The sequence below is a fragment of the Sphingobium sp. B11D3A genome (assembly GCF_025961695.1).
Taxonomy (GTDB): Bacteria; Pseudomonadota; Alphaproteobacteria; order Sphingomonadales; family Sphingomonadaceae; genus Sphingobium.
Window position 1 is genome coordinate 57672 of record NZ_JAOQOE010000002.1, and the last position, 57194, is coordinate 114865.

44 protein-coding genes and 1 riboswitch (1 of these 45 only partly in view) are annotated in these 57194 nt (G+C 60.2%); of the genes, 17 read left to right on the forward strand and 27 right to left on the reverse strand.

The features are described from left to right. Both M2332_RS16395 and M2332_RS16400 read left to right on the forward strand, forming a co-directional pair. On the forward strand, nt 1–4164 hold the end of the coding sequence (locus M2332_RS16395; protein WP_264575067.1) for a YDG domain-containing protein. Its footprint begins 9696 nt before the window's first position; the window shows 4164 of its 13860 coding nt (coding positions 9697–13860); the start codon falls outside the window, past its left edge; its stop codon occupies nt 4162–4164. Next, nucleotides 4161–5132: a helix-turn-helix domain-containing protein gene (locus tag M2332_RS16400; protein WP_264575023.1), complete on the forward strand. Its 972-nt coding sequence runs from the start codon at nt 4161–4163 to the stop codon at nt 5130–5132. Before M2332_RS16395 ends, M2332_RS16400 begins: the two co-directional genes overlap by 4 nt. Nucleotides 5133–5529: 397 nt before the next feature. Here M2332_RS16400 and M2332_RS16405 read toward each other — a convergent pair whose 3' ends face one another. Continuing rightward, on the reverse strand, nt 5530–5760 hold the full coding sequence (locus tag M2332_RS16405; RefSeq protein WP_264575024.1) for a hypothetical protein: 231 nt from the start codon (nt 5758–5760) through the stop codon (nt 5530–5532). On the opposite strand from M2332_RS16405, the gene M2332_RS16410 reads away from it, so the two are divergent. After that, nucleotides 5750–10447, forward strand: coding sequence for an autotransporter domain-containing protein (locus M2332_RS16410; RefSeq protein ID WP_264575025.1), 4698 nt, complete (start codon nt 5750–5752; stop codon nt 10445–10447). The two genes, M2332_RS16405 and M2332_RS16410, sit on opposite strands and share 11 nt — an antisense overlap. Before the next feature lie 82 nt (nt 10448–10529). Here the strand turns inward: M2332_RS16410 and M2332_RS16685 are convergent, their stop codons facing one another. Beyond that, nucleotides 10530–10982, reverse strand: a complete 453-nt coding sequence (locus tag M2332_RS16685) for a helix-turn-helix domain-containing protein (protein ID WP_413715993.1) — start codon at nt 10980–10982, stop codon at nt 10530–10532. 217 nt (nt 10983–11199) lie between these two features. Here M2332_RS16685 and M2332_RS16415 point away from each other — a divergent pair, with 217 nt between their 5' ends. The 4 genes from M2332_RS16415 (at nt 11200) to M2332_RS16430 (ending at nt 16301) form a co-directional block, all read left to right on the forward strand. Then, on the forward strand, nt 11200–11592 hold the full coding sequence (locus M2332_RS16415) for a MarR family winged helix-turn-helix transcriptional regulator (protein ID WP_264575026.1): 393 nt from the start codon (nt 11200–11202) through the stop codon (nt 11590–11592). Nucleotides 11593–12034: 442 nt separating this feature from the next. After that, the gene (locus M2332_RS16420; RefSeq protein ID WP_264575027.1) at nt 12035–12463 is read left to right on the forward strand and encodes a hypothetical protein; all 429 of its coding nucleotides are present in this window, start codon (nt 12035–12037) and stop codon (nt 12461–12463) included. Between the two features lie 2 nt (nt 12464–12465). Then, complete coding sequence (locus M2332_RS16425) at nt 12466–15522, forward strand: class I SAM-dependent DNA methyltransferase (protein ID WP_264575028.1); 3057 nt, start codon at nt 12466–12468, stop codon at nt 15520–15522. Next, a complete protein-coding gene (locus tag M2332_RS16430; protein WP_264575029.1) occupies nt 15519–16301 on the forward strand; it encodes a hypothetical protein in 783 nt (260 codons plus the stop codon). Before M2332_RS16425 ends, M2332_RS16430 begins: the two co-directional genes overlap by 4 nt. Before the next feature lie 793 nt (nt 16302–17094). Here M2332_RS16430 and M2332_RS16435 read toward each other — a convergent pair. After that, nucleotides 17095–17289: a hypothetical protein gene (locus M2332_RS16435; RefSeq protein ID WP_264575030.1), complete on the reverse strand. Its 195-nt coding sequence runs from the start codon at nt 17287–17289 to the stop codon at nt 17095–17097. On the opposite strand from M2332_RS16435, the gene M2332_RS16440 reads away from it, so the two are divergent. From M2332_RS16440 to chrA, 5 genes are all read left to right on the forward strand, one after another. After that, nucleotides 17288–19666: a TonB-dependent receptor gene (locus tag M2332_RS16440; RefSeq protein WP_264575031.1), complete on the forward strand. Its 2379-nt coding sequence runs from the start codon at nt 17288–17290 to the stop codon at nt 19664–19666. The two genes, M2332_RS16435 and M2332_RS16440, sit on opposite strands and share 2 nt — an antisense overlap. A 23-nt stretch (nt 19667–19689) precedes the next feature. Further along, the gene (locus tag M2332_RS16445; protein ID WP_264575032.1) at nt 19690–21657 is read left to right on the forward strand and encodes an alkaline phosphatase D family protein; all 1968 of its coding nucleotides are present in this window, start codon (nt 19690–19692) and stop codon (nt 21655–21657) included. 5 nt (nt 21658–21662) lie between these two features. Further along, nucleotides 21663–22364 carry a hypothetical protein gene (locus M2332_RS16450; RefSeq protein WP_264575033.1) on the forward strand — a complete coding sequence of 234 codons (702 nt, stop codon included), beginning with the start codon at nt 21663–21665 and terminating at the stop codon, nt 22362–22364. 11 nt (nt 22365–22375) lie between these two features. After that, complete coding sequence (locus M2332_RS16455; RefSeq protein WP_264575034.1) at nt 22376–23926, forward strand: hypothetical protein; 1551 nt, start codon at nt 22376–22378, stop codon at nt 23924–23926. 201 nt (nt 23927–24127) lie between these two features. Further along, entirely contained in the window at nt 24128–25318 is a 1191-nt protein-coding gene (gene chrA / locus M2332_RS16460; RefSeq protein ID WP_264575035.1) for a chromate efflux transporter, read from the forward strand. A gap of 410 nt (nt 25319–25728) precedes the next feature. Here chrA and M2332_RS16465 read toward each other — a convergent pair whose 3' ends face one another. Continuing rightward, nucleotides 25729–29757 (reverse strand): hypothetical protein, encoded by a 4029-nt coding sequence (locus tag M2332_RS16465; RefSeq protein WP_264575036.1) that lies wholly within the window; start codon nt 29755–29757, stop codon nt 25729–25731. A 123-nt stretch (nt 29758–29880) separates the two neighbouring features. Next, nucleotides 29881–30741 (reverse strand): hypothetical protein, encoded by an 861-nt coding sequence (locus M2332_RS16470; protein WP_264575037.1) that lies wholly within the window; start codon nt 30739–30741, stop codon nt 29881–29883. A 539-nt stretch (nt 30742–31280) separates the two neighbouring features. On the opposite strand from M2332_RS16470, the gene M2332_RS16475 reads away from it, so the two are divergent. After that, nucleotides 31281–31502 (forward strand): hypothetical protein, encoded by a 222-nt coding sequence (locus tag M2332_RS16475; RefSeq protein ID WP_264575038.1) that lies wholly within the window; start codon nt 31281–31283, stop codon nt 31500–31502. Between the two features lie 31 nt (nt 31503–31533). Here M2332_RS16475 and M2332_RS16480 read toward each other — a convergent pair whose 3' ends face one another. From M2332_RS16480 to M2332_RS16575, 20 genes are all read right to left on the reverse strand, one after another. Then, nucleotides 31534–34341: a conjugal transfer protein TraG N-terminal domain-containing protein gene (locus tag M2332_RS16480; RefSeq protein WP_264575039.1), complete on the reverse strand. Its 2808-nt coding sequence runs from the start codon at nt 34339–34341 to the stop codon at nt 31534–31536. A gap of 20 nt (nt 34342–34361) precedes the next feature. Beyond that, entirely contained in the window at nt 34362–35795 is a 1434-nt protein-coding gene (locus tag M2332_RS16485) for a conjugal transfer protein TraH (protein WP_264575040.1), read from the reverse strand. Then, entirely contained in the window at nt 35795–36598 is an 804-nt protein-coding gene (traF, locus tag M2332_RS16490) for a conjugal transfer protein TraF (protein WP_264575041.1), read from the reverse strand. The genes M2332_RS16485 and traF overlap by 1 nt, the downstream gene beginning before the upstream one ends. Further along, nucleotides 36585–37013: a hypothetical protein gene (locus tag M2332_RS16495; protein ID WP_264575042.1), complete on the reverse strand. Its 429-nt coding sequence runs from the start codon at nt 37011–37013 to the stop codon at nt 36585–36587. Before M2332_RS16495 ends, traF begins: the two co-directional genes overlap by 14 nt. Beyond that, nucleotides 37013–39892 (reverse strand): conjugal transfer protein TraN, encoded by a 2880-nt coding sequence (traN, locus tag M2332_RS16500; protein WP_264575043.1) that lies wholly within the window; start codon nt 39890–39892, stop codon nt 37013–37015. The genes M2332_RS16495 and traN overlap by 1 nt, the downstream gene beginning before the upstream one ends. Nucleotides 39893–39918: 26 nt before the next feature. Next, nucleotides 39919–40668 (reverse strand): type-F conjugative transfer system pilin assembly protein TrbC, encoded by a 750-nt coding sequence (trbC, locus tag M2332_RS16505; RefSeq protein ID WP_264575044.1) that lies wholly within the window; start codon nt 40666–40668, stop codon nt 39919–39921. After that, the gene (gene traU / locus M2332_RS16510) at nt 40668–41696 is read right to left on the reverse strand and encodes a conjugal transfer pilus assembly protein TraU (protein ID WP_264575045.1); all 1029 of its coding nucleotides are present in this window, start codon (nt 41694–41696) and stop codon (nt 40668–40670) included. The genes trbC and traU overlap by 1 nt, the downstream gene beginning before the upstream one ends. After that, nucleotides 41696–42328 carry a type-F conjugative transfer system protein TraW gene (gene traW / locus M2332_RS16515; RefSeq protein ID WP_264575046.1) on the reverse strand — a complete coding sequence of 211 codons (633 nt, stop codon included), beginning with the start codon at nt 42326–42328 and terminating at the stop codon, nt 41696–41698. The genes traU and traW overlap by 1 nt, the downstream gene beginning before the upstream one ends. Then, a complete protein-coding gene (locus M2332_RS16520) occupies nt 42328–42858 on the reverse strand; it encodes a S26 family signal peptidase (RefSeq protein ID WP_264575047.1) in 531 nt (176 codons plus the stop codon). The genes traW and M2332_RS16520 overlap by 1 nt, the downstream gene beginning before the upstream one ends. After that, the gene (locus M2332_RS16525; RefSeq protein ID WP_264575048.1) at nt 42839–43336 is read right to left on the reverse strand and encodes a type-F conjugative transfer system protein TrbI; all 498 of its coding nucleotides are present in this window, start codon (nt 43334–43336) and stop codon (nt 42839–42841) included. Before M2332_RS16525 ends, M2332_RS16520 begins: the two co-directional genes overlap by 20 nt. Beyond that, nucleotides 43333–43704 carry a hypothetical protein gene (locus M2332_RS16530; RefSeq protein WP_264575049.1) on the reverse strand — a complete coding sequence of 124 codons (372 nt, stop codon included), beginning with the start codon at nt 43702–43704 and terminating at the stop codon, nt 43333–43335. Before M2332_RS16530 ends, M2332_RS16525 begins: the two co-directional genes overlap by 4 nt. Continuing rightward, on the reverse strand, nt 43701–46286 hold the full coding sequence (traC, locus tag M2332_RS16535) for a type IV secretion system protein TraC (RefSeq protein ID WP_264575050.1): 2586 nt from the start codon (nt 46284–46286) through the stop codon (nt 43701–43703). Before traC ends, M2332_RS16530 begins: the two co-directional genes overlap by 4 nt. Continuing rightward, nucleotides 46283–46897 (reverse strand): hypothetical protein, encoded by a 615-nt coding sequence (locus M2332_RS16540; RefSeq protein WP_264575051.1) that lies wholly within the window; start codon nt 46895–46897, stop codon nt 46283–46285. Before M2332_RS16540 ends, traC begins: the two co-directional genes overlap by 4 nt. Beyond that, on the reverse strand, nt 46894–47730 hold the full coding sequence (locus M2332_RS16545) for a DsbC family protein (RefSeq protein ID WP_264575052.1): 837 nt from the start codon (nt 47728–47730) through the stop codon (nt 46894–46896). Before M2332_RS16545 ends, M2332_RS16540 begins: the two co-directional genes overlap by 4 nt. 11 nt (nt 47731–47741) lie before the next feature. Further along, nucleotides 47742–49067, reverse strand: coding sequence for a TraB/VirB10 family protein (locus M2332_RS16550; RefSeq protein WP_264575053.1), 1326 nt, complete (start codon nt 49065–49067; stop codon nt 47742–47744). A 25-nt stretch (nt 49068–49092) separates the two neighbouring features. Then, nucleotides 49093–49845, reverse strand: coding sequence for a type-F conjugative transfer system secretin TraK (locus M2332_RS16555; RefSeq protein WP_264575054.1), 753 nt, complete (start codon nt 49843–49845; stop codon nt 49093–49095). Then, nucleotides 49842–50441: a type IV conjugative transfer system protein TraE gene (locus M2332_RS16560; RefSeq protein ID WP_264575055.1), complete on the reverse strand. Its 600-nt coding sequence runs from the start codon at nt 50439–50441 to the stop codon at nt 49842–49844. Before M2332_RS16560 ends, M2332_RS16555 begins: the two co-directional genes overlap by 4 nt. A 3-nt stretch (nt 50442–50444) precedes the next feature. Further along, nucleotides 50445–50729, reverse strand: a complete 285-nt coding sequence (traL, locus tag M2332_RS16565) for a type IV conjugative transfer system protein TraL (RefSeq protein WP_264575056.1) — start codon at nt 50727–50729, stop codon at nt 50445–50447. Nucleotides 50730–50782: 53 nt separating this feature from the next. Continuing rightward, a complete protein-coding gene (locus M2332_RS16570; RefSeq protein WP_264575057.1) occupies nt 50783–51118 on the reverse strand; it encodes a hypothetical protein in 336 nt (111 codons plus the stop codon). A 387-nt stretch (nt 51119–51505) separates the two neighbouring features. Then, nucleotides 51506–51580: riboswitch (cyclic di-GMP riboswitch) on the forward strand. 41 nt (nt 51581–51621) lie between these two features. Further along, complete coding sequence (locus M2332_RS16575) at nt 51622–51885, reverse strand: hypothetical protein (RefSeq protein ID WP_264575058.1); 264 nt, start codon at nt 51883–51885, stop codon at nt 51622–51624. 18 nt (nt 51886–51903) lie between these two features. Between M2332_RS16575 and M2332_RS16580 the strand changes: the two genes are divergently transcribed. From M2332_RS16580 to M2332_RS16595, 4 genes are all read left to right on the forward strand, one after another. Further along, complete coding sequence (locus M2332_RS16580; RefSeq protein ID WP_264575059.1) at nt 51904–52338, forward strand: hypothetical protein; 435 nt, start codon at nt 51904–51906, stop codon at nt 52336–52338. Nucleotides 52339–52594: 256 nt separating this feature from the next. Further along, nucleotides 52595–53152 carry a lytic transglycosylase domain-containing protein gene (locus tag M2332_RS16585; protein ID WP_264575068.1) on the forward strand — a complete coding sequence of 186 codons (558 nt, stop codon included), beginning with the start codon at nt 52595–52597 and terminating at the stop codon, nt 53150–53152. A gap of 743 nt (nt 53153–53895) precedes the next feature. Then, complete coding sequence (locus M2332_RS16590; protein ID WP_264575060.1) at nt 53896–54675, forward strand: helix-turn-helix domain-containing protein; 780 nt, start codon at nt 53896–53898, stop codon at nt 54673–54675. Nucleotides 54676–55104: 429 nt separating this feature from the next. After that, nucleotides 55105–55998 (forward strand): replication initiator protein A, encoded by an 894-nt coding sequence (locus tag M2332_RS16595; protein ID WP_264575061.1) that lies wholly within the window; start codon nt 55105–55107, stop codon nt 55996–55998. A gap of 108 nt (nt 55999–56106) precedes the next feature. Here M2332_RS16595 and M2332_RS16600 read toward each other — a convergent pair. Both M2332_RS16600 and M2332_RS16605 read right to left on the reverse strand, forming a co-directional pair. Beyond that, nucleotides 56107–56873, reverse strand: a protein-coding gene (locus M2332_RS16600; RefSeq protein WP_264575062.1) for an IS5 family transposase whose coding sequence is annotated in 2 segments (ribosomal slippage) — nt 56107–56561 and nt 56561–56873 — 768 coding nt in all. Because the reading frame shifts where the segments join, the coding sequence is not laid out codon by codon here. Between the two features lie 60 nt (nt 56874–56933). Beyond that, on the reverse strand, nt 56934–57194 hold a 261-nt coding region (locus M2332_RS16605), incomplete at its 5' end, for a hypothetical protein (RefSeq protein WP_264575063.1).

Below are 57194 nucleotides of genomic sequence, written 5' to 3' on the forward strand. Positions count from 1 at the left end.
ACGGTCGTGGCGAGCGGTCTGTTCAGCGGTGACAGCGTCACCGCCACACAATCCTTCGATGGCCGCAACGCCGGCGTTCGGGCGCTCCAGGTCAATGCGGGCTGGGTCGTCAGCGACGGCAATGGGGGTGGCAACTACAATGTGACGCTTGGATCGGCCACGGCTGGCACGATCACGCCCAAGACCATCACGGCGACCGCGACGGTCAATAACAAAACCTATGACGGCACGACCACCGCGACCGGTACCTTCGCCAATCTCAATGGCGTCATCCTTGGCGATTTTGTGACGCTGGATGGCACCAACGGGTCGCTGGCCTTCTTCGACCGCAACGCCGGCACCGGCAAGGCCGTGGTGGCAAGCGGCTATGTGCTACAGGGCACCGATGCGGCGAATTACACGCTTGCTTCGATCGCCAACGGCACAGCGGATATCTACAAGGCCTCTCTGGTCCTCAATGCGGTGAGCGCCGACAAGGAATATGATCGCACGACCAGTTCGAACGGTGACGTTCAGGCCGTCGGGCTGATCAGCGGCGACACCGTCATCGCAACGCAGTCCTATGACGGCTTCAATGCAGGTGCGCATGTTCTGTCCGTGGATGGCGACTACACCGTCTTCGACGGCAATGGCGGGGGCAATTACACCGTCACGATCGGCGATACGGCATCGGGGCTTATCACAAGGAAGGTGTTAAATGCCGTCGCGACCGTCAACAACAAGACGTACGATGGCACTACCAGCGCGACCGGCAGCTTTTCGGGCCTGAACGGGGTGATCTCCGGAGACATTGTCGTCCTTGACGACAGCGAAGGCGTGCTATCATTCCTCGATCGCCATGCTGGCAACGGCAAGACCGTGTTGGTGTCGAACCTGGGTCTAGGCGGGGCTGACGCGGCTAACTACCAGCTGAGCAATATCGCCAATGGCACAGCCAACATCTCCCGGGCCGAACTCATCCTCACCGCTGTTGCAGACAGCAGAACCTATGATGGTACGAAGAACTCGTCGGGGCAGGTCCAGATTACCGGCTTGTTCGGAAGCGATAGCGCGACTGCAGTCCAATCATTCGACTCAAAGAATGCGGGTATGCGGGTGTTGGTACCCACTGCCTGGCTCGTCGATGATGGTAACAACGGTAACAACTATGCCGTTACGCTCAACAACGCGGTCGGGGAGATATTCCAGCGGCATCTGTCAGGGGATCTCGCAGGTGAGGTCGTCAAGATCTACGATGGAACCACCACAGCGACGCTCCAACCGGTCAACCTCGCTGGCGTGATTGCTGGTGATGATCTCACCGTGAGCGCCACCAGCGCGGAGTATGACAACCGGAACGCAGGCGCGGGCAAACTCGTCACGGTGAGCGGTGTCATTCTCGCAGGGGCAGATGCTTCAAATTATGTTCTGGATCGCAATTATGCGTCGGGCGCTATCGGCATGATCAATGCGCGTACCGTCAAGATCACGGCATCGGGCAAGGGCAGCAAGACGTACGACGGATTGACGGGGCTCTCTACCAGTCAGCTCGGGACGATAACGCTCTCGATGGCGGATGACGACAGCCTGACACGCGACTTGCTGGCCCTCGATGGAGTTACCCTCGACATGTCCGGCGTCTCCGGCGTTCTGGCAGACCGAAACGCGGGGAGCGGCAAGCTTGTGACGCTCGGTGGTTATGGGCTCATAAACAATGGGCTTGGCAACTATGTTCTTGAACAGGATGGCGCCATCGGCATCGCTGATGTGGGACGCGCCACTCTGACATTGACGGCAGTTGCTGACGGCAAGACCTATGACGGCAACGACATCTCCTCCGCGGCAGTCCTCGTTGGCGGTCTGATGACCGGAGACAGCATTAATGTCGAGCAGGCTTTCGACAGCAAAAATGCCGGCGCGCGTACCGTACAGGTGCGTGGTAACTATGTGATCGACGATGGGAATCTCGGTTCCAATTACATCGTCAGCATCGGTTCTGCGGCGGATGGTACAATCGCGCAGCGCGTCCTTACGACCACGGCCCATGCCAATGACAAGGTGTACGACGGCGGTCTGCTGGCAACTGGCACGTTCGACCCGTTGTCTAACCTTGTTTTCGGCGATGATGTGACCATTAGCGGCGCAACGCTCAGCTTCTCTGACCGGAATGTCGGGCAGGGCAAGACAGTCAGCGTGGCGGGTGCAGGCTTGGCTGGAAACGACGCTGCGAACTACGTTCTGGATGCGATAGCCGATACGACCGCAAACATCACCAAAGCCCATCTTGTGCTTACGGCATCGTCCGACGTGAAGGTCTATGACGGCACGAGCGGGTCGACCGGTGCGGTTCAGGTGTCTGGCCTCGCCGCCGGTGACCAAGTGAGCGCGCTGCAGTATTTCGACAGCAGGAACGCGGGCAGCCGACTACTGACGGTGGGGAATGTCTCGGTCCAGGATGGTAATGGGGGCGGCAATTATGACGTGACCCTCGTCAATGGCACAGGCACGATCACCCAGCGCTTCCTCAGCACCGTCTTTACCGCGAACGACAAGAGTTATGACGGAACGACCACGGCAACCGGCTCATTCTCCGCCTTCTCCAACCTCGTGAGCGGGGATGATGTCTGGATCGACCTGAGCAATGGCAGCTTGAGCTTTGCAGATCGCAACGCCGGGATCGACAAGACTGTGTCGGTCAACGGCGTTGCCCTTGGTGGCCAGGATGCTGGCAACTATCTGCTCAATTCTGTCGCGGCAGGCAGCGCCGACATTACGCGCGCTGCGCTGACGCTGAGTGCGGTGGCCGATACCAAGACTTACGACCGGACTACAAGTTCGAGCGGTCTGGTCCAGGCATCGGGTCTGGTCGGCGGCGATGGCGTCACCGCAACCCAGGTCTTCAGCGATTGGAACGCTGGCACGCACCAGCTTCAGGTGAATGGCTATACGGTGCATGACGGCAATGGGGGCAACAACTACATCGTGACGCTGGCCTCACCGGTCAGCGGCATCATCACGCCCCGCGCACTGACGGTTGGCGCGCTGGTCAACGACAAGGTCTACGACGGCACCACCAGCGCGACCGGTTCCATCGGAGCGCTCGGCAATGTGATCGCCGGGGACAATGTCGTTGCAAGCGGTGGCCAGTTTGCCTTCATCGACCGTAACGCCGGCACCGGCAAGCTGGTGCTGATCTCCGGCCTGACCCTGGCAGGCGCGGATGCGACCAATTATGTCGCGGCGCCCTTCGCGAACGGGACAGCCTCGATTTCGAAGGCCAACCTGCTGCTGACCGCCCGTCAGGACAGCAAGACCTATGACGGCACGATCCAGTCATCCGGCACGGTTCAGGTCTCCGGCCTGAAGGTGGGCGACGCCCTGACCGCGTCCCAAGCCTTTGACAGTGTGAATGCAGGCGGACGGCGCCTGCAGGTAACAAACTGGATCGTGGGTGACGGCAATGGCGGCAATAACTATGTTGTCACCCTCGCCGACCCGGTTGCCGGAACAATCACGCCGCGTCAGATCACAATTCGGCTGTTGGACGCGAGCAAGATCCAGGGTGCGACCGACCCCGTTCTTTCCTTCGTGATCGAAGGTCAGGGTCTGGTCAGCGGTGACGTGATGAGCGGAAGCGCGTCGCGTGCGGCGGGCGAAACGATCGGCCGTTATGCGATCGGCCAGGGCTCGCTTTCTGCGGGATCCAATTATGCCGTAAGCGTGAGTCCCGCGACATTTACAATCCTCTCCAATCAATCAGGAGGGGGCACTGGCGGCGATAATGGTGGACGGGGACCCATCACACCGCCGATCGTTGAACAGGCTCACCACCACGCGCATACCGGCTCGCAAGGTACCGCGCCAAACAACACAATCGTAGCAACCAACCCGCCCTCAGGCGCGAATGGTTTCGATGCAGGAATTGTCTTCGGTCCGGGTGGAGCAAATAATCTGCCTGGTCGAAAGCCCCTGTCGGTCCAACTGAACTATGGGAATGGCGACGGGACCGCAGATCCTACCGTTGATGGCACGGTCCAACGACCGGAAGACGAAAGGGGACTGCAGGATTTGAAATGTGGGATTGAGGGTGAGCTCCTCAATTGCCGGCCGACCGTCCAAGGACCGAATATGCCCTACTGGGCCAATCGCGTCGTGGCTCCGAACCTTCGGTTCATTCAGAAATGATGGCTTTTCAAAACCAGGCGGCTCCAGAAAATGGAGCGCTCTTCAACCTGGCGATGCGACTTCGGGAGCTCGCATCGCGCGGTACGGATGCCGACGCGGCCGCCTATATTGACATTGCAGAGGCATTGCATCGCCTTGCCCAACAGGATGCCAACAAAACCATTGAAGGACCATCGAGAGAATTTTCACCTTTGGATATCAGAAGGCGCCTGCGCTTGCGCTTTCCTAAGTCGGGTTTGCTGTTGCATCATGTTGCCAGACAGCCTGACCAATTGTTCTCACACGATACGCTAATTGCCGAGCTTGACACGACAATCAGCGGCCTGAGGATCTACATCTTCGATATCCGGCAGGCGCTCACTCGCTGGGGTGTTCCAAATGGCCTCATCACGATTTCAGGACAAGGCTATTTGTTCACCCGTGAGCTGCTCGAAAAGGTTAACAAAATTCTCGAACGTGATAATGGCCAGATTTTACCCGAAAACAACAATAATAATCTCGAGGGAGATGGTAATTGTTTTGAGCTTTGCGGCGATATTATTGATCAAATGGATTATAATAGAAGTTTAGAAAATTTCATTAAGTCCGAAAGGCCCGGCGAGAATATTGCTGATCTATCGATCTCGAAGTCGGACCGACTTGTTTTATTGCTTGCATCCCGTCAGGGCGAATATGTCTCTTGCGAAGAAATTTTGGAAAATGTTCGCACGTCCAAGGGTTCCCTTAAAGTTTTAATGCACAGAATCAGAGGATTCTTCGCCGAGTTGGGGTATCCCAGAGCTATTTCTTCATCGTATGGCAGGGGATACTGTATGTCCCAGGAGGCGGCGACTTTCGCCCTGTCAGCCTCGCTGACATTCTCTGTTCGATGGGGTCGGGCTGGGGATGGGGAGGGCAGGAGAGGCCGGTCGTCGCGAAAGTACTCTCGTAAGCCCGACGACGCGAGTGGCTCACGCCCCAGCCTTTAAGCGGCCTTAAAGCATTCCCGCGGACCTTTCCGTGCTTTCAAACGTCTCTGATTGTAACGCCTCATAACCAGTCGGCGCTCCATTTAATATTATTATTATGTGTACAAGCGCATAGTCATGTGACCGCTTCGTAAGAACAGCCACCACGCATTGCGCGCGTTTGCGCCGGTTATTGAACTTATAATTTGGACTTTCCGAGTCGATAATTTCGAGAATCAGCCGGAATACGACATGTAAAACATATGGTCATTTTCTAAGCCATCTGCATAAAAATGCGATTATAAATAACTGTACTGTTTTCCTATGGTGAAGCTATCTTGGGTTAAATTATAGTTAGATAAATCTAAATAATAATATCAGTAATATTGAGAACAAATCATGATTGAGTTGACATAACTCAGATGTCGTTTTTAATAATATGATCTTTATTTGTTAAATCAGGGTGGGTTATGCGGAAAAATTCTTTTGGGTCCATTAAGGTGGCGTTGCTGAGCGGCGCGGCAACAGCCGTACTCACTAGTGTGCCCGCATATGCGACCTGTTCCGTGACAGGATCGGCAGTGCTGATAAGCTGCGATCCGAATGTCGTCGCTGAGGGCGGGGCTGGGGCTTCCGGCTTGACCGTCATATCGGGATCTTCCGGCGCGGATGGCGGAATAGATTTCGGACTGGGGCCATCTGTTACAGATGCCGACGGGCCATTCGACCAGAGCCTCACGCTCATTAATGGCGGCTTCCAAAACCTGACTGGACCGTCGGTAAAAATGCAAAGTAGCCGAGCCCACCGGAACGTTACTTTGAGGATGGACGGCCTCTTTATCGGTGAGTCGGGTGGCGAGGAAGTGGTCCTGGTGGCTAACGCCGTCAGCGGCAACATCGCGATCGACAGCGCAGCTTCGCTAACCGCACATTCCGGAGACGGGATTAAGGCGATAACGCAGCAGGGTGCGGTGACGGTTGCCCATTCTGGCTTTATACAAGCTGCGAACGGGCATGGGATTTTTGTGGATGCAGGTGCTAATAGCGGTGGGACCGACCCGTCCTCGGTAGTGATTACGAATGTCAATTTGGAGCCTGAGCTTGACATATATAAGATCTCAGCCCTCTACGGCATAACGGCATACGCGGGCGTCGGGACTGCCTCAGTCGATAATCAAGGAAAAATCGAAGCCAAGGGACACGGCATTTTTGCCGGGGCGCTCGAGGGCGCGTCTTCCATCCTCAATAGCGGCAGCATTACTACAAGCGATGGTTTCGGCGTCTGGTCAAGTACCCAAGTGGGAAACATCGACATTAGCAACAGCGGGACGATCGAAGCCGTGGACGACCAAAGTCTGTCGGATTACCGGGACGGCTTTTGGGGATTGCGAGCGCAAGCCGATCTTTCGGGCGATATCAGAATTACCAATACTGAGACCGGCAAGATCACGGCCTTGAATACAGACGGAAATCAGGCTGAAAGCGCCGCAGTATATGCTAAAACCAGCGCGGGGTTGATCAGCGTTGAGAACGCTGGTGAGATAAATGGCCGCTTCGCCTTGACCGTGCAGGGGGCGGGCGGCGTTTCCGCCATAATCAATAGCGGTTATATCGTCGGCCAGGAAGGCGCCGTTCTTCTTGATTCCAGTTCGAATAAACTCATTAACAGCGGCACTATCACCACTGCTTCAGGTGTCACCATCCGTTTGGGCGAAAACGCCTCGTTAGTCCGCAACAGCGGTACCATCGCCGCCTCATCGAGCCTCGACACTGCAATTAGCTTCGGAAGCGGCAATGACCGGCTCATACTAGAGGAGAACTCAAACATCGTCGGTGCAGTCGATGGCGGTTCGGGTGTCGATACTCTTCAGATTCTGGCCACTGGCAACCGCAGCTTCGACGTCGGCCAGATTGGCGGTACCGCCCAATATCGCAATTTCGATAAGTTCGAGAAAACGGGTTCGGGTACCCTCGTCTTGACCGATGGGGGCGGCGGAACCGCTGGCATGTCGACGTGGAGGGTAGGAGCAGGGACACTCGCCGCGGACAGCGATGTTGTTCGCCAAATGGCGTTGGCGATCGACAGTGGCGCGACGCTCAAAGTGACCGCTTCCGCCATCGGCAGATTGGAGGGTGTACTTTCCGGCAGTGGAACATTCGAAAAAGAGGGTAACGACACGCTCGACATTGTCGGGGACAGCCGTGGCTTCGCCGGTTCTACCAAGGTGACCTCAGGTGCCCTGAACGTGAGCGGCTTCCTAGGTAATTCTATCGAAGTGCTTTCCGGCGCCACCTTGCAAGGAAATGGCTATGTGGGTGACGTAACAATCGCTGCTGGTGGTACCCTTGTCGGGGCTCATCAAGGGACATTGCACCTCGCCTCGCTTGCCATGGACAGCGATGCCCGGCTCAATGTCTCGCTGGCAGCCCCGAGTGCAACCGAGTTATTTAACATCACTGGTCCTTTGACTCTCAATGGCACGCTCAGCGTGATTGATGCCGGCGGCTTTGGAACCGGACTGTATCGTCTCGTCAGTTACATGGGCACATTGAGTGGCGGCGGCCTTTCCATTGACCCTCAGACGGTCGACGCGTCTGCCGACGTTCTCTCCGTTCAAACCTCGATTGCCGGTCAGGTCAATCTGATCGTGGGAACAGGCGGCGGCGATCCTGGCACACCGTCGACACCTCTTACATTTTGGGACGGCGGGGATATCGCGCGGCACAATAACGGAAAAATTGACGGTGGGTCAGGTCTTTGGACTGCGACCGCCAACAACTGGGCCAATGTGGATGGTACAGTTAATGGTCCTCTGACACCGGTGCCCGCATTCGCAGTTTTCGCCGGCTCGGGGGGAGCGGTTCAGGCTGATGCAAGTGCTGGGGCGCTGTCTGTGACCGGGATGCAGTTTGCAAGCAACGGCTACACGATTACTGGCAATTCCATTGTTCTTGCCGGGCCGATCTCTAATATCCGGGTGGGTGACAACACGGCTGCAGGGCGAGATTATGTCGCGACGGTTGGCGCGTCCCTCACTGGCGACGCTCAACTTGTGAAGACTGACCTGGGAACGCTTATCCTGACCGGCGCTAACAGCTATACCGGCGGCACGCGTGTGGAAGCCGGCATTCTTCAGGGCAATGCCAGCTCCATTCGGGGTGACCTCGCCAACATGGCTACGACGATATTTGAACAAAATGTCGGTGGAACATTTGCTGGATCAGTCTCCGGGTCTGGCGATCTCATCAAGCGGGGTGCAGCGGACCTGATCCTTACCGGTGACAGTGGCAGTTACGCCGGCAACACGACAATCTCGCAGGGCAAGATTGTGCTTACCGGAGCATTGGCCGGCACAGTCGATATTCAGCCCAATGGTGCGCTGCAGGTCGGCGATAATGGAACCTCAGGCGAGTTGCTCGCATCGACAAAGAATGATGGAACACTCATCTTCGCTCGTTCGGATGATTATGACTATACTGGTGCCCTGTCCGGCACTGGCTCGCTCGTGAAGCGGGGCAAGGGTCTGCTGATACTTTCCGGCGCGAACAGCTACACGGGTTCAACCATAATCGAGGACGGATTGGTACGCCTGGATTCGAGCCTCAACCCGACCAGTACGGTGATCCTCGATAGAGGCGTTTTGGACCTGAATAGCCGTGATCAGACCATCGCAGGTCTTCAGGGTGCCAGCGGCACATTGAGGATGGGTTCCGGTAATCTCGTAATCAACCAGTCCATCGACGGCACGTTCGGTGGCAACCTTGAGGGCAATGCGAGCTTCACAAAAATCGGCAGCGCAACTCTCAACATGACCGGCACAAGCAGTTTCGCGGGCACTACGTTTGTCAACGCCGGTAAGCTTGCAGTGAATGGTGTTCTAGCGGGTCAGGTAGTCGTCAATGATGGCGGTTTGCTCGGCGGAAACGGCACCGTCGGTAGTTTCATCGTTCGCAATCGCGCCACGGCGGCGCCGGGAAATTCGATCGGTGTGATCCATGTGAATGGCACGGCGCTCTTCGAGGCTGGCTCCACTTACGAAATGGAAATCGACGCCGCGGGGCGGGGCGATTTGATCGCTGCCACCGGGGCGGTGACCATTCAAGGCGGAACCGTGAAGGTGCTGGCTGCACCAGGCGATTATAAGTTACTGACTGACCATATAATCCTTACCTCAGACGTCGGCGTTACTGGCACCTTCTCAGGCGCGACCTCGAATCTGGCGTTTCTGACCCCGAGCCTCAACTACGAGGCGAAGGCGGTTAAGCTTCGGGTCGCTCGCAATGACATTACCTTTGCATCTGTGGCCAGAACGGACAATCAGCGTGCTGCAGCGATGGCGGTCGACCAGTTCGCGGCCGATAATCCGATCTATGGCGCAATTCTACCCGGCAGCGTGGATGAAGCGCGCCAAGCATTTGATCAGCTCTCAGGTGAACTGCACGCTACAGCCAGAACCCTGATTGTCCAGGAAGCCAGTCGGCCTCGGGAGGCGATTTACAGCCGTGTGGATCCAAATCTCCCATCCGGCTTGTGGGTACAAGCTCTGGGAAGCCGGGTTAACAACGACAGCGATGTGAATGCCGGTAAGCTCGCGTATACGTCCACCGGTCTATTGATAGGATTAGACCGCCCGATCGCGGATTCCGTGCGGGTGGGCATTGGTGGTGGCTACACCCACAGCAGTGGCGACATTGCGGGTCGCGCCAGCCATGTTGGCGTTGATGGCGGACACGCTATCGTGTATTTGCAAGGTGGTAGGGGCCCTCTCCGGATACTTGCTGGTGCAAGCTACAGTTGGAGCGAAATTGATACCCGCCGCTCAGTGGGAATTCGAAACTTCCAAGACACTCTGACGGGTCAATACACCGGCGATGTTATCCAAGGCTTTGGGCGCGTAGGCTACGCGATCCCTGTCGGTGGCGGGAAGATTGAACCCTTTGGCTCCTTGGTCGTGTCGCGAGAACGGATCGGCAGCTTCCAAGAACAGGGAGGGGGAGCGGCTCTCGCGGCAGGCAAAGACAGCCGGACTGTCGTCTATTCAACGCTTGGGGTGGGTTTCGAAACGCCATTTGTTGACCATCGTTGGGCGCTCCGGGCGCGGGGGGGATGGGATCATGGTTTCAATAACCTGACCTCGGACCGTGTTGTTCGATTTGCTAGCGGGCAGCAGATGCAGGTCGAGGGTTCTTCACTATCGCGAAACACGGGCGTTATGGAGGCGGCTATTGTTTGGCGACCGGCTGATCGTATTCAGCTCTGGGCCGGCTACAACGGGCGCTTGGGGGCGAGGGGTGAAGATCATGGCGCTCGCGTGTCATTGAACTGGACATTTTAACCGGAGTCTTCACAAGGTAGAGGCGGGAGCACTAGTAGCGAAACGAACCTGCCTCGACAGGTTGCTGATGGCGGCCATCGCGCTATGCACACATCGCGATTGGAATGCTTTGGCGTATAGCCGCCGGAAGTGGCGTGCCAGTTGTGATCGACGAAGACCGCCGGCTATGCCGGCTCCCGCCCCAATTTCGGACATTCAACGGATGGCCGTCGCTTCTCGAAAGCTGCCGTTGAAAATAAGGCCTGCCAAATCTCTTCCTCGAACAGCCGGGACCTCCAACATTGGCGTGGGCAATTGCATTGACAGGATAGCGGAATGCGCGACTTCTCTCGGACGGCGCGGGTGCCTCAGCCCCCCTCACCCCGCCGTTGCGGCTCCGCCAGACCTGTGGGGTGACACCTTCCCAACCGCGGAACGCCCGGTAGAATGAGGTCGTGTCCTGAAACCCAAGGATGCAAGCGACCTCAGGCACGTCGGCAGATGGATCCGAAAGCAGCTTGCGGCCCAGCTCCTTTCGCGCCTCTTGAACTTTCAGGACGGCGGCTCGAGGTTGATTACCACTTCCTTGATCTCACCGGGATAGACGAACGGGCTTGCATAATTGTCCGAGAGCGTCGTGCCGTAATCCCGGCCAATGGATGCACCGCCCTCGCTGATCTGAGTATGATGGCGAGCCCTTCCTTCGTAAGGACGAGTTCGTGCCGCACCTGCTTACGGTCGCGAATAATGGCTACGCTTGACACACTTCGCGTATGTATCTGGAAGTGCTCGGAATCGGGGTCAACGAGATGCGGGTGCTGTCGATTCTGTACGAGTTCGGCGAGTTGCAAGCGTGGGAGGTCTGCGATATTTTGAGTATGAATAAGGCCACACTCAGCCAGGCTCTGAAGAAGCTTCAAAAGGATGGCCTGATCGACATCGAGACCAACCGCAACGGCAGGTTTGCTAAGCCGACGCCCAAAAGTCTCCCGATTCACCGTCAAATTGTCCGAATGGCGAGATCGCGTGAAGAAATACTCCTCGACGGGTTCAGTAACGCGGAGCGCGACAAGTTTCGTGAACTGCTGACCAGATTTGCCGCTAATTTACCAAAGGCGGTTGCCTACACTGCGAAACACTTCCAAAAGTCTGAAACAGATGAGTGAACGTTGTGCAGGCCTTAGATCATCTTATGACACAATGAGAAGGTTTTGCACCCGGGTGCAAGGTCAGATGAGTCCAATCTCGTAGTTGACGTCGCCGAACGAGGCGCTCGAAAGCGGCCATTCGCTAATGTGAGCTGACTGGCGCGAACTGGGACTTAGCTGCCGTTCGCCTGCGGCGTGTTGAACGGCGGCTCTTGTCAGAAGCTGGGCCGGAAGCGGTCAGGCTGCTTTTGGACGCAAGTCGTGGAAAGCTGCCATCCGGCGAGCGGCCTCTCGACCGTTGATTGAGTGGCAGAGTCTGGGTCAGTTTCCGACTGACACGTTCCGGGAATGCCAGCTTTACCGCAGAGAATGGGTATGATACCCATTCGGTGGGCGAAGATGGATGCCACTTTGCGTTTGGGGAAAATTTGTGCGTCTAGTTGGAGCTCGGGAAGCCCAGATGATCACGGGGCTATCCGCTGATCAGCTTCGAGAATGGAGCGGGCGACGCGGCCTTATCGCGCCCGACGTTCCGGCCTGCGGGAAAGGGACCCAAGCGCGCTTTTCATGGCAAACGCTGCTTTTGTTGCGCATCGCCGGCGCGCTGAAAACCGAAATCCATGTCGAGCTCGAAGCCTATCGCGACCCATTTGCGGTGCTACGCGAGCAGCTGGCCAGGCTGCCTTTCCATGCTCTTTGGGACGTCGCCTTGGTGATTGCTGGCAATGCTTCCCCGATGTTGCGCGCGTTGGGCGATATCCCGCTCTCGTCCGATGAGCCGCTCGTCATCGTCGGTCTGCGACCGCATCTCGATACGATCATGCGCGGCTTCGGCATCGCCGAGCCCGTCGCTCAGTTGCCTCTGTTTCCAGCTGTTGGCTTGCGATGATCATGCTCTCGACGAGAGCGGCCGCGGCGACGCTCATCGAACGGCTGGGCTATACCCAGGAAACTGGCTGGATCGCTTCGTGTGACTTTCATCGTCTAGCGAACCATCGCTTCGCTCTCGAACAGGCATCCGCTGAAACGCCTATACATGGCGCGTTCTGCCTGCTGCGTCCCGGACCGAATGGCGAGCTCTCGTCGACACCTCTCGTCTATGTCGCGCTGGCTGACGGTACGGTCGAAGCGCAGGAGGTGCATCGCAAGGTATGGAGCCAGGGACTGGTCCCGTTCCTTCTCGTGGCCACACCGGACGAGGTGATCGTCTGCCCTGGCTTCAGTTATTCCCAGCGGGACTGGAACGGTCTCGTTCACCGCTTTCCCTGGTCCGTTATAGAAGAGCTCCCGGCTTCGCCGCTCGATCCTGGGCGCCTGACCGGACCGGCGGCCGAACTCTGGGACCTGCGAGGCATCCGGCTGCGGACAGCGCTGTTCTGGCGGGATCATTCTATCGACGTCGACGGGCGGGTCGATCGTCGCCTTCTCGGCAGCCTCGAGGGGCTGAGCAAAGTCCTTATCGACGGCAATAAGGAAATCAAAAAACTATCGCCTGCAGCCGCAAACGGCCTGATCGGCCGGTTCCTTTACGTCTACTTTCTCGTCGATCGAAAGATCATCGATCAGGATTGGATGGCATCGCGCGGCCATGCTATCGCGCTGGACGACAAGTTTGGTGACTGGTCGCCCCAAGCGACCTGGGCGTTGTTCGCGGATCTCGATTCCATTTTCAACGGGAGCATTTTCCCGCTGGAGGATGACGAGCGCGAGACGATCGATGGCGATCATATCAATCTCGTGCGCCGGGTGATGAAGCACGGCTCCGAGCCACTGCCGTCCGGTGGCGAGCAGCTCAGCTTTCTCGACTTCCATCTCGGGACACTGCGAACCGAGACGCTATCGTCCGTCTACGAGCAGTTTCTCGAAAATCTGCGCGCTGGCGAACGGCGCCGCTCGGGGGCCTTCTACACGCCGCCCTTTCTCGTCGATTTCATGCTCGACCGCCTCGAGGAAGAGAAGGTTCTGGCGGATGGCGTGAGCGTCCTCGACCCGGCGGCGGGATCCGGCGTTTTCCTGGTCGGGGCCTATCGCCGGATGGTCGAGCGCGCGCGTTGGTCCAGAACAGACGAACCGCTGGAGCTCGACGAGTTGCGCGGCATTCTGACCCGGAACATCTTCGGAATCGAGCGTAACCGTGACGCCTGCCACGTCGCAGCGTTCAGCCTCTATTTGACCTTGCTGGACTATGTCAGTCCACGCGATCTGACGCGCGTCGCGGCCGGCGAAGAACCGGAAAAACTGTTCCCGCCGCTGATCGACAGCAACATCCACAATCGCGATTTTTTCGACGTGTCGGCGCCCTTTGCGACCTTGCCCGACGCCGTCGACTGCGTGGTCGGCAATCCGCCCTGGCAAGCTCTCAGCAAGCTTGAATCCGATCACGCGCTCGCCTGGTACGAGCAGCATCGTCGCGAGGCGCCGATCGGCAACGATCAGGCTGCGGAACTGTTCGTTTGGAAGGCGCTGGCTCGTCATCTTGCACCCGACGGCTTGTTGGCGCTCCTGTTGCCGGCCAAGTCGTTCATCAATCCGACGTCGGAAACGTTCCGTCTTTCGTTGGGTCGTCGCTACACCATCGTCGGCGCCGCCAATTTCGCGCATCTTCGGTACCGGCTGTTCGCGAGTGCTCGGCAGGCGGTGGTCGCTGCATTCGTGCGCCCCCGCCCTCCCGTCACACGCGATCAGAGCTGGATCTATTCGCCATTGTCGGTCGGACAACCGCTCGCGCGCAAGGAATGGCCGTGGACCGTCATGCTCGACCGCGCTGACATTCAGACCGTGCGGCATGACATTGTCGCGCGCGACCCACGCGGCTGGTTCGATGCGTTTCTGCTGCGACCGGTCGATCGTCACATTCGCCGGTTTCTGAGCGACGGCTCGGTGACGGGGCGCATCGGGACGCTGCAGTCCTTGTGCGCGGCGGTCGGCGCGGGGATCAGCCGCGGAGGCAATCCAGGGGAAACCGGGGTCGATCGCCGTTATCTGATGGATGCGCCGGGTTCCGACGGCGAGGAAGCTGACGGCACGTCGCCGCTGTTCGGCGATACTGAGACAGAGACGGCCACGGACATCTGGTTGCCGTCCGATCAGTGGGAGAACGTACGACCGTCCTACCGCAATCGTTTTGGTGGGAATGTGCTGCTCATCCCGCGCAATCTGAAGAGCATCCGGTTGGTTACGAGGCCCTGCGGTTACACCTCGAGTACGACCGCCATGTTCTTCAACAAGCCGGCGGATCTCGTGTCGGCGCGCGAACTCGCGCTGTTGCAGGCGGTCGGGCGGTTTCTCCGCTCGAAGGTAGGACTTTATCTGGTCGCCACGACCGGACGCCGCTGGCTGATGGACCGGCGCAACATCGAGCCGGAAGACCTGAAGGCGTTGAGCATCCCGATCGTTGGTCTGGACGATCCCAGGATCGACGGCATTCTCGCGGCCGATCCCGAAGATCTGACCGATTATCTGCTGGAGATATTGGGCATCGATGGCGATCTTCGCCGCGCCATCGACGAGTTCCTGGGCTTCCGCATCGGGTTTCGCGACGGTGAAGTGCCCAAGCAGGCGCTCTCGCTTCCCGATGGCGGTTCGCTGCAATCCTATGTCGATGTCGTCCATCGGACGCTTGATGGCTTGATCGGGAGGGAGCAGGCGTTTCAGGTCAAGGCGCTCTCGCACGAACATCTCGGCGTCGCGGCGGTCGCCACGCGGTTTCGCCCGGCACAAGGTGGTGCGCAGGACGTCGATGATCTTGTCCGATCGTGTCGCGCGGCGCTTGATCGATACGTCGCCTCCTCCGCCAACAGCTTCTGCGACGGTCTGGCGCTGTCCTACGAGAATGACACGGAGAGCGTGACTGTGATCAAGCCGCTCGAATATTTCCGCTGGACGATAGAAAGCGCGTTCAACGACAGCCAGTTGATCATGAGCGCGTTCACGGCGGGTCGCGCGTGAAGGGGATCAGGGTTCCAGAGCCGGTTAGCCTGCATGACCTGCTCGTCGGCCAAGGCTTTTCGCTGGTGAAGGCCGAGCTTTGGGCGCGGTTCGTCGGTGAGGTGGTCGCGATCCTCGATCAGGCGGCGACCGAGCTTCGCGATACCGAGGCCTGGGCGGCGTTCAGGCAGAAGCGGGGCGCGCTTTCGAAGCCGAAGGCCCGCAGGCGCGGTGCGATGCCCGAGCGCGTGCCGATCGAAGATGCGCTCACTGCTGAGCTTGGTCACATAGCGCGCCGTCTGCGGGCGGCTTTGCCGAGCGGCCATTTTCTGCGGCTGCAGGAGGCTGCCTTCGAGACCGAACATCTCGTGGAATGCGAGACGCGGACGGGGCGTTACTCGCGCAAAGTCGATTTCTTCATTTATGCGCAGATAGGCGAAGCACCGCCCGAACTGGCGATCGAGGCCAAACCGTTGCTGGCCGCAACCGACATAAGCAGCCGCTACTTGGCAGAAGAGGGAATCGGATGCTTTCTTACCGCAGATTCGGTCTACACGCATCAGGCGGTCGCGTGCATGCTCGGCTACTCGATCAACGGCGAGGCGCGCTCGCATGCCGGCGATATCCAAGCGGCCATCGCTGGCTTCGTACCAGCTCCGCTCGCTTCACACCCGATCACGCTACCCATAGGAGGAGGGCCGGTGCTCTGCTCGACGCATGATCGCTCCGACGTGCAGCTCGACCCGGTCGCGATCCTTCACTTCGAAATGTTGTTCGAGCCGGTAGCGGAGCTGCCCTAGTTGCTATCGGGTTCCAAATGAACGGACGGCGGCTTCCGGAGATCAACGACGCCGATCCGAATAACCGGCACTAGGACGCGTTGCTGCCAGGTGGCGTCACGCTGGGCGAATGGCAAGTTGTGTCAGAAGCAGCCGTTTAGAACCCAGCTGGCGGAGGACTGGCTCTGGTCGGGAACCGCTCAATATCCGACATTCCACCGCTTCAAATGGCTCCTTAAAAGCTGCCTTTCGTTCAGCATCCTAGCGCGGCCTTAGCGGTCGTTGCTGCAGGCCATCTCAAGGGCTGCTTCTGGTCGGGTGACGCCATCGCGCTCACCGGGAGCGAGCCGATCCGCCACATTTTGATGATGCGCGGAACGTCCTTCAGAAAAGTTCGATAATAGTAATTATGTTAAATATCAACAGCTTATTATGCAATCGTCTGATGCCATTAGCATCCTAACACCTCCTCCTCGCAGCCGTAATTGGGTGGGGCTTGTCACGGTCAGCCCATAACCCGCCTTGTGGCGATGAAAGAGAAACTTGGATTGACGCTCTAATACTCTACCGAATAGGTTGTGATTATCCCGTACGGATCTAGGGGGCAGGATATCCGTACTGTTCAAGGGGCCTGTCCCGCGGCTTTTGACGGGAAGCAGCTTGCGCCGCGTCACCAAATGCTAAAGCGCGCGATGATCGAGGCGACAGCGCCAGGTTTCGTGTTCCCCCTCTTGAAAGGGAACAAGCATGACTAGCACGCCAGATTGATAGCGATCGTCAGGGCCGGGCCACCGGACTGATCGACAACCGACATTCACATCACGCCAATCGACTGCGCCGCGACGCCTGCAAAGGGCGCGGAACAGATCGCTTTGGCCAAATCAAAAGCATGATCACCTGACTTCGTGTCGGGAGGGTGATTGCACGGCCCTGCCTCGAGCCTCTGCTCAAGGCGGCCGAGGTCGTGCGCCTTCCTGACCGGGGCGGGCACAGGGAGATATTCGTCCATGTTCCGTTCTTTCAATCGCTATGTCCTGTTTCTCGCAGCGGGCTCGAGCCTGCTGGCCATCGCCGCCCCAGTCCAGGCTCAGGCTGGGGCGCCTACCCCTGATGCGGGCGCCGAAGCGATCGACGATACCCAGATCGTCGTCACAGCGCGGCGCCGCGAGGAGCGGGCGCAGGACGTGCCGATTGCCCTGACCGCCGTCTCGGGCGAGACGCTGGAGCGCACCGGTGCCATCAACATCACCCAGATCGCCCAGCTGACGCCGACGCTGGTGATCCGCAACAACAATGCGCGCAATACCTTCGCCAATATCCGCGGCCTTGGGTCCAACTCGGATCAGAATGACGGCCTGGAGATCGGCGTCGGCTTCTACGTCGACGATGTCTATTATGGCCGCATCGGCGCCTCGCAGTTCGACTTTATCGATCTGGACCGTGTCGAGGTGCTGCGGGGTCCGCAGGGCACGCTTTTCGGCAAGAACACCACCGCCGGCGCGATCAACATCACAACGCGCGGCCCTTCGTTCGAAAATGGCTTTACCGCCGAGGTTACGCGCGGTGAGGACAATTATCATCAGGTCCGCGGATCGCTCACCGGACCACTCGTCGAAGATTTCGCCGCCTATCGCATCACCGTGTCTGACACGCATCGCGATGGCGGGCTCTACAATCTGTATGACGGCCGCCGGGTCAACGATTACGACAATTTCTCGGTGCGCGGGCAATTGCTGCTCACCCCGACGCCGGACATCAACATCCGCATTATCGGCGATTATTCCAAGCAGGTTTCCTATTCGCGTATTGCCAGCGTCGTTGGGCTGTTCACCACGTTCGCCAACGGGGCGACGTTGACGAACAACTGGCTCGATCGCGCACGGCGGGGCGGATACACACCGCGCTTCGACATCAACGATCCCTTCGCCCGCATCGTCGATGCCAACGGCCCGATCCAGGCCAATTCGGAGGGCTATGGCGTCTCGGGCAAGATCGACTGGGATCTCGGCCCGGTCACGCTGACCTCGGTTACCGCTTGGCGGGGATGGGACTGGCTGCCTGACAATGATTCGGACAGCACGCCGCTTGCCGTTACGCTGCGCAGCGGCACCGACAACCACCAGCGCCAGTTCAGCCAGGAGGTCCGCCTGGCCTCCAATGGCGAGCGCAAGATCGACTATGTCGCGGGCCTCTATTATTTCTGGCAGAATGTGAATGCCCTGGGCCATTACCAGCAGGGGCCGGCGTCTGCCTCCTGGAACAATCCGAACGCCAACCAGACGCTCGCCAATTATGCGCTGAACGGCTTCCTGTCCTATTCGGTGATCGAGCCCATCACCAAGAGCTATGCCGCGTTCGGCCAGCTCACCTGGCATGTCTCCGATGCGTTGAGCGTCACGGCTGGCCTGCGCTTCACGCATGAGGACAAGACTGGTCTGTTCAACCAGTATACGGCGGCCGGCAACGACCTCTCGGTGCTGAGCGCGGCGGATCGCGCGGCCGCGCTGGCACTGCGCAACGCCATCTATCCGGAGCGACGCTACACGACAGGTCTCAAGGACGACGCGCTTACCGGGCAGATCACGCTGTCCTACAAGGTGGCGCCCGATGTGCTTGCCTATGCGACTTATTCTCGCGGTAGCAAGTCTGGAGGGCTCAGTCTGGGCGATCTCCCGGCCGGCGTGTCTCCGGTCGTCAAGCCAGAGAAGGTCGACGCCTGGGAAGCGGGCCTCAAGAGCCAATTCCTTGATCGCAAGGTGACGCTGAACACGGCGCTCTACTGGACCGAGGTCAAGGATTATCAGGCGGGCATCACCGAGCAGATCGGCAACACCACGTCCTCGATCCGCTACATCTCGAACATTCCAGGGGTTCGCTCGCGCGGGGTCGAGGCCGATTTGACCGTCGCGCCTGCCCACTGGATTCGTCTGACGGCATCGGCTGCCTATAACGAGGCGGTCTACAAGAATTATCGCAATGCGCAGGTCGCGCCTGAAAACCGCAACCTCACCCAGGTCCAGGATCTGAGCGGCGTTCAACTCGCGAACGCGCCGCGTTTCATCTACAATCTATCCGCCGATCTCGTGCAGCCGGTGGCTCTGTTCACGCCGGACGACGAGCTTTACGCCCGCTTCGACTACAATCATCGCTCATCGAACGACACGAGCGGCAGCAATTCAATCTATACCCGCATTGCGCCCTATGGCGTCGGCAATGTCCGCTTCGGGGTCCGGATCGGGGACGGGCGCTACGACCTAGCGGCCTGGGTCACCAACGTGTTCGACAAGCAGTATTTCGAATCCCTTGGCGCCTCGAACCAGGGGCTGATCACGGGCGCCCTCGGTACGCCGCGGACCATCGGCGGCACACTCCGCGTCCGCTTCTAAGCCATCTTCCGGAGGGAACTTCCATGACCAAATCCATTTTCATTCGCAGCCTTGCGACAACCGCTCTGTTCCTGCCCTTGCTGGCGCTCACACCACAGGCTTCCGCACAACCCGCGCTGCAAAAGCTGGATCGGCTGACCCACGGGCCGCAGCTTGGCAATGTGGGGACGAGTTCGATCCGGGTCTGGGCGCGCACACGCGAGCCCGCGACGTTCCGGGTCGTCTATTCGACCGCGCCTGATCTCGCCAATGCTCAGCGATCAGCGCCGGTCACCACAAGCTGGGAGCACGACGCCACCGGCTGGGTGGAGCTTTCCGGCCTCCAACCCGGCACCAAATATTATTATGCGCTGGAGCTGGACGGGACGCTGGCTGACACGCGTGTCGGCGGCAAAATCAACAGCTTCCTGACTCTGCCGGCGGCCGCATCCTATGTCGATCCGCAGGTCAATCCCAAGGGTGTCTTCAATTTCGCCTTCGAGATCGGTACCGGCAATAACCAGAGCAATCAGCCGCTCCCGCCGACCTACACGCGCATGTTGACGGAGCTGAAGGACAAGATCTTCTTCCAGATCCAGAATGGCGACTGGCTCTACGAGAAGGGGCGCGAGCAGACCGAGGCGCAATGGGCAAGCGCCAATGGCGTGACCACACTGCCCCGCGTCGCCGAGCTGGCCAAGGGCATTGCGGGCGTCTGGAACAACTACAAGCTCTATCTGGACGGGTCCGAGGCTCTGGCGGACTTTTATCGCGAAGTGCCTCTGTTCGTCTCGCTCGACGATCACGAAATCCTCAATGACGTGACGGGATCAGGCCAGACCGGCTTCCGCATCGACGCGCGGGGCAAGCCCTGGCAGACCGACCTCAATCGCGACGACTTGCAGAATGACGTCGAGCGCGCGGTGTTTCGCGATCCCGCCGTCGCCGCGTGGCGCGACTATGTCGGCTGGAGCAATCCGGACATCGGCAACCAACAGCCGAGTTTCTTCGGCAGGGGCAAGATTCAGGCTGGCAAGACGATCCTCACCGATCCGCAGGCCGACTTCACCAAGCTCGATCTCGCGAAGGCATCGAACCTCCACGTGCTTTGGGGCTTTGGCAACACCGGCGTCTACAAGATCGCCCGTGTCATCGATCGTCATCGCATCGAGGTGGAGCCCGGCTTCACCGTCTCGGAGGAGGTACGCTACAGCATCGGTAGCAATCTCTGGTCGAAGTTCCGCGTCTCCAACGCCGACTTCTTCCTGCTCGACACGCGCTCCAACCGCACCCTGCACAACAAGGACAATCTGGCCGATCCCCGCACGAGCATGCTTGGGGCAAAACAGAAGCAATGGCTGGTGGACGAACTACGAAAGAGCGACGCTGATTTCGTTTTCATCGTCTCGTCAGTCAATCTCGCCGTCCCGCACGACAACGGCGCCTGGTATGGCCGCGGATCGGGCGGTTCGGCCAAGGATGATGGCTGGACGGCTCAGCTCGCCGAGCGGGCGGAGTTGCTCAAGGTTGCTGAATCGCTCGGAAAGCCCGTCTTTTTTCTCACCGGCGACCTTCACAAATCGTTCGTCGCCCGGGTGGCGCCGGGTGTCTATGACATCGCCAGCGGCCCGCACACCAGCAGCAATCACCGTATCGGCGATGCGGGCGGGTCGCCTCCGTCCGGCTGGTATCAGTCCGGCGACAGGCTGGTGAACATACTCTGGGCCAGTAACCAGTATCGCAACGATAGTGGCGGCACCAGCGGGCAGTCACGCGGCAAGGGCTGGCCCGTCTACACGACCATCCGCGTCAACAACGCCTTCAATATTCCGGATGCGAGCGGAAAGGACCGGTGGCAGGCTTATCCTGAGCCGCAGGTCATCTTCGAGTTTCGCGATGGCTATTCCGGCGATCTCGTCTTCGCCCACAGCGTCTCCACATCGGAGGCCAAGTCTCAGCCCACGCCCGTCCCGGCAGCGGTGGTCAAGGCGCTTGGCGGCATCAAGGAGTGATCTTCATGCCAGACTTTTTGACCCTGTCGCCATTTGTAGAGGCCGACAGCCGGACCTATAGCTTCCAGCCACGCGAGACATCGCGACATAGCCGGCAGGCCCGATGGCGCTGGAGTGCCATCGGTGATCATTGGCGCGCCGCTGCGCTGCTCGGATTCGCTCTCGGCTATGCGACTCTGCGCTACAATGTTCTGAAGGGCGTCCCATGGGCGGATTGGCCGGCCTATACGGTCAACAAGGCACTGGCGGTCGGATCGCTGATACTGATGGTGGCAGCCGTATTTCGCTTGCGGCAGCCGGCGCGCAGCGGAACGCCTTTCCTCATCTGGGCCGGGGCGCTCGCGCTGACGCACAGCCTGCTCAGCTTCCCGCTGCTCAATCCGATCTATTATCCACGGCTGTTCGAGAGCGGAAAGCTGACGGGCATCGCCGGTCTTTCATTGACACTCGGGGCGCTCCTGATGGCGGGACTGGAGCTGGGGGCACGCCGCGCCGGTGTCTGGTCATACGGCCTTCGTGTGCGCGCGCTGACTCTCATAGCCTTCGGAACAGGCGTACATGCCGCCTTGCCCGCTGTCTCGACCTGGTTTGAGCCGGCAAAATGGCCGGGGGGTCTGCCGCCGCTGACGCTCATATCCTTCCTCGCCGGAGCGCTCACCCTCGGGATCTGGCTTTACCAAGGGCTTTCGCGCTCCGCTTCTCGATAAGGATGACCATCATGTACGACAGACGATATGTGCTGCGCGGGGCGAGCGCGCTCGGGCTTGGCGGGCTGTTCAAGGGCGGCGTCGCCTGGTCAAAGGCCAATGCCGCCGTGCGGGCGATCATTCCGGCTGCGAGTGCCGACACTTTGGCGGTGAAGGTGCTGCTCGATGTGCCACCGGCTCATCCGCCGCGACTCACCATTGACGGGCGCGCGGTCAAGGCAGAGCGGCTGGATGTAGACGGCTATAGCTGGGGGTTCGTCCAGCGCGGGCTCAAGGGTGGGACCGCCCACACGCTTGCGCTCAACGATGCTGATGGCAAGGCGCTGCGCGAGCCGTGGCAATTGAAGACGTTGCCTGCCCCTGGAGCGAAGCCGCAGCACTTCCGTGTTCTGTTCTTCACCTGTTCGGGGGGCGATGAGGCCGGCAAGCCATACGGCTATCTGCCGATCTCGGTCCGCCGCGCCCTTTTCGACAGGGCGCTCAGCTTCTCGCCAGATCTCGCCGTGGCCAATGGCGACCATATCTACTGGGATCTCTGGACTGCGCTCAAATATCGGCGGGATCCGGCCGCCCGTGCTGCCACCGAAGAGCAGTACCGCAAGATCGCCTGGATCGACGAGGACAGCGCCTTCGATTCGGAGACCAACCGGCGGTCGCTTAACACGATCATCAGCCGGCAGATCGCTTCGATTTATGAAGACCGGTTCGCCTCGGTGCCACTGGTCTTCGTGACGGATGACCATGACTATTTCGAGAACGACAATGCGGGGCCCTGGGGATATACTTTTCCGCCGCGTCCCTTCATCTTCGGGCTGCAGCAGCGCACGGCGGCGATGGTCTATCCCTATGCGCTCGGCCGGCCGGATCTAGGCGACCCTTACAAGTCCGGCACGGTGGAGACGGTCCGGGTCGGCAATCTGCTGGAGATCGACCTTTTCGACTGTCGTCGCGGTTGGTCCACCGGACCTGATGCCAAGGTTCTCTTCCCCGAGGCGGAGGCCTATCTGATTGACCGCCTCAACCGCTCGACAGCAAAGCAGCTCATTCAGGCCCCGTCAAATCCGCTGGGCTGGACCGCGGGAAAGCTTGGCGAATGGTATGCCGACGGCGCCTCGGATGACAGCACGTTCCAGAATGACAAGGGCTACTGGCAGAAGGGTTGGTTTGAGCAGCATCAGCGGCTCGCCGCAGCCTTGAGCGCGCAAAGGGAGCGCGCCGCCATCAGCATCTCGGGCGACATGCATGCGAGCGCGATCTCGGCCATTTCGAGCAGCGGCGACCTCGATCTCTCGGCCAACCCGATCCAGGCAATCTTGCCCGGCACAATTGGGACGGGCACGCCCGGGTTTCCGAGCAGCGCCCGGGGCGTCGCTCCGCATCATGCCGCCGTTCTGGGTATAAGCGACATTGCCAAAATGGAAGAACGGAACGGCTTTTCCATCGTCGATGTCTACCCAGAGAAGGTCGAGGTGAAGCAATTTCGCTGGCGGCCACCTGAGCCTGTCGAAGCGATCGCCACCTTGCAGCCCTCGCACAGCTACACCATCGAGCGGCAGCGTTGATGCGTGAGATCGCGTTACGGCAGATGCCAACATACCGACCTATTGGTCTTAAGCAGCATTGCTGAAAAGCTGCAGGGAGGCGGCCATTGACGCGGCGTGTGCATTCAACGATATATCTTGCATCGGGCATTGCGGACGCCCGATTAGACGGTGCCCGTCCAAGTCCGCTCCATTTGCCGTGTCTGCGGCCGAGGAGCGTTTATGGATAACAGCGTTACTGACAACCGTCCCCCGTTGATCAGCCTTTCTGCAATTTTTCTGAAATTCCTCCGTTTCGGCTTTCTCGCCTTTGGCGGGCCTGTAGCCCAGATTGCCATGCTGCGTCAGTCACTGGTCGAGGAGGAGCGATGGATCGACCGCTCGCGCTTCAACAAACTGCTCGCGATCCTACAGGTGCTACCAGGGCCTGAGGCCCATGAACTCTGCGTCCACTTCGGCATCATTGCGCGGGGCCGGATTGGCGGACTTTTGGCAGGGTTGGGTTTTATGCTGCCAGGTTTCGCCCTGATGCTGTTCGCCGGTTGGGTCTATGTCACATGGATCGCGGACCACGGAATGTGGAGCGGGCCGCTCCTCGGCATCCAGATCGCCGTACTGGCGATCATCTTGCGTGCGGTTGTCCGGATCGGCGAGCATATCCTGGTGGATCGGCTGACCTGTGGGATCGCCTTGGGTAGCGCGCTGCTGACCTTGGCGAGCGTCCCATTCTGGTTGCCCCTTGTCGCTGGCGCGGCAATTTACGCCTGTTGTCACAGGCCTTCTTTCGCGGTTGCCATCGCTGTTTTTACCGCAAGCATAGCCATCAGCCTTCATTCGCTTCCCGGCGGACAAGAGGCGCTCGCCATCTCTCACGAACCGTCAACCATTGCCGCCCTGTTCATTGCCGGTTTGAAGGGTGGGTTGCTGACTTTTGGCGGCGCCTACACTGCCATTCCCTATGTGCGTGCCGACACGGTGGGGCGTGGCTGGTTGAGCGACGCAACCTTTCTCGACGGGGTCGCGCTGGCAGGGATTCTTCCTGCGCCGCTTGTTATCTTTGCAACATTCGCCGGCTATGTGGCGGGCGCACTCCCTGGGGCGCTTGCGATCACGGCGGGCATGTTCCTCCCCGCATTCGCCTTCTCACTCATTTTTTATGAGCGATTGGAAGCGATTGTCGATCGCCCTGGCCTTCAACGGGCGCTGGAAGGCATTGCGGCGGCGGTGGTTGGCATTATCGCTGCGACGTTCTTGCAGTTGGGTGAGGCAGCATGGTTGCGCATCTCCTCGCCACCAATGGCGATCATATTGTTTGGCTTCGCCTTGGCCGCTGCATGGCGCCTAAAGGCGGTATGGGTGACGCCTGCGATCCTGGCTTGCGGTGCACTGACCGGTGCCGCTGTCTCGTTATGATGGCATCTCCCGGAGCGATAGCTGCTTTGTCGTCTGTCCCGGATAGCTGTTTGCGAGCGGCGATCGGGCTTAGCGGCCTTCGCCGGTGAGGACTTTCCCCGCCGACTTAGCGCCATTCGCTCGCTCCAATCTTATCCCAATAGGCTCCGTGTGTCGATGCGGCAGTAGTGGCCGAGGGACCGGCCGGCTCTGGGACTAAGCTGCCGGTCATAGCCGCTCCTGGGAGCGTCAGGTTACGCTAAAACCCGTCATTCGGGGAGCCATGTATGCCCTCCCACCTATGCTGAAGTCTGCGGACGGTCCGGAAAATACGCTTCAGAACGTGCGCTTGGTCCAAGCTTCCTTTCATTGAGCCTTCCCGTCCAAGGCATGCGCTCAGCGAACGAAGCATCGCCTGACGGCAAGGTCGCCTAGGCTTCCATGGTCTCTATCGTCTTGCGAGCATTGTCATCCGCAGCCAGCGGCACGATGTCGAGAGCCGCCTGCAATATGGTTCGCAATTTTGACCATCCTTGCCCCGGTGCAGCGATGGCGGTGGATAGCGGCTGGGTGCCACTCTCGGATGAGCCGAACTGCGCCGGGAGTTTCGTCACCACGGTCCACTGTCTGGATGCGAGGTACGTGGCATAATGTTGGGCGAGCTGCCGGCGATGGGATTCCTTGAGATAATGGACCCACAGCGAATGCGCTACGAGCAGGGCGTCCGGTGCCAAACGCTCCAGCAGTGTCGCAGCGAGAGCCGAGATCGCGTGATGGGACCAGTCAGTCGATGGGCATTTGAGGACCGTGCCCCAGGCCTCGACCGTACCCGTGATGAATAGCCCCTCGATATGATCGACTAGCTGCTCTACACGTCCACCTTGCGGATGCGCCGCCGCGTCCGCCCGCCAGCGGGCAATGGGCAGTCGATCGAGCTGATCCGCGGCGGCTAATGCGAAGGTGGCGACGACCACATGACCTAACAGAATTTCGTCGGCGCCTTCTGACCAGTCCCGGGCCTTGCCATCGTCGACGCGCATGACGTCGCGATCATTCATGGCGATCTGTTCCGCCAGCATGGCTAGGGCGTCGAGCAGTCTCGTGCCGTCGATCACGATGTCACTGAAATCCAATGTCCGCTGTGCCAGTTCAAACAGCACCGGGCCACTGCCAGCACGAAACGACATGAAGGGGCTGGCCCGCAGGGCCGGGGCTTCCCGCAGTGACCCGTCAAGCGATGCGCCGCAGGCAAGCTCAAGCCGGATCAGATCAAGGCGGAGAGTGTCGAGTGGTGGCGCAACGGGAGCATCGGTCACGAATGGGTCGAGGTTGCTGCACATGCCGACCAGCTTCGTCATCTCTTCGTCTGTGCGCTCACCCGCAATCCAGCCTACAACCGCGGACAGGAATCCGCCGCTGCGGCGCTGTAGCGAAAGCAGAGGTTCGCAATCATAATCAGCCTGCATTGGCGCAAGTGCCGCAACGACTTGCCCGAACTCACGGACCGCTTGGCGGCGATCGCCTCCCATAAAACGCGCAAGGGCTGCGTCCATCATAAGGCCGATGGTGAAGGTCGGGCGCGAACCCTCCTCAACTAGGCTTCGCGCCATATCAAAATATTCGGCAGCTTCAGTCCATTCGCCGTTCCGCGCGGAGCCGATCGCGGCCGAGCGATAGGCATACGCGCAACCGATATCATCTTGCGCGCGAGGCCATCTCGGGAGCGCCTCACGCCAGAGCTGCCTGGCTTTCAGGAAGTTGCCGGCATCGCTGGTAACCTTGGCAAAGGCACAAATGTAGATCGGGTCTGTTCCCACAACCCCGTCGAGATCACCCGCTTCGGCGATGGCTCCTTGAGGATCGCCCAAATCCTCGTTGATCATCCGCAGCAGCACCGGCGCGATCGCTCGTGCCATCGACGTAGCGCCGACATCTCCGCTAAAGTCGAAAGCGTTCCGCAGCTTCTCCCGGAAGGCGGGCCAGCCAATGGCCTTCGACTGGTATTCGGACAACCACAGGCGTTCGATCAATACTGATGCCATATCGTCAGGTGTGCCGATCGAGTTCAGCACTGTGCATGCATTCTCCACCGATCTACCTTCGAGCGCTTCGATCAGCGCGGTGAATTCGTCGATGTCTTGAATCTGCGAAAACAACCGAAGGCTGGCGAATTGCACATAGGTACCGGCCGGGATGCTGTCCTCATCCTCAAGGCCAGCTTTGGCGAGCCGTTCCGGGAACGTCGTCTCAAGTGCTTTGGCGACGTCGAAGAATTCGAGCGATCGTGCGACGATGACCGCGACCGGGTAGCGGACCTTCAGGATCGACAGGAACTGGCTGAGATAGAGGAAGCGAAAGAACTGCCGGCCATCGTCATCCGGGGCTGCGGCGAATTCTTCCTCGATTTTGAGCGCGATTCGCATTGCGGTGTCGGGATTGGTCTCGGCCGCGATGCGGTATTGAAGGATCCGGAAGACGTAGACGTCGATCGCCGTCCTGAATGGCAGTGGGTTGCTTGCGTCGAGGCCAAGGCCGACATAGATCCCACACGCTTCGCCAACCGCAGCCCATGTCTCTTCGCTTGCGGAGAACATCCCTTGCGAGACATGGACTAGTGGGCCGGCCGTCCCTGCGATGTAGCAGTGCATCAGGATGGACGAGATATCCCAAGGGCTGACGGTACGTTCAAGGAGGTAGGTCCAGGCGAGCTGCCCATGCATCGCCTTGGTCCAAGCCTGACCTCGCAGCTCTTCGGCCGCGCCGCGCGTCAGCGGTGATACGCGATACTCACCATCCTCGATCTTTTCGAGCCAAGGTCCCGCGATAATGTCGACCGCGACACCAGGCTCGGCGATTGCGTCTTGTAGACGCCCAATCAACAACAGCCGCTTGCGCGACAGGCGTCCTGTCATCAGGCTCGCCCGCAAGAGAAGCTCGCGTGCGCCCTCGGGGAGCTCGGATATGAGCCGCCTGGCTTCGAATTTGATGGGGTCGAGGTCGCCGGTCGCTCCAAGCAGGTCCGAATGATCCGGCTGGGGAAAGTCCTTTGCAGCTAGCGTGCGCACGCGTGCGCTCACCAGCTGCGGATGCCCGAGCGTCGAAACTTCTAGAAGCTTGGACCAGAGCTTGGCGCGATCGTTCGGGCAACCGCTTTCCCGCAGAAATGCCTCGATTTCATCCGCATCGAAGGGCCGCATCTGGAATTCGCGCGCCGGATCGAGCTGGACTGCCTGCGCCAATCGGTCGGGCAATGTGCGATCCGAGGTTACCAGCAGCCGCCCGCCGATCGCCTCTAGCGTGTGCCACAGCGCGCCTAGCGGCCCGGCGATCGCCCGGGGATCCGAGAGCGTATCCAGATCATCGACCACCAAGGTTCTGGCGGCCGCCCCTGCTCGCAACTGTTTGGCTGCTGCAGCGAGCCGTGCCTTGACCTCGCCTGGGCTCAGATCGCGAAGCGTCAGCCACAACGGCTCAACACACACAAGCGCGCTAGCGGCGGTTAGTGTTTTGCCCGAACCGGTCGATCCGTGGAGTAGAACCGTGCCGGCCAATAATCCCGTCTTCAGGGCCTGTTCGCTCGCCACCCGCCGGAAATACTGCAGGGGCAGCGGTGGCGGACCTTCCAAAGTCAAAGGTTGCGCCTGAACGGCCAGGTCACCACTGCCCGAAGCCAGGGCGGCGCGCATGAGGGTCAGCAGATCCTGCTTAGGGACGTGGATCCCTGTCGCGCCGGCGAAGATGCGCAGATACTGCGCGCGATTGAGCGGGACACCGTCCTTCTGCTTCGCCGCGTCAAACGCGGCGGTGTATAGCGCGTCGAAGGCGAGTTCGGCGTCGGCCGGCGCGATCAAACTGGCTGCGCCATGCACAACGAGCCGGTCCTTGATCGTTTGGACCAGGGCATCGCCGTCCTGCTGGCCCGTCATCCACTCAACTGGCTGGATCACCTGTGCGAACAGCTCAGCCGGGCTGGCTTCTGTGAACAACTGTTTCAGCGGCACCGACAGCTTGCCTCCGTCGAGCAAGAACCGGGTAATCGACAGAATTCGCTCGTCGTTGGCTGTATCATAGGATGCGGCGCGAAGGTTGTTCCAGAGATCGAGGCCGCCCCGACCACCATCGAACGATGAACCTTGCTCGATGCCAATCCCGGATGTGGTGACGTAGCGATATCGGATCACGATGTCGGGATTTCGCGTCCGGTGCCCCCAGAAGTTGTTGATCGCGTCGACGACTGATGCCGTGCGCAAGGTGATATTGCCCGAGCCTCCCGTGTCTTTGACCTGCTCGGTCAGCGCTTCGGCGCCCTCGATGCGATCGAGGTCTTCCGCGCCTTCAAGGAACAGCTGCTCGTCATCACCGAGGTCTAGCCAGACCAGGATGCTGCGTAATATCTGGTAGATATAACCGCGAAATGTATCCTGCGCTTGCCGCGCTGGGTCGCTTACGAGGCCGGACATGGCGCCGACGGCCTATAATTCGAATAGAAGATCGCAACGCGAGACAGATGCGCTACTATCTTAACCGTGCCTATCTCCGAGAGGTGTCTGAGCCGGTCCATTATCGTGATCATCGGGCGAACCTCACTCGAAGAAGCTGCTGTTGTCGACCTTGAGCTCGATGTCTCCGGGATCAACGCCCAAGGGATCCGCAACGGAGCAGATGACCGTCGCCTCGTAGGGATAGGAGTCCGATGCTCGAAAGCCGATGTCGCCCCTCACGTCAGAGTTCGATCCGTACTGCAGCGCGACGCTGACGGTGCCGGCTACCTCGTACCTGATTGTCTCTGAATTAATATCTTTGACCTCAATGGCATCGATCCAGTGGTGATCTACCGTGGTGTGCGTCGACAGCTCGTCCAGCTCCTGGATCGTCTCCGAAATCAGCCGTTCGAACACCCTGTTGTGCAGCGCCGTTGCCACAGCATCCCGGACGGCACTCCTGCTGTCCTCCGCCGCATCAAGAAGGGTGTCGACTGCGTCGAGGACGTCGTAGAACAGTCGCCTGACCGCTGTCCCCTCGGTCAAGATCGTATTCGGCCTAACGTGGGTGGACCTGTTCAGACCGTTTATCATGTCCGCCAGCGCCTTCGCATCAGGGGCCACTTCAATCTTCAGTTCCTCCCTCAAAAACTCATCGGGAAGTCCCCCCTTGATGATGTAAGTCGCGCGCTGCTTTCGCGTGACGGTGTCAGTATCTTCCGCCTGCACAAACCAAACGCACCCACGGACCTCGTCGTCGGGCGCGAGCTTGTGGATAATATGGTTCACAGCTTCACGGAGCCCGGTCGCCAGGAAGTTGCCGCGGATCGGGTTGCTCTTCTGCTTCCCGACCTTGATACAGCCACGAAGGACTGTCTTCAGGAACCGGTCCCCCGGAAACAGCGCACTCAGGGCACGGGAAGCCTTCCCGATGTCACGCCACGACGGCACCTTGTCCGCCATTCACCCCGTCTCCTTTAGCCGCCGATCTTCCCGGAACCCTTGCGAATAACGGTAAAGCCAGGGTTCTCAGCTTGAAAGGCAAAAATAGTGCGAGCCGCAGCTCCGCATCTTCACCGCAGATCGCGCGGCGGGGGTTATCAAGTCCGCGGCCTCAATCTAAGGGCGGCTTTAATCTAAGGGCAGCTTTCAAGCTCGGCTTGAGGCGACGTGAATGGCCAATCCGAGGGCCGCAAAGCCGACCCGCTGGTTTGCGCGACCCCAATGGCGGGTTTCAGCAAAGACCTCCCGCTCCCATCAACGTCGCTCAACGACTTGTGTTGGTCGAAGGCGGTCATTGCGCTGGTGCGATCGAGCGTCCGCTTTGTCACAATGAGCTCAAGGGCGGATAGTTCGGATCATCCGGAAGCAGTCAGGCCATTATCATCCTATAACACCCCCGTCGCGCTTGACTCACAAAGTGCCGCTGCCTGTTCGGGGGCGAAGCGTCGTTCTTGTGAGGTGGCGCGGTTTCTGTTATGTTCTAACCGAGGTAAGTGTTTATGTCTGATCCGTATCATCCATCGCGCGATCCGCACCATTCCATGTACTGGAATCAGGATAGTTCTCGTTCGAACTATGCAGCTTATCGACGCGGTTCGGAACTTCCTGGCGTGCATCGGCGTATCGAGCCATCTGATGATCCGAGGATTTTCTGGGGAATAGTTGCCGTGATGGCTGTTGGTTTTGTGGTGATTACTCTCGCATTTTTCAAAGTATTCTAACGCAGACGATCGCGTGTGGCTCTCGCGATCGTCACTCTCCATTTGCTGGATCGGGCCCTTTTACACGATCCCGTAGATCGTCCACTCCCGGCACTATTCCCCACTGTTCACCGGCAACGCGATCCTGCATGTCGTGCCCTTCCAGTCGTGCGTGGGCCACTTTGTTGCGCAGATCATCATGCCTGCCTGTCGTGAACTCGCGCCCCGCATCGAGGTGTGCGGCTACATTGTTCTCCAGGTCCGCATCTCGACCGCCGCTGGCGCCAGTCGATGGCCCTTGAGAAGCTATCCCCGCTCTCGCGCCGTTGCCCCATGACGTGACGGCTTCGCGCGTCGATGAAGCAGGGCCAGGCAGGGTGGGAGCTGGCGGCGATGGCAGCGGCGGCAGATCGTTCTTCATTTGGTCTACATAATGCTCTTCAAAACGACGCATGGCGCCATCCCGCACCGCAGCTTGCGTTGGCGACACAGCGACCATGCCAGGGTCCCACCCACTGTTCTGGACCATAGGATTGGTCATCTTCTCTTCCTGCCACCACTGCACAAAATCCTGGCTCATGTTGCGCGTCCAGTTGAACCCATTGCTTTGTGCTTCGGAAAGGACGCTCTCGAACCTCTTGCCGGCATCTTCATAGCGCGAGGCCTCGCGGCTCAGCGACCGGGCTTCGGTAATGCTGGCACTGGTGCGTTCAGTCAGTCCGCGGACGTGGCTATCTTGTGTCGAGCTGGTCTCGCGATAGAAGCTATCCCGGTTCTGACGCGCGGCCTCGCTGTTTGATTCCTGGCGAAGCCAGTCTTCCGCGTCCATGAGCTTCTGCGCCTCCGAAGCTGACAGGCTCGAGCGTGAACTCTGGCCTGTTTCATACTTTCCGCCCAAACTGCCAGAAATTGAGCCGTCAACCGGGCCGAACTTACCTCCGAGCCCCAGCGACGCTGTCAGACTTGCATTGCCTGTCAGGGAAGCATCGCGGGAAGCGTGATCGGCAGCCTCCTTGCTTAACCCAAATTCGCTTTGCAGGCGTTCGGACCACGATTGCTGCTGCTGTGACATGCGCTCGATCGAGCTGTTTGTGCCACTGCCCTGGTCGCGGCTGAAGCTGTCACTATGCTGGACTGTGTTAAACAGTTCTGTCGCCTGCGAGCGCGCGGCCGACCAGCTCTGATTGGCGGCTTCCCGCTTCTGCGCGCCCATGTTCTGATATTCTGCCGCGCTTTTCCGCGCCTCTGCCTGAAACCCGCTGGACATGGTTGGCGCAACGGGAAGCTGAGAAATGCCCTGGCTGCTATCGAACACCGTACCGCCACCGGACATCTGGCGTTCCCAGCTCCCGTCCTCGCGGCGGTTGCTGACCACGCCCGCGCCGGTGGAAATGTTGGGCGCCGTGTTCCACTGATCGTTGGACGCTGTGTTGATCGTGCGGTTGGCAAGGCTCACATTGCCATAGCTGTAATTGCCGGTGGTTTGCTCCTGGGCCGCTTCCTCGGCCGCGCGCTGGCTTGGCGCAAGGAAACTCGCCGAATGCGACGCGATCGACATAGCGCCTTTGGCCATGCCGGCAGCGATGAATGGCACTGACATGATCATATAGCCGGCCAGTGCGCCAATATCCTGATTGATGGCGGACACGCCGTCGAAATTCGCGGCCGTAAGCCCCCCACCCTGCCATGCGCCGATTGAGGCGCCCCAACGGGTCATGAAGATCATGTTGAGGACCACGAACAATGGTCCCCAGCTCGCCAGATAGAAGAATCCGAGCATATATCCCTTGGCGACGCCGGTCCCCTGCCCCGGCATCAGCATGAGCGGGAAAATGATCGGGAACATCGCGTAGAAGACGACCGTCAGGACGATGTTGAGCAGCGGAACCCATTTCATCGCGCCAGAGGCGATCGTCGCATAGGTATTGCGCGTCTGCGTTTCCGCGCGGATCTGTGCGAACGTGTCGGTCGCACTGGACGAGCCTCCGGAGGCGGCTGTGGCCTGGACCAGCGCATTGACCAACATAGCTTGCCTCACCAGCCCTTCCGAGGTCGAGGCCGTGCCACCAAGGCTCACGCTGCCCACCTGCCCGATCTCGTTCATCTTGCTCTGCGCCGATGCGGCCGACAGATCGGGGAAGAACTGGCGCGCGATACGCGGCAGCGCTGCATTGTAATAGGTCGACCAGCCCTGCTGCAGATTGGTGTAGGCATCCCGGCAACTGATGATGGCCTGCGATCCATCGGACGCGAGCCATATTTGCGAGAGCGATATGGCTCCCGGCCCCATGGCGGCCAGCATGTCGGGACTGTCCATGAGAGCCGCCGCCGTCTTGCGGCCGATCATGACGTCATAGAACACGCACTGGCGAAAATGCTCCTGCAGGTTCGTCGCAAGGACCGGATCGTTGATCCGCAGGCCCTGCGTCGCCTCAAGGAGCCGCGCGCCATAGATGATACCGCCCGTGCTGTAGTTGAGGGCGCCGGGCATCACGAAGACGGTTTCGGCCGAGCGCGTGAGATAGTCGCCCACCTGGCTCGTAAAGCTCGCCATGAGGGCAAGGCCGACGGGCACGTTGCCGACCGCGGCGCCTTGCAGATTGGGGTTGGTGCGGTCAGTCACCTTGACGGTCATGGTCGGCACCATCAGCACCATGTACATGAGCGTAGCTTGCAGGAACCAGTTGAGCAGGACCCGATAATCGAGGTTCCACGCCATCAGCAGCAGCGCATAGGCGAGGCCCATGATCATCACCACGCGGATCATGGACCGATAGCCGCCACCCCCGGTCCAGGCTGCCACTGCGTTCAGGGTGTTGACGATATACTCGCCGCCACCGACCGTGAAGACTTCGAGCATCCCCCTGCCCCCTTCCTAACCTAGCGCAGGCCCTGCGCCGAAAGCGCGCGGCTGAACGACAGCGATGCTGCCATCGAGGGCGCCATGCGATGCTGCAGCGTGGTCTCGATCGCCATGGTCCGTTCGATGATCGCCATGGTGCGCGAGACGCGCGCTTCCATCTTGGCATCGCGACTGGCGACCCGCTGGCGCACGTCCTGCAGCTGCGCGAGGAACTGATTGGTCTTTTCTGCATCGCCGGCATTGACCAGGCCGCCGCGCGCGCCAGAGACCTGCTCGAGCATCTGCCCGACGATCGCGTTCAGCATGTCGAGCGCCACGATCTCGGAGAGCGAGTCCATTTCGCTGGAGGACAGGCGGAACCCGGAGGCAGCTTGAACCGCAATGATCTTGTAGATCGGGACGCTCGCGATCGAGAGCAATTGCCGCTCCTCGGTCGTGAGGGCCTGATCGAGGATCGCCTTGTCTCCCATCGAGAGAATGAGCTGGCGGACGTGCGGGATCAGGGCTGCGCTTCCCAGCGGCGCAAGGGTGCGGGTGGTGGTGGACAGGCACGCCGCCGTGTCGACGCATCCGAGCATCGTGACCGGCTTTTCGCCGTCAAGAAGTGCATCGAGGACCGGCCCGACCTGTCCGCCGATAAACTGGATGTTGGGCTGGTCGGTATCATTGGCGCGCTTGGGTACGATGATCGTCCCGACCATCGTCATGACCAACTCACGCATCTCCTGGCTTTGCGCGCCTAACGGCGAGGCCTTGATGAGATCCCACGCATAGTTCTTCGGGCCTGCCATTTGCGCGGCGAGAGCGGGATCTGTATTGGCGTTAAGCGTGCTGGTCTGCTGGCCACCGTTGCCGCAACCCTGACGCGAGCGCGCCCAGTCCGAGAAAATGCCCTTGGACGTGCCGATGGTCTGACAGACTCGATCGGTGACAAGCTGATCGCGCGGCAACATGCTTCCCACCAGCGCAGCGCCGGCCTCGCAGGAACTCAGGTTCATGTCATTTGCCTGCTGCGCAATCTGCTGCATCTTGTCCATGACGCCGCCGATTTGCGGCGAGATCGCATCGATGGCGAGCTTGAACGCAAAGCCCAGCGCATTGTTGGCGACCGCCTTCATCATCGCCACCAGCTCGCTTGCATTGACGAAACTGAAGCTGCCGGTGAACATGTCGATGCCGCCACAGCCTGCGCGCACTTGCGGGAGCTGCAGATTGGCGGGGTAGACGGTCTTTTGCGGGAAGCGGGTCCACACCGAGCCGAGCGAATAATAGCCCGCCGATTGGCCCTGAAAGGCTGTTGGCCCGGTCACATTGGCCGAGCCGCCCATTTCCTGAAAGAAGCCGGTCATGTCTGCGCCAACGCCGGCGCGCGCCGGGGCGAGAGCCATGGCGGCCGACACGGCGATTGCGCAGGTTGAGCGTGCGAAGCGAGCAAGTGTGGATTTGCGCATCAGAAGTCACTCCCGACCTTGGTGTGTGTCAGCGTGAAGATCCGTTCGGTAATCTCGTCGGCCGAGAGGATGCCGGTTCCGATCGGGATCGGGCGCCGGGCCTGCGTGTCGTAAAGCACAAGTGCCGGCGTCGCGCGTGAGGTCAGGCCCATTTTCTGATGCTGCCCAACATCCACGACATAGTTGGGGAAAGAGCGGTTCGGTCCGCCGTCCATCGAGACGGCCACGACCTGGAATCCGCTCTGATCTGCGAGGGCCTTGAGGATCGGGCCGAACACTTCACAGGCGCCGCAATTCTGGGCGTAGAAATAGAAGATGCCATAGCGCCGCGAGAGATTGCGCAGCGCGGCGTCCTGATCGACCTTGCGCGCATCGAGCCATGCCCGCTTGCCGAGTGTCGAGACAGGCCGTTGCAGCGTGTAGTCCAGCTCGGGGTTCTGCCAGATCGAGCGCTGCCATTGATCGGAGAATGTCGAGGCGCGATCCAGTTGTTCACGCTGGAAGCGGACATAGGCCGTGATATTTTCTTCAGTCGGTTCGAGGATCGCGCGTGCCTTCATCTCGTCGAGCTTTTCACGGATCATGGCCAGCCTCTGGGCCGCTGACATCGCCGGCGCCGCCGACTGCTCTGGCTCCTGCGCTTTAGGCCGCTCGCAGTAGAACCAGGTGCCGAGCTTGCGTTGCCCGCAATAGAGATCATCCTGCGGCGTCGATGAGAGTGCCTGCGCCGGTTCGGTCGTCTGAGCCTGAAGCGGCATGGCGCTCACCAGCGCCAGAACGCCTAGCCACTTACTCGTCTTCATCGCTTGCCTCCCTTTCTTGCAGAATATTGCCGCCCGTGAGGGTCCAGATGCCCGCCTTCATGATCGGCCGACGCATCTGTTCGACCACTTCGCGGCCGAGCGCGGTGGTGTGGTAGATCTGGCGCTGGCCGATCTGCTCAAGCCAGCCCAGGGTCATCAGGCGGTCGAGCCACCCGATCACCTCTTCGACCGAGATCGGGCGATCGAACCAGGTCAGGAGCGAGGCCACGACTTCCTCACCCTCAACAGGGCGATCCGCGCGGCAGCGAAGCAGGATGGCCAATTCAGGGATGCTGATCTGTGCCAGCCCCGAATGGGTCCTCAATATCGCGTCATATTGTTCATGTGTCAGCGCATCGCGCGCCGGCTTCCCTTTGGAAGTCCGGTCGCGGCCAGCGCCACTCCGCCCACTCATTAATGCGTGCCCCCTGAAGACGTCTGTTCGTAATAGTCGCGGATCTTGTTCTGGATATCGCTCGCCTGTTGAGCCTGATCGGGAAGCTGTACGGCTTCGAGCATGTCCGCATAGATCTCCGAAAAATCCATTTGCGAGAGGTCGAGCTTTGCGAACTCGTCAGGGCTGAAGCCGCCACACATCGGCGCCTCTGGCTTGCCCCAATCCTTGCCGATCTGCGGGCGGCCCTGTTCCTGGATGATGCGGGTCAGCTTGGACTGATAGCAGCAAAAGGACGAGCGCTTGGTGGTGCAGACGCCCAGCACGCTTTCGGTGCAGAAGCTACCGACGCTGTGGCAAAGCCCCATGCGGTCCTTCACATCGAGGCTCTTCTCCTCATTGCTGCACGCGAACATGGTGAGAAATTGCGTGGCAACCGCAGCGATAGCACCGGGGCCAGTGCCCAGCGCGAGCTTGGCAGCAATGCCGGCAGCGCCGGTCAGCAGGCCCGAGGATTTGCCGGCACAGCAGTTGATCGCGCCGAAAATCGGCTTGTGGCAACTCTCGGCGGTGCCTTCGAAAAGCTGCATGTTGTCGGGATCGAAATCCTCGCCAACCTGGTCGATCGCGCCCATAGCGACCAGAGCATCCTTGAACTCGTCGCTCGCTTCGCGTTCGACAGTCTGGCAACTCCCGTTCATGCACCACATGTCGCCGCTGCAGATATAGCTTGTCTCGGTCTGCGCCGAATCCGGGACAGGACAGCGATAGGTTTTCTCAGCCACGCGGCATGTGCTGCCCGGCGACACATCGAGACAGGTCTCTCGAAGGAAGGTGCATTGGGCATTGCTGGCCAGTTGCGTGCAGTCGGTCTTCTTCTCACTCGTCACACATTGGCCGTCCTGCAGCGTCGCTTCCGGCGTCGAGCAGACCGACGTCATGTTCACATCCTGTGTCTGGGTCCGGGTGCACGTCGTTTGCGACAAGGCATACCCGTCCGGACAGGTCTGAGCCGCCGTCGCTGACGTCTTGCGGTAACAGGTCTCGTCCGATCGCTGGTAACCAGCAGGGCAGGTATATTGCGCGGTCGCCGGCTGCGATTGGAGCCGGCTGCACATCGATCCATTGAGATCATAGCCGACCGGGCATGTGTAGCTCGGCTCAGCCGTTTGACTGAGGATCGAGGTGCATTGCGTTCCTGAAAGCTGCCAGTCGGTGGGGCACCGGTATGTCAGTTCCGCAGGCTTCGTGTCTGACGCTGCGCACGATGTACCCGTGAGGGTGCCGCCGCTTGGGCAAGCGTAGGTTACCGAAGCGCTCTGGCTCGTCGTGGCAGAGCAGGACGTGCCAGAAAGCGTCTGTCCGGCGCTGCAGCTATAATTCGTGGTGGGCGTCGAAACCTGGCTGACCGTGCAGCTGCTGCCCGCAAGATTGCCTCCGCTGGGGCAGGAATATTGGATTTCCGTTCCAACATAGTTGGTGCCGTAGCATATTGCGCCCGAGGGCGAGCCGCCACTTGGGCAGCTGTAGTTGACCGCGGCGGTGGCGGTGGCGTGATAAAGCGATGGGCAGAGTGGGTTTTGTGCATCGGTCCATGATTTGGCGCATTGATAAACCGTCTGTGGCCGCGAAAGGCAGTAAGCCTGCCCCCATAATTTGGCTTCCCCGAAGAAGGTCGCATTCGAGCATCCCCCGGACACTTCGGCTTTCCGGGTCGCGCAGACCTCCTGGCCATTGTAAACCGTATAGCGAATTGAGCTGATGCTGACGCCGCACTGGTAGCGGTTCGACCGGCAGAGCGTGCCGTCGAGAAAATAGTTCGCTGGGCAGGTGTAGACGGCATTTGCAGTGTAGTTATAGCCCTTTGCGCATTGTCCTGACTGGAGATCCCACCCCGGAGGACAGGTTGTTGTGGCCGTAGCCGCGTAGGTGGACTGCATGATGCAGGAGCCGTTGTTCAGGACCTGACCGCTGGGGCACACGAGCGTGACATCTGCAGGCCGCGTGACGGTTTGCTGGCAGGTTGCTCCAGACAGGAAGAAGCCGCCGGGACAGGAATAGGTTGGTGTGGCCTGATAGGTTCTCGATGCGTTGCAGCTTGTGCCGGTCAGTTGATAGTCCGCCGGGCAGGCATAGATCGGGGTGGCGGACTGCTGGAGGGTCCGTTTGCAGGTCGTGCCCTGCAAGGCGTAATCCGCCGGGCAGGAATAGCCCGAGATGGAAGCCGCCTGGCTTAGGGTTTTGGTGCAGCTGGTGCCCGACAGGGCAAAGCCCGATGGACAGCTATAGCCTGTGAGGGTCGGAGCCTGCGACGACGTGCAGCTTGTGCCTGACAGTGTTTCCCCGGGCTGACATGAGTATGTGGTCTTGGCCGGCTGCGTTTGCGTTATCGAGCAGGTCGTGCCCGAAAGGGACCAGCCTTCGGGACAGCTATATTGTGTCGTCGGTTCGGATGTCGAAATGGCCTCGCCAACGTCGCAGGTCGCTTCGTAAGTCGCCGGCGACCCTTGCTGCGAAACGGGCTCGCACTGGCCTTGCGAATTGTGGGTCTCGATGCCCGCAATCGCAGCTGCATCGTCGTTGATCTGGCGGCCGCGCGCTGCAATGCTCTCGATCTCGCTGGGATCGATCTGAGCGCGATTGTCGTCGGCCGAGCGCATGAGACCATAGGCTTCATTCGACGCTGCAGAGCCACTGGCGTTCATCAGCTTGTCGTCGCTGCCGCCCATCAGGCCGCTCAAATCCGACGGCGTGCCCTGATATCCGGGCATCGTATCGGCAGTGACCTCACGGCCCGGTATCTCGGCGGCCGATGGAGCGAGATCCTTGGCGAATTGCGATCCGTCATTTTGTGCTGCCTGCATTGAGCCGGTCTGCGCTTGCGCGCCGGCGATCAGCATCAGGGGCAGGAGAATGGCAAAGCGCTTCACGAGCCTGACCTCTGCAGATTTGAAAGGGCCGTGCGCGCCACCCGCGCACCAGGACCGCCACCGTCCGCCATGGTTTCCAGGGCGTAGGAGACGGTGACATTGCCGCTCAGCTTGTCGAAGGGCGGAACATCGGTTTTGCAGTCGAACCCATCGCAGCTATCGAAATCCGACGTGACCACCACGAAGGCCGGCACGGCCTCGACTGCAAAGGCCCGGAATAATCGCGGATCGATGCCGACGTTCACATTGTCCGAACGGCCTTCGAGAACCTTGGCGATCCCTTGCTGAAACGCCTTCATGCTGTTGCCCGGAAAGCCCCGGAACACGACTGCCCCCCCTGCCCTTGTCGTATCGCGGATCAGCGGCTTGAGGCTGTCCGCCGGCATCGACAGCGAGGCGAACACAATGAACTGGGGCGCATTGCCGCGCTGGTCGGGATCGGCAGCGCTGGCCACGATCGCATCGAAATCGATCGGCCCTTTGATACCGCCGCGCAGGGCGTCTGCATTCTGCCCAAGGTTGGCATGCCCTGCCTCGACAACGGCAAGAGCCTCTTCCCGCACGCTTTGGCTTCGGCGTGTAACCTCGTCGGCAAGCGCCTGAGCATCAACCGCATGGCCGCTGGCGCGTTGTGTAATAGCCTGAAGATCGAGGCCCTGCACCGTTTGTGCGACGGCATAGCCCGCGACAAGAAGTGCGGCGCCGGAAAGCACCCAGATGATCGATTTGCGCATGAGAGAGTCCATCACAGCACGCAGCAATTGCGTTTGCGCCACACGAGGTAGCCCATGTCTTCACCGGAGACGGGAATGACCTGACCCGAACCGGGCTTGAGGTCCGACGATCCCATCGCCGGGCACGCCCAGCGCCCTTTCACCATTGGCGAGGGGTTGACCGCCTGAAAGCGGTACTGTTGCTTGCGCAGGATCGGCATGGGATATTTGCCGCACAGGCCCGAGCCGCCCATCGTCCCCCAGGCAATGCCCTGGCGGTGAATCTTGTAGGCAAAGCGCGAGAGAGCGAGGCGCGAGGCCTGCACATGGCCGATATGGGCCGAAACATTGCCGTTCATCGGGTACATCGCGCCCTGACAGCCAGCACACCAGAATAGCGGATCGAGCGGGAGCTTCATCGTCGCTGCCGCGCAATCGGCCGCGCAAGCCGCCTGTGCGATCGGATTGGCGAACAGAGCGACTTCTGGATTGATGAGGGCCGTGAGTGTATCGTCCTGCCAGAGCGGATCGATCTCAGTGACATAGCCGATATCGAAGCTGGCTTGCTCCAGACAGGCCGCGTCGGTCAGCAGCTCCATCCAATACATGAGCGGATAGACATACCAGTGGACGTGCCACTTTGAGCCCGTGTCATGGCCATCGCGACCGCGCTTGGCTTTGCCATATCCGATGTCGAAACCCGGTGCGATCTTCTTGCCGCCCAGGTTCACGAAACACCATGGCTTGGTGGAGACGTCGGCCATGCGAACCGGCTCCCAAAAGCCCATCGCAAGGCCAAGGCGCGGGAGTGGCGATCCGCACGCGCAGATCGGCGAGTTCGGGTTATCCGTGTCGGGGCGACCGGCGACCGAAGGGAAGATTTTGAGCGCCCCCACCGAGAGCGGAAACAGGCACGACCAGCAAATGTCCGTGATCGGATTGGGAAAGCGGCCCGTGCATGAGCCCGGCGTCGAGGCGCGGGCTTCCGGGGCGCTGCCCAGAGCCAGCAGAAGAACCGCGAGCATGGCAAGCCCGGCGCGGCGCAAAACCCCCTGCCCCATCACCGCGACAGATCCTTTACCGTGCCTTCGCGCACCTTCATGACCTTACCGGCCTGCGTGACGATTGCAGGAACCGCGCGGATGCCGAAGCGGTCGACCAGATATCCGCCCTGGTCGAAGAAGAACTGGCGCTGATGGGCCGTCATGGCGTCCAGCGGCGCGCCCTTGACCATGATGATCTTGGCGTTCTCAGCGGTGTAGGAGGCCAGTGCCCAGCGCAGCTGCTCGCGATCGTCGCCGTCGATGAAGACGAGCGCCTGACGCACCTGAATGAAATCCAGCGGATTTGCGCGCTGTCCGGCCTTTACGATGATGTTGCCGGCAGTGTCCTTGATGTCCTTGTCGATGACGATCGCCGGATCGTAGGTCCAACTCCGCAAGCTCTGCGCCTTGGTCATGCCGGCGACCGGATCGGGCCGGCGCACCTTGCGCTCGGTACGCTCCGCCATCTCCCGGTTCATCCGCTCAAGCGACCCATCCGCTTCGAGGCGCTTGAGGCGCGACTGGATCGACATCAAAAGGTCGGGCTCTGTCACGACGAACAGCGCGCCGTGCTGGCCATAGTCCTTTGCCGCCACAGGCGCAGCAAGAGCGAGCGTTGCGCACGCAGTCAGGGCGAAGAGCGCGCGCATCACAAGACGCTCGCAATACCGGTGCCGACGATCTGACCACCGCAGATGAAGCCGATCGCGGCATAACGGCTATCGAACCCGTCGGGATGCGCGGAGCCGGCATAGTAGCAGCCCTTGGGTATGACGCCGGTCGGCCCGGGTGCCAGAGGTTCGCCGCGCTTGGAAACGGGCTTCATCGTGCCGACATGCCGGCCACCGACATAGACCAGCGGCCCAACATGCGTGACCACCTCGCCCGGCATACCCAGAACTGTCTTGCCGAAAATCGGGCGGCCGGCTCCAAAATGCGCGATCACAAGCGCATTAGCGGGCGGCACGAAGAAGATTGTTCCGCCGCTCTCCGGACGGCCTGAGCTGTCCACCACAAACGCCCAATTTGGCAGGCTGCCTGTGCGGTTGACTAGAAATCGGTAGCTCTCAGCCATGTCGGCCGCTTGGCTCCAAGCCAGGACGATGCCGATCAGGATCAGCCCCGCCTTCCAGAATGGCAGCGGACGAGAGGTAGGGAATTCAGCGATTGGCGCTGGCATTACCTTGCTCCAAAGCCGGGGCGGACTGCGCTGCCGGGGGCATGGCGGGGATGACCGATGAGGGACGAGCCGGTGCGGACGCCGATGCGACCATGGCCTCGCCGACCTTCGCGCGGATCTGCGGCGTAATGTCCGGCACGGATTCAGAAATCACCGCCTCGCTCACAAGGATGGTCTCGCCGGCCTGTGCGCGTGCCTTGAGGATGCCCTGCAAGGTCGCCATGAAATGCGCCGTTTCGCGCTCGACCTGTTCGGGGCTGTTGCCAGAGCGCGCCTGCGCCATCACGAAATCGTTGATCATCGCCGAAAGGCTGACCGAAACGGTCCGGCGCGCCTTGAGCTGGTCGACCTCCTGCGTCAGCCAGACGCCCCAGACGAGCGCACCCACCGCGACTACGCCGCCCAAGAGCTGGGGCCAGGAAAAGCCGGCAAAGCCGCGCGGCTTTGTAGGCGCGGGGGCGGTAAGTTCAGTGTTCATGATTGTGCGTCTCCGCTAGGCGCGAGACGGGTCTGCAAGCTGGCTTTGCGGCTCACGCAAATGATGAGGAACAGCGCCGACCACAGCACTGCGAGGAGGAAATCGAACTGCGCGCGCGCCAGCTCGGCAGCAGCGCTGTAGTGCGCGCCAAGGTTTGTCACTTCATGCCAGAAGCCGAGCGGGCTCCCGTCGCTCATGGACCAAAGGACAAGGACCATAGAGCCACAAGCGGCCAGGGCATTGAGCGCGGCCCAAGGTGCCAGGGCGACCAGCAACGCCCATGCGCGCGCGATCCGCACCCAAAGACGTTTGGCAAGCGCGCGCGGCGCCCTCCCCCCATGGAGGCTCAAACGCATCTGCCCGTTCATTCTGCTGCCTCCTGCTTATAGGCGAAGGAATTGGCCTGTGCGTGCCACTTGCTTTCGTCATCTGGAAAGGCGACGCGCTCGATCGCAGGGCCAAGCGAATGGCCCGCAGCAACCAGCGCCTCGATCCGCGCAAAGACCTGCGGACTGGATGAGAAAATCGTGTTGGAATAGGCGTCCAGAACGAGGCGGCCGACGCCAAGGGAGTCCGGCCCCTTGATCATCACTTCGGAGTAATCACCGCCGCTGCGCTTGAGCGAGCGCATCAGCGCCTCGGTGCCACCGCGCATATCGAAGCGCTGGAGGTTCGAGAAATCGGCGATTGTTTCGGGCTTCTGCTGCAGGACCGCAAACCAGTCGCTGTTTTCCAGCGCGGCCTTGGAACCGGCAGCCGCGTAATAGTCGTTGAGGGATTGCGTGGCGGTGATGAGCGCCGACCCATATTTGCGGCACGTGCGCGCATAGGTCTCGACAAATTCTGCCATGGCGCCGCCCTTGAGCAATTGCCACGCTTCATCGATCAGCAGCGCCTTGCGGGTCGAGCGATCGGCCCGCATCGCCTTGGTCGAGAGGAACATGATCGCCGTTAGCACGACGTTGCGCAGCTCCTCGCGCGCCGCCAGATCGGACAGCTCGAAGACGGTCAGATTGGCATCGATACGAACCGTTGCCCGCCCCTTGAAGAACGCGCCATAGGTGCCCGCGCTTGAGAAGGGGCGCATAGAGATCGCCAGTTCCTTGGCACGGGGATGGCCGTCCTCTTCCAGCGCCGCAATGACGCCATCGATCGAACCATCGCTGCCGTGGCGATCCCATTCGAGGTTGACGGCGCCGTCGATCAGACCGCGTTCGGTATCGTCGAGGCGATCCATGTGCCGCGCCATCTGGGCAATGATCGCCTTGAGCATCCCCATGGCATCGAGCCGATAATCCTCATCATCGCCGGCGAGCTGGCGATCGATCATCGAGAAGGGATTGAGGCAGAAGCCCGAGCTCATCGTAAACTCGATAAAGTCGCCGCCCTGCAGCTTGGCCGAATGCTCGAAGGAGCGCCCGTCATCGATGACGATCAGCCTGGACCCTGCCCCGACCATCGCCGCGGTCAGCTCCTGCAGGAAGACCGACTTGCCCGATCCGGACTTGCCGATCACAGCGACGTTATGGTTGCCGGCGCTGTTTTCGAAGGGCGACCAGAAGAAGGGCTGTCCGCGCCTTCCGATGAGCAGCATGTGCGGCACCGGGCCGCCATTGAACTCCCCCTGCATCGGCGCGATGTGTGCAGCCGTCGAGGTCAGCATCGTGCGCATTCGCTTGAGGCGTTCGTAATCCCTGGCGAGGCCATTGCCGAACGCCATGGGCATAATGCTCATCAGGCTCGGAATCTGCATGTAGCGCTCGTCGAGCAGATCCCATCCGGCGCCCTTGAACACGGCCTTCACGGCGCGTTCGTTGGTATCGCCCTTCCCCAGCGGCGAAATGCTCGTGACGCCGAAAAAGACACGAACCAGCTTCTGGCCGGCGCGCATCTGATCCTGGACATATTCCCACTCGCGGCTCTGATCGCGCAGCGTCGGCATGAACCGAACCGATCGCGTCTCGGTCAGGCTCGTGGTTCGCATGAACTTGTAGCTGGCCTTGCCGGCCTGCTTTTGCTCGTCGGGATATTCGATGCACAGCACGGTTGCGACCGGACACGGCATCCGCAACTTGTCGGAGAAGAGATCGCCGATCAGGTTGACGCTATCCCAGGGCGCCCAATGCTTGGGGAGGTTGCGCACTGCAAAGCTGCGCACGTCGAAGCTGTCAGGATGGATTTCACCGATGGCAGGCGTATCGGCCCGTGACTGGCCGCTCGCGCGGAATCGCTCGGTTCGCAGGATCAGGCGCTCAGGCTCGACCCGAATTTCCATATCGCGGCGCACGGCCTGGTCGGCGATGGAATCAAATGGATTATACTCGGTCGGATCTTCGCCAGAGGCCGTGGTCGGCGAGGTCAGATCATCGATCAGCGCCAGCAAATGCGCCGGCTCAACCGCGCGCACATGCAACTCGATCGACTTGAGCATCGCGCTCATGGCATCGCGCAGCGAGACCAGCTCGTCATTGGCGACCGATGAGCCTTCGGGCACGGCAAGCGAGATGAAAACCTTGTGGGTGCGCAGATGGAACGGCGCGTCGGCCGACAGGCTCTCCCATACGCCGGCCTGGAGATGATCGCAGCGGTGACGCGCAATCTGCTCGTACACGCCGCCGCTGGCGTAGCGCGGCGCATACCAGCGATCGAGCGCATCAGCGACGCGCGGACTGGCCCAGTGCATGATCTGGATGCAGGCGCCCTGCGGAATGCCTTCGGACAGAAACTGGCCGATAATCTCGCCGGTGCGTTCGTCCGCGCCAATCAGCGGCGACACCACAAGCACGAACCCGCGCGAGGCGCTGTTGAAATAGAGACCGCTCGCAGGATCGTAACTGCGATAGGGAAGCCAATGCGCAAGCATCGGCACGTCAGGCGCACGCGCGGGGCGGTCGGTTCTGACCGGACCACCCAGCACATTGCCAAGGAGGGCTTCAAGGAAGCCGGTCATTGCAAGGCGCTCTGATCGATGCTCAGCGCCGGCGCGCGGATCAGGCTTGCGGCGGGCGCTGCCTTGGGCTCGCTTGCAGGCGTTGCCGCCTTGTCATCGCTCGACTGCGGACTGGCCAGCGCCGAGCGAACCTGGGCTTCGATTTGCTCGCGACGTGTCGTGCGCGGCGCTGTCACCTCAGAAGGACCAACAACGGAGAGCGACGGCGCACGCACGGCAAGATCCATGAGGCCGGTGGCGCGCTGCATCGGCCCGCTTGGTGCTTGAGGCCCAGCCAAGGATGGGCGTTCAAGCGGCTCAGCGTGAACCACGGTGGCTTCGCGCCAGCGACCGAACCGGTCCATGCGTGTGGGCAGGACGATCTTCATCGCGGCAGACGAGTGCTGTCCATCGGTAATCACGCTTGGCGCCAGCTTACCTTCTCCGGCAGCTATGAGGGCAAGAGCCTGATCGTCGATCGCGCTGGTCGGCGCACACATGCCGCTGGGTGCGTTGCAGGTGAAGCTCCCCTTCACATTGTTGCGCAGAAGCGAGCAGCCCGACAATGCCGTCAGAGCCACGATGCTTGTGAGGACAATGGTCGCTGCCCGCGAGGAACGCGCCGCGTTCACGACGCGCCTCCGGCAATCCAGCGCTCAAGAACGTCGCGTGGCCGATAGCCCTCCAGCAGGGCGCCATCGGCGCGAACGATGACGGGCGTCCCGGACAGACGATGCTCGCGGGCAAAGGCCTCATTGGCATCGAGGCCAGAAGTGTCGCAGCGACCTTCCGGCAGCGCCTCGCCCGCATAGGCTGCGCGAACGGCGCGGGCCTTGTCCTTGGCGCAATAGACACGGTTGGCCAGATCGCGACTGCCAAGGATCGAGATCGGCCGTTCCATCACGCGGACGTTCATTTGCTCCAGCGTGGCGGCAAGCTGGCGGCAATAACCGCAACGGAAATCTGTAAAGATCGTCACGGTCGGCGCGTTGGCCTTCCCCCAGACGATCGCGCCCGATGTGCCGAGCTTCGACACATCGAGCTTCACAGGGCGAGGCGCTGGCGCTGCTGCCGCCGCCGCTGCTGCTGGCACAGGCGATGCCGACGCCCCGGCAAAGTCCTCGCTCTGCTGCTCGTTGCGCGCGGCGCCGCCCAGGAGCGTTTCCGGATTGATCTCGAGGAGACGCGCGGCGGTCAGATCCTGCCGCGCTTCCATGTCATAGACACGGCCGACTACGAGATAGCGCGCGCTGCTGTCCGTGTAGAACAAGGTCTTGCCCGCCACCACTTCGCACAGGCCCGACAGCTTGCCGCAATCGACCGAGGAGATTTGCGTGTTGGGCAGGCGGGCCTTCAGACGCGCTGCCACGGTCTCGTTGCTGCTGCCTGCAGCGAGGACGGCGCCGCCACCGAGAAGGCCGCCGACAATGCCGCCGACGATCAAGGATTTTTGCCAGATTTTCATGCTCAAATTCCTCAGTTCCGCACGAAGGCGCCTTCAAGAAAGACGATTTCCACATCGATGCCGGTCGGCATTTCGATGACCGGCTGATATTGCTCGGCACGCTCGATCAGATAGTTCGAGACCCGGTCGCCCGAGGTTGAAATGCCTTCGCCTAGGCCCGCCTGCGCAATGTCACCGGGAGACAGCTTCTGGCGCTTGCCATCGACGATGGTGTTGGTGCCGGAGAGATAGCTGTTGGTGTTCATCGAGAAACCACGGCCCACACCGCCAACCATACCGGCAAGAAAAGCCTGCATGGCAAGATTGCCTTCGCGGCTCACCACCCTGCCCCGCACGCCCGTCTTGCCGCCGAATGCGATGAAGCCTTTGACTTCCGATTCCGCGTAGCGCCCCTTCGCATCGGGACAGGTCATCCGCGCGAGTTTCACATAGACTTTCTCGCTGGACAGATCGCCGCGCGCCGACCCGTTGACCAGGCAGCCTTCGATGCGGGTCTTGAAGACCTTGTGCCCATCGGCCACCGAGCGAGCTGGCCCGGTGATCCGCAAGACCACGGGAAGAGGATCGCTTTGGCTCTGGACATTGGACGCGGCGTCCACACCCACAATCACCCGTGCGCGCGCGAAGCTGTTGGCGGGAAGATAGTTGGGACTATCTGTCAGCACGGCGCCGGGCCGCGATGAGGCGCCGGCTGCTGGCGTTCCGCCCGAGGGGGCCCCTGAAGCGCCAAAGTTGATAACCTTGAGTTCGCCGGGGCGGCGCACCGGGCCGTCCGGCGATTGATAGGGCTGCGGCCCACCTGGGCCATAGAGCGAGGAGGTTCCTGCAGCAGGACCAGGGGCGGTCTGCGCGGCACTTAGCTGTGAACGCAGAGCCGCGTTCTCCGATTCATAAGCGGTCAGGACCTGTCGCCCGTCGCTCTCCATGGACGCGTTTTGCGCGCGAAGCGCCTCGACTTGTGCCTGAAGCTGGCTGAGCTGATCCCCCTGCCCCTGCAGGCGGTCGAGTTGCCCCGCCTGCGCTTGCAGGCGGTTCTCGCTCATAGCGATCCATTCTTTCTCGGAGAGATTGCGCGCGCCCAGTTCCCCGGTCGAGATCTGCACATCGCTCGCAGCGAGGTCCTGCGCATTGGGGTCCTGACTGGCCGGTGTGCGTCCTGAGAACAGCCACCACATGGCGGCGGCGATCGCGATGGCGCTACCCCCGGCAAGGATCAGTCGTTGACGACGCAGCGCGTCGTCATTGGCCGTCATGTCGATGCTGGCGATGGTATCGCCGGACGCGCCGTCATGGGGCCGATGGTCTCGGCGCTTCAGAAAATCCAGCATACCTGCCATTGAATTTGCTCCGGTCGATCTTGCGTCAGCGACGCTGTTCGTTCGCCACGACCACATAGGCGGCGGTCGCCTCGCGGGCGGCGAGCTGCGGGCGGGAAATACTCACGGCATGAGCGCCCGCCGGCGCGATGGCGCTTTCATCCAGCACGACGCTCTCATTGCCCTTGTTTTCGATCCGCAGGACGCGGCCCGTCTGATCGAGACCCTGATATTCAGCGATCAATTGCACGGTGAGCGTGCCGACCTGGACCGGCGCAAGGGCGGACCGAGACAGACGATAGCCGGGCATGACCTGTTGCGCGGCCATTCCCTGTATGAGCCGAACGGCCGCTTCATCGGGATCGGGCGCCTCATCCTCCAGCTCTTGCGCGTCGGGCGCTGGCGGCGCGAAGGCGCGCGTGTTGGTCAGAAAAACCTGCTGCGCCTCGACCTTCTCGACCTTGCAGGCGAACTTGTAGACGAAGCCCTTCTTGCTCGTGCCGAAGAAGGACAGGGTTCCGGGCCGAAAGCCATCTGGAACCGAGATGTAGATATCCCCGCGCGTAGGTTCATTGACCACGGAAAAATCGTCGCGAGGATCGAGCGTCTCGGTTTTTGAGACGCTGGCGAAAGCATCGTCGACCAGGCTCACGCGCGTCAGTTCGCGCGAAGCAACCGTGCAACGCACGCTGTCATTATCCTCGACCGTGAATTGCTGATCGGCCCATGCCGGGGATGCAGCGCACAATGCGATGGCGCTCAGGCCAAGCGCCAATCCCCTGTTTGGCTTGCGCGTCATGGCGCCACCTCTTGGCTCGCGTTGCTGTTCTGGTTTGTGCCCGGCTTTTCGGACTGGATGGCGCGAAAGCCGACGAGGCGCAGCTCAAGGCCCGTGTAGGTCCAATCGAACTGGAAAGTCCGCTGGACGGCTGACACTTCCTCCCGTCCGACCATCGTGTGAAGGACTCCAGTTACGGTCGAGTTCAGACCCCTGGGATCGACTGTCAGCTTTTCCATCGTGAAGAACTGCGCGACGCTGGAGCCGCGCTGATCGTCGACAATCTTGATCAGCTCGCCTTTGAGCTTTCCGTAGGCGGAAGGATGAGCGATCTTGAGGACCTGGTTCATCCGGTAGTCCGCCGACTGCGGCGTCCGATTGAACATCATCACCGCAGTGTCGCGCGTGACGAGTTCGAGATAATCGCGATCCATCGCGCGCGATGAAATGGTGACTGATCGTCCGGCGATTGGCTGCAGAACGATTTCGCGGTCCTTGACCGACGCGGCGAGCAGCGATGCGACCGTCAGCACCGATAGGCCGGCACAGGTTAGCGCGAGCATGTTACGCTGGCGCAAGACCCGTTGAGCCTGCCCCTGGCTATATTCCAGATCCATGCCTTACCCCGCCATCAAACGAATGTAGGAAGGCGGGACGGCGTTGAGCTTCAACACCTCGCTCGGCAGATACCAGTAGGCAGCATTGAGGAGCCAAGCTCCGGCACGACCCGCCTTTGCCTTGCGCAAGGTATACCAGCCCAGTGCCCCTGCAATGATGCCGACCATGAATTGCTGCGTGATGATGCCCACCACGAACGGCCCCACGGTCACGACAAGTTCGTCGATAGTCCAAGGGCCGATGCGCTCAGGCTCATCCAGCTTCGAGGGAATAGTGTATCGGTTCATAAGCCGCCCCGCCTGCCCGCCGAGCTACAAGGGAGCCCGGCAGGCTAAGAGTGTCAGATGATCGCGGTGATCGTGCTGGTGACGATTGCGGGACCAGTGGCCACGCCGATGCCAACGCCGAGCGGTACGCCGACCGATGCCATTTGGAAGCCGCCACGAGCGAGGTTCACCAGGCCGATTGCCGTCGCGACGATCGCGATCAGCGTGCCGCCCGAGCCCTGAAGGATGTTGGTGAAAAGAGTGGATGCCGGCGCGAACGTCGTGTCGGTGCCTGCGAAAGCAGGATTGATTAGATAAAATAGTGCCACAAGCAGCAGCACGGCCATGACGGCCGCGTTGAGTGCACGTTCATGGTCCCGCGCAAAGCGCAGGGACATGGTCTTGCCCATAGAGTCCTCCGATGTTTGCGAGGTGCTTCATCACCCCCACATCAAAAATCGGAAAATATGAACGTGGACGGCAAGTGAAAATCGAAGTCAGACAGATCGAAAACCGATATTGTCGCCGAAAATCTCTCGAAATGGAATCAAGAGATCAAAGACGCGCAATAAAATTGCAAATTCCGGCCAATTTCCTCACCACTGTGGCGCGTTTTCTAGCCACTGTGGCTATTTTTCCCGCCAGATTGGCGCGTTTTCTAGCCACAAACTATGTGCCGCGCTCCCTGGAACCTAAATTAGATGTTAATTTAGCTCTCCGCCACGGGTGTATCCTTGACCGATCACTCAGGAACGTGGTTAGGAAATTGTGAACAGCCCATCCTCGGAACAATGAGCTGAACGAAACGGCAAACCACTGGCGACAGCGGGACGCAAAGCCTCCGGTCTCACGAAGATAGCGGGGTCACCGAAACAGGGGTATTCCGGACAATGAAGACTGCAGCCCATAGCGGCTACTTCGCGGCAGGGGGGGCCTCTTCCCGCGTAAGTGCTTCATCAATCAATTGGCGCACGACTTCGGAACGCGAGAATACCTCACGGCGGAGCATGGAGGCTTTCAACCGCTCCATCAACTCCGGTTCGACCATCAAAACAAGCCGATGCACCTTCTTTTCCATCCCTTCGCAGATGAAACATGCGTTGCGATGTGACAACAATAACAGTAGTGCCAACATGGCACAGTTTGCAAACATTGCAATACTGGGATGCAGTGGCATTTGGGTTGAGGCGATCTGATGATCGAGAAGTACCGAAATCTGTATGGGCGTGTGATTGAACGCCGCTCAATCTCGCTCCGCCAAATCAGCGAGTTGGTAAGTCAGCACCATAGCAGTCTGTCGGCCATGCTCGAACCTGGTGGCAACCTCAGGCCGCGATACGAGAGCCTCGTCGCAGTTGGACGAGCGATCGGAGTGGATCGTCTCGAAGCGTTCCTTGCCGTTGAAGTCCTCAACGACCCTGAACATTATCATGATCCGCGCCTCACGCTCGTTTGCCGTCTTGTTTCGACGTTGATGAGAGAAATGTTCGAGCCGGATTCTGACGTGATACCCGACCTCAATGACGGTGAGGTAGCGATGCTCTGTAGCCGCATCCTCAGCTTGCTCGGGGAGCATCACAAGCTAATCCAGAGCAACAACGCGCGCTCGAACCTTATCTCCTTTCGCTAATAAGATGAAACGGCGTTTCGATCTCGTCATATTGCCTTTTGCTATCCTTACCTGGGCAGCCACCTCTCAAGTTGTTAGGGCTGATGTGAGCAGGCAAGTGGCAGTGCTCTCCTTTGGGGCACGCGTAGCGGTTGCCGACGCCCCTGCCAACCAAGTCCGTGCTGGCATGATGTCGAGCTTCGGAGAAACCGCCCCCCCTCCTGCACCGTCTGCGCCCGCAACGTCAGCAGCAGCCTTTGTCCGTGTTCCCACCTGGATGCGAGGCACGAAGTCTTCACTCACTCAACAGTTTGCAATACCGGTTGGTCCAACGTCCTGTGCAGCTCCAACATATCGTAAGTCCGCACTGCTCAGCGCAGCAGCAGAAAAGCGGCGCGAGTCCATTTATCCGGTTGTGCATGATATCGCTTGTAGGTCTGGTCTTCCGGTTGGCCTAATGGACGCGCTTATCATTCAAGAGAGCGGGTACAATCATGCGGCCATAAGTAAGAAGGGCGCCTTTGGCTTAGGGCAGCTAATGCCTGACACCGCTCGTCAGCTTGGCGTGAACAGGTTCGATCTTCGCGACAACCTGCGAGGCGCGGCCGCATACCTAAAACAACAGCTCGACAGCTTCGGTCAGGTTCACCTCGCGCTCGCGGCCTATAATGCTGGGCCAGGTCGGGTTCGAAAGAAGCGCGAGATCCCCAACATTGAAGAAACCCAAAATTACGTTCGGCGCATTCTCTCTAATTGGTATCATCTGACTGATACTGCGAACGACAGCACCTCTCGCTCATTCGGAACCCGAGCACAAATTGTTCGGGTGTATTGATGATCGTCCATCAAAGCTCGGACCTTACCCAACGCCTTTGTAGTTTTACGCTTGGGCCCGAGCGACATTATCGCCGATCGCACGATTCTTTCCCCGGAATCATCGGCGAAAGCACGAAATTCGGGCGTGGAATATCGGCCAGTCCGGAGCGCATGGTTCGTCCCAGTCGAATCTATTTTTCGAGCTTTGTGATCACCGACGCGTCAACGGCGCTGACTGTGCGATCCACAAGAGTTCACGACGTTCATATTGAACTGATAGGGGGCAAGTGAGGGCATAAAAAAACCCGGCCATTGGCCGGGCTTTTTGGAGGACCAGCTACCGAAGCGTCGATCCAAGGTGTGACAACCGGACGTTAGCTGGGTCTCCCACAATTCGCAACACCAAAGCGCAATTCGCGCTGCGATTTTTTGCGTCCTCACGGGCTCCAAATTTGGAGTGACCGAACGATGTTTCATAGCCAAATTGGGATAGCCGACGTTCCCTCGGCCGCGCTGGCTGAACTCCGCAATGCCGGAGTCAGCGACGACGACATTAGTACGGCATATGCCCTGCAACAGCGTCAGCGGGCGTCAGGCGTTCCAGTACTCCCACTCGCGGTGCTATGTGGCGTTCAATTGCACCAGCTTCCGATGTCTGCCGGGCTTAGTAGAACAGCTTCAAGACTGGCTGGCTCCCGCCCCCTTTCGCGTAGGCCCCATGGCAGCACGCACGTTACGCGCCGACCGGTCTGGGGCGGCAGTGTGCGCACCGGCGATGTTGCCGAGGCCGAATTCGTCAGGCCGGTTACGAGTGAGCAGCGCAAGCAGCTCACCCACGCCTGTTTTCGAATGTTTGAGCATGGGCGGAAACTCGCGGCTGAAGCACGCGCGGGTCGCGAGCTTACGACAGAAGAACATCGCTTGACGCTGTTTACCCGGTCATGTCGGGATATGCTGATAAGGATGCTCGACGAGCTTCATTATCGCAAGGGATGGTGCAATCCCTCCTATGAGACTTTGATGCGATGGACTGGCCTTGGTCGTCGCGCGGTCCACTACAGCATTCAGAGGTTGCGAGATCTGGGCGTCGTGGAATGGATCAGACGCTACATTTACACACGGGACCAAGAGACGGGCGCGCGCTCAGAGCAAACCTCGAACCTTTATCGCGCGCAGCTCCCTGCCTGGATCGGGAAAATGATCGGGCTCTTTGCCCCCGTGCCGGTGGATGAAGATCAGCGCCGCTCAGAAGCGCTGGAACAACACGCGCAAATGCTAGCCGCCGCCGGAGCGGTCGAACGTCGCAGGCTTATGCCGACCGACATTGCTCAGCGCGCGGCCCTGATCCTCGCTGCGGAGCGGTCGTCAGAGAGGCAGCGACAAGAGACTTTGACCCGTGAGTGCAATCAATGCACTCCTCCTCACCCGATTTTAAAATCTATTAAGAGGGATCAGTGGAATGACCCTAGTCGGGTCATGCCTACCCCTGACGGGGCTTCAGAACGGCCCCGTTGGAGCCAAAAACGCCATCCTAAATCCTAAGCTGAACGCACCAACCGTCGGCTACGCCGACGGAATGCTCCCCAATGGGAGCAAGCGGCACCCTCCGTCCTTGAAATGAGGCGACGGTGCCAATCTGTGAACTAGGAGGGATTTCAATGAGATTGTCGGCAGTCCTCAATCGGCGAAAGCACGAAACCGCATTGAAGGCCGAATCGCTCTAGGACCAGATTGCCCGCCGCGTAAAGGTAGATCGGCGAAAGCACGAATCTGCGCGCTATTGCCAACCGTTCCCCGGAGAATCTTTGCGACATTCACATGTCTGAAGGCGTCATCTCGGGTGAAAGATTCGTGCTTTCGGCGATTCTAAGTCAGTCGCGGGTTTACACCTCGCACTATGATAGACACTCTCAAATTCGAAGCGCCGGGCTCTAATCGTGCTTTCGGCGATTTTGGACGGGCAACACCACCATGGCGGCAAAACAGGGAGACCTCTTCGTTTTTGATAGCCCCCTTCACGGCGACGTGCGGGGCGAGCGGTCGATTATGGCCTTTCCATTCTTTGCCTTGACCAAAATCGCTCAGATGAAGCCCATTGAGTTTCACTCCAACAACGTGTCGATCGAGGTTCGTCCGAGTACGATGGGCGTCGCAACGATCTACGATAAAGAGATCGTCCTTTACATCGCCAGCTTGATGATCGCCAAAATCCAAGAGGGTCTCCCGGTTGGGCAGGACTTCACCTTTACCGCCCATGATTTCTTTCGCGTAACCGGCACCAGTCAGTCGAAGCGATCATATCAGCGCCTAAATGAAGCACTTGAGAGGCTGCAGGGAACTCAGATCCGCACGAACATCGAGACTGGCGGGGAGGGCGAAGAGGGATACTTCTCGTGGCTACCTGAAGCGCGCTTGAGCTACACGCGCGGGCGTAGTGGCGAGCGCCGCCTCAAAGCGGTCAAGGTTCGCCTTTGCGACTGGCTGTATCGAGCGATACGCATGGATCAGCGCATTCTCTCGTATCATCACGATTATTTCTCGTTGGGTCCGATCGAGCGCCGAGTTTACGAACTCGCTCGCTCACACTGTGGGGACGACGATGTGTGGGAGGTGGAGATTGAGGCGCTCCGCCATCAGGTGGGTAGCAACGATACGGCGCCCCGCTTCAAGCATGCTCTAAAGCGTATCGCCGAAGCTGACGAGCTGCCTGAATATCGATTGATTATCACTGACATCGTCGACAGCGCACCAACAGCCCCAGGGCGGCGAAAGGCCGTCCGAACTCTCGTGTCAGTACGGCCGCGCCAAGATCGTTCACGGTCGCCAGCGATGCTACTCCAAACTCGCCTCGCGCCGGCACATTAAGGTCGCGTATGCTCCGAGACCCCGGATGTCCCGATCCAATGGCCACACTGACTGATGAAATGGTTGTGACGGTCTGAAGCTAGGAACGAGCCTTCAGCTGAATTCAATCTAGGCCGTAGACTCATAAGCCCGTAGCCACAGCCTCATTGAGGCGAGTTGGACCATGGCGAGGAAGTTCGCGGCGAGCTTATCGTAGCGGGTTGCGACCCGGCGGAAGTGCTTCAGCTTGGAGAAGAACCGCTCGATCAGGTTGCGCTCCCGATAGAGCCGCTTGCTGAAGCAGGGTTTCCAGCGCCGGTTGCTCTTCGGCGGGATGTTAGGCGTTGCGCCCTGGTCTTGGATCAGTTCGCGGATGCGATCGGCATCATAGGCCTTGTCCGCCAGCACGATGGTGCGCGGTCCGAGATGGTCGAGCAGCGCATCTGCGATCTGCCCGTCATGCGTCTGCCCGGCAGTTAGGCCGAACCGGATCGGGAGGCCCTGCGCGTCGACGACGACGTGGATTTTGGTCGTGAGCCCGCCGCGTGATCGACCGAGACACTGATCTGCACCCCCCTTTTTACCGTCGCGGCCTGCTGGTGGGCGCGAACAGAGGTGCTGTCGATCATCTGGATGTCTCCGTCGTGCGCGGCGGTGATCGTGTCCATAAGCCGGTCCCACACGCCCGCCTTCCGCCATCGTACAAAGCGGTTGTAGCAGGTGGTACGCGGACCATAGCGCTCTGGCAGGTCGCGCCACGGCGCACCGGACCGCAATACCCAGAAGATGCCATTCAGCACGCGTCGGTCATCGACACGCGGCACGCCTCGTGATTTGTTGGGCAGTAGCGGCTCGATAACGCGCCACTCGAAGTCGGTCAGGTCGTATCTGCTCATGCCGAGCCTGAATCAGATTTCGACGGCCTGCGAAAGCCCAAGCTCGAACGGCGCTTTCAGCTATGCCGCGCGGCTGAGCAAATCCGCAACTATCTGCCCCAAATTCGATGGGGAATCAGCAGAGGGAACTACCAAATCTGCCTCCGGCTCAAAGCCCCCTTTGCTACCCAAATTACGATGAGGCGTAACTTTCAGCGAAATCCCATCGCTAACGACGCTGACATGTTGGGTCAATTTCATGAAAGTGGCCCACGAACCAACTCCGGCGGCCGCCAATAGCGGCTTGTCGATGCGTGCATCGGGCGGTGGTGTCGGGACGCC

Excerpts from the sequence above, each read along its gene's own strand:
- M2332_RS16400 (WP_264575023.1), top strand. The coding sequence starts at position 4,161 with ATGATGGCTTTTCAAAACCAGGCGGCTCCAGAAAATGGAGCGCTCTTC.
- M2332_RS16405 (WP_264575024.1), bottom strand. The coding sequence starts at position 5,760 with ATGACGGTCAAGCCGGAAGCCCCAGCCCCGCCCTCAGCGACGACATTC.
- M2332_RS16415 (WP_264575026.1), top strand. The coding sequence starts at position 11,200 with ATGTATCTGGAAGTGCTCGGAATCGGGGTCAACGAGATGCGGGTGCTG.
- M2332_RS16420 (WP_264575027.1), top strand. The coding sequence starts at position 12,035 with ATGATCACGGGGCTATCCGCTGATCAGCTTCGAGAATGGAGCGGGCGA.
- M2332_RS16425 (WP_264575028.1), top strand. The coding sequence starts at position 12,466 with ATGCTCTCGACGAGAGCGGCCGCGGCGACGCTCATCGAACGGCTGGGC.
- M2332_RS16440 (WP_264575031.1), top strand. The coding sequence starts at position 17,288 with ATGTTCCGTTCTTTCAATCGCTATGTCCTGTTTCTCGCAGCGGGCTCG.
- M2332_RS16435 (WP_264575030.1), bottom strand. The coding sequence starts at position 17,289 with ATGGACGAATATCTCCCTGTGCCCGCCCCGGTCAGGAAGGCGCACGAC.
- M2332_RS16445 (WP_264575032.1), top strand. The coding sequence starts at position 19,690 with ATGACCAAATCCATTTTCATTCGCAGCCTTGCGACAACCGCTCTGTTC.
- M2332_RS16450 (WP_264575033.1), top strand. The coding sequence starts at position 21,663 with ATGCCAGACTTTTTGACCCTGTCGCCATTTGTAGAGGCCGACAGCCGG.
- M2332_RS16455 (WP_264575034.1), top strand. The coding sequence starts at position 22,376 with ATGTACGACAGACGATATGTGCTGCGCGGGGCGAGCGCGCTCGGGCTT.
- chrA (WP_264575035.1), top strand. The coding sequence starts at position 24,128 with ATGGATAACAGCGTTACTGACAACCGTCCCCCGTTGATCAGCCTTTCT.
- M2332_RS16465 (WP_264575036.1), bottom strand. The coding sequence starts at position 29,757 with ATGTCCGGCCTCGTAAGCGACCCAGCGCGGCAAGCGCAGGATACATTT.
- M2332_RS16470 (WP_264575037.1), bottom strand. The coding sequence starts at position 30,741 with ATGGCGGACAAGGTGCCGTCGTGGCGTGACATCGGGAAGGCTTCCCGT.
- M2332_RS16475 (WP_264575038.1), top strand. The coding sequence starts at position 31,281 with ATGTCTGATCCGTATCATCCATCGCGCGATCCGCACCATTCCATGTAC.
- M2332_RS16480 (WP_264575039.1), bottom strand. The coding sequence starts at position 34,341 with ATGCTCGAAGTCTTCACGGTCGGTGGCGGCGAGTATATCGTCAACACC.
- M2332_RS16485 (WP_264575040.1), bottom strand. The coding sequence starts at position 35,795 with ATGCGCAAATCCACACTTGCTCGCTTCGCACGCTCAACCTGCGCAATC.
- traF (WP_264575041.1), bottom strand. The coding sequence starts at position 36,598 with ATGAAGACGAGTAAGTGGCTAGGCGTTCTGGCGCTGGTGAGCGCCATG.
- M2332_RS16495 (WP_264575042.1), bottom strand. The coding sequence starts at position 37,013 with ATGAGTGGGCGGAGTGGCGCTGGCCGCGACCGGACTTCCAAAGGGAAG.
- traN (WP_264575043.1), bottom strand. The coding sequence starts at position 39,892 with ATGCTGATCGCCGGCGCGCAAGCGCAGACCGGCTCAATGCAGGCAGCA.
- trbC (WP_264575044.1), bottom strand. The coding sequence starts at position 40,668 with ATGGACTCTCTCATGCGCAAATCGATCATCTGGGTGCTTTCCGGCGCC.
- traU (WP_264575045.1), bottom strand. The coding sequence starts at position 41,696 with ATGGGGCAGGGGGTTTTGCGCCGCGCCGGGCTTGCCATGCTCGCGGTT.
- traW (WP_264575046.1), bottom strand. The coding sequence starts at position 42,328 with ATGCGCGCGCTCTTCGCCCTGACTGCGTGCGCAACGCTCGCTCTTGCT.
- M2332_RS16520 (WP_264575047.1), bottom strand. The coding sequence starts at position 42,858 with ATGCCAGCGCCAATCGCTGAATTCCCTACCTCTCGTCCGCTGCCATTC.
- M2332_RS16525 (WP_264575048.1), bottom strand. The coding sequence starts at position 43,336 with ATGAACACTGAACTTACCGCCCCCGCGCCTACAAAGCCGCGCGGCTTT.
- M2332_RS16530 (WP_264575049.1), bottom strand. The coding sequence starts at position 43,704 with ATGAACGGGCAGATGCGTTTGAGCCTCCATGGGGGGAGGGCGCCGCGC.
- traC (WP_264575050.1), bottom strand. The coding sequence starts at position 46,286 with ATGACCGGCTTCCTTGAAGCCCTCCTTGGCAATGTGCTGGGTGGTCCG.
- M2332_RS16545 (WP_264575052.1), bottom strand. The coding sequence starts at position 47,730 with ATGAAAATCTGGCAAAAATCCTTGATCGTCGGCGGCATTGTCGGCGGC.
- M2332_RS16550 (WP_264575053.1), bottom strand. The coding sequence starts at position 49,067 with ATGGCAGGTATGCTGGATTTTCTGAAGCGCCGAGACCATCGGCCCCAT.
- M2332_RS16555 (WP_264575054.1), bottom strand. The coding sequence starts at position 49,845 with ATGACGCGCAAGCCAAACAGGGGATTGGCGCTTGGCCTGAGCGCCATC.
- M2332_RS16560 (WP_264575055.1), bottom strand. The coding sequence starts at position 50,441 with ATGGATCTGGAATATAGCCAGGGGCAGGCTCAACGGGTCTTGCGCCAG.
- traL (WP_264575056.1), bottom strand. The coding sequence starts at position 50,729 with ATGAACCGATACACTATTCCCTCGAAGCTGGATGAGCCTGAGCGCATC.
- M2332_RS16570 (WP_264575057.1), bottom strand. The coding sequence starts at position 51,118 with ATGGGCAAGACCATGTCCCTGCGCTTTGCGCGGGACCATGAACGTGCA.
- M2332_RS16575 (WP_264575058.1), bottom strand. The coding sequence starts at position 51,885 with ATGCCACTGCATCCCAGTATTGCAATGTTTGCAAACTGTGCCATGTTG.
- M2332_RS16580 (WP_264575059.1), top strand. The coding sequence starts at position 51,904 with ATGATCGAGAAGTACCGAAATCTGTATGGGCGTGTGATTGAACGCCGC.
- M2332_RS16585 (WP_264575068.1), top strand. The coding sequence starts at position 52,595 with ATGCGAGGCACGAAGTCTTCACTCACTCAACAGTTTGCAATACCGGTT.
- M2332_RS16595 (WP_264575061.1), top strand. The coding sequence starts at position 55,105 with ATGGCGGCAAAACAGGGAGACCTCTTCGTTTTTGATAGCCCCCTTCAC.